This window comes from Microbacterium sp. MYb64 (assembly GCF_002979495.1).
Taxonomy (GTDB): domain Bacteria; phylum Actinomycetota; class Actinomycetes; order Actinomycetales; family Microbacteriaceae; genus Microbacterium; species Microbacterium azadirachtae_A.
In genome coordinates, this window is sequence record NZ_PCOW01000001.1 from 1 (window position 1) to 54,162 (window position 54,162).

The window sequence follows — 54,162 nt, forward strand, 5'->3', positions numbered from 1 at the left end:
AGCGTCCCGAGCAGCGTCCCAAGCAGCGGCCCGAGCAGCGTCCCGAGCAGCGTCCCAAGCAGCGGCCCGAGCAGCGTCCCAAGCAGCGGCCCACTGGGCTCCCGTCAGATACGGCAGCAGCGCCAGGAACGCGGCGACCTGCTCGCCGTTCGTACCGAAGGCCGCAGAGATCGGAAGCTCACCCACTACCCTGACTGTCGCCACGGCACGCTTGTTCGGCATGGAGTCCGCGTGAGGCGTCCACACCTCACCGACCGGCTCGACAACCAGGAGGCGCGAGTCCTTCCCGTTGACACGCCAGTAGAACCCGGTGCAGTCAGTCGCGACCGTAGCCACGGAGATGTACTCCGATGCGTCCTCCGACCCCTGCACAGGATCCGGGTGTGTGACCGTCGTACCGACAGGCCCGTACTTGAAATCCGGGCGGTGGAACGACCCGTAGTCATGCCGCACCGCCTTGAAGAACTGTTCCGTCATGATCCGATTCCCATTCCCTTCCAGGCCTTCGGCATGTGCGCCGCCGGCAGATCGATCACCGGTTCCCCGGCGAGGATCGAAGCGCCCACCGCGATCCACACGGCGTCGGCTTCGTCGTTGTTCGACACCCGCGTCTGCGGGATGCGGCGTTCGGTCGCGAGGAGCACCTCGTCCTTGTTCGCGTTGCCCTTACCGGTAGCGAGCTGCTTCACCTGATTCGTGGTGATGATTGGCGGGTCCGCGTGCTGGGCCTTGCCGATGAACTCGACGGTTCGGTGCCAGGCGTAGTGCAGCCGGTCCACGGATGAGCCGCGGGCCGCGAATGCGATCCCCTCGATAGCGATCACGTCTCCGAGTCGCGGATCGGCGACGGCGATGATGTCGCGCGCGAGCGCCTGGATCCGCTCGTAGTACGCGACCAGCCCGTCGCCCGTAGGCTTCGAGGTCAGAGTGAATGCCTGCCAGTGCGAGCCCTCGACGATCGCGATTCCGCAGGAGGTCGTCGAGTAGTCGATGCCGATGAACCTGGTCATCGCGCCATCACCACCAGACCGGCCACGAACTCCACAGCTGCGAGGGCCGCGAGCACACCGCCCGTGATGACACCCGCGAGCATGCCTCCCCGCCCAGACCTCAGATCAGGGAGCACCACGGGGGCTGCCGCGATCGGGACCGACTCCATGTACCGGGGCGGATCCACCACCTCTACGGCGCTCATGCTGCTTCCGACTTCGCGAGATTGGCGAGGCGGGTGAGGACGCGGCGGGCGTGCACGACATGCTCGGATGTCACCTGCACTGCGCCAACCCAAGTTTCGACTAGGTAGCTGCCGGATGAGAATGTGACCTCGCCTAGGGCGGCGTCGACACCTACCTCTCGCGCCCACACCAGAATCGGGTTCGGCGCGTTGTGCTGCACGTGGTCGAACTCGGGGCGGGGCGAGAAGATCCATCCCAGGGACTCATCCGCGTATGGCGCACGCTGTCCACTGAACGGATAGACCATCGGCTCCGGGTCGTGGTTCAGGTCGCGCGGGGTCTTGCTCGCGAACGCGCTCATGCTGCGTCCTCCGGCCAGATCCGGCGAGCATCGGTGATGTCGGGGGACGTGATGTGCATCCAGGAGTTGTCCAGATCGCGACGGTCACGGAACTCGCGATCCTCATCCAGGGACACTGCCCACTCGCTTCCGTTGACGGTGACGACCCAGACCTCCCAGGGCTTCGCGTCCTCCCACGGCTTCCGCTCGGGGTGCGCCTCGAAGTACGCCCGAGCAGCCGCGGCGAACGTGTCGTCGAACTCGTCAACTCCCTCGCGCGTGGCCATCAATGCCAGGCCCGTCGTCTCTTTGAGGACGGTGAAGACGCCATCCTCTTCGCGGTAGACGACGAACTGCGGGTTGATCGGCCAACGCCACCGCCCGAGTTCCTCGTCACGCTTCGCCCGGAAGTACTCCTCAGCGTCGAACGCCGTCTCCCGCGACAGGTACCCGTTCGCCCGTCCGAAGAGCAGGCTCCCGTCGTCCGCGATGTTGATCGTGCGGCCCGATGCCGCCTTGAATTCCGTTCCCATGTCCCCGTTCCGTTCTCGATGTGTCAGCGCGACCAGAAGCCGCGAGTGAAGGCACCAACCGCCCACGCGAAGGCGGCGGCGAAGATCAGTGCCATGACGAGGAGCCCGTTCGCTCGCATCGTCACGACAGCGAGCACCACGCACAGCAGTGCCAGAAGCAGCGCGACCCACGCGATCAGCGGACGCGCCGACCCAGTCACGACAGGACCGCCTCTCGCACGTCCCTGTTCCCGGCTTCGACGGCCTCGGAGGACTCCTCGGCACCGAGTGCCCCAGAAACCACCCCAGACGCCTCGAACGCCGAATCAGTGAGGTCCGTCCGACGCCAAGACCCATCACCGTGCGACCCGTCGAACGCCAACGACTTCCCGTTGAACTGCATCTGCGCCGGGTCCTGGTGCGTCAGCGACCCGTCCTTCCCATGCACCAGATGTGCATCGAACAGGGTCAGGCCCTCGAACGTCTCGTGGCACCCACCGCAATGGCTCGTACGGTTCCCGCGCTGACGCCACGACTTCCCACACCCGTGGGTCGTCAGGCCGCTCACGATGCCCTCCGGTCCGGACCCTCGTCACCGAACTGATCGCGGGCCTCCAATGCGGGAAAGATGATTTCCCGGAGTACGAGCTCGAACTGGTCGAAGCACTCCTCCTTCGTGGGCATCACGACGCCACCGCTCCGGGGACCTCAATCGCGGTTGCCGCCTGCAGCAGGGATTCGACAGTGATCCCGAAGACGCCGGCGATCTCGTCCAGGTCGTTTGCATCGAACGCGATGTCGCTGTTCATACGCCGGCTCACCCAGAAGGGTGAGCGGTGCAGCGAGCTCGCGAGCCACGCATTGGTCTTGTTCCTCACGGCGAGGTGGAGTCGGATCGCCACCACCGCTCGTTCCTGTGTGCTTCGCATATCCGAAGCTTCGCATACCCAAAGAATAGGCGTCAAGGCGAAATTCGCAATTGCGAAGCGACTAGCGCATCTGCCAAGCTGGGGCCATGGCATCCGACTTCCCCACCATGAGCCCCTTCGCTCTCGCCTTTGCAGCTGAGTACAAGGGCTTCATGAAGGCGAACAGCGTCACCGGCGCCCAGATCGCCGAGATTCTTGACCGCGGCGAGGGCTACGTCTCTGAGCGCGTCAACGGCAAGCGCGCGCTCGATACCAATGACGTCGACGCGCTAGCCTCTCTCGTTCCCGAATGGGACGGCCTCTCGCTCATGATGGAGCTGTCGCGGCGCGCCAACGCTGCCCGCGCACCACGTGGCGAGCTCGTTGAGGGACGCTTCCCGCAGACCAATGTCGATGGCATGGAGCAGACTTCACGGCGAGTCGCCAAGAAGCGTTCGCGCGACCGCGGCGAAGACACGGGGGAGGACAGCTGATGGACCCGAAGCTGCTCACGGCGTACGAGATGCTCGACGCGTTCGGCATCGAGATCGAGTACTGCGACGTGCCATCCGACCGCGACGCAGATACGGACGTCGAAGCGCGGCACATGCGAGTGCAGTGGGACCTCCGTCCGCGCACGCATCGCTGCACCATCGTCCACGAGCTCGCACACGTGGTGTTCGGGGACGTCCCGTCGATGTTCGGGCCCGTGAACGCGAAGCAAGAGCGTCGGGCGGACGAGTGGGCGGCGAAGTTCCTCATCGATCTCGACGACTTCCGCCGTGCTGAGGAAGTGTGTCTTGGCCGCACTGAGTCGATGGCGGTCGCGTTGTTCGTCACGACCGACCTCGTTGAGGCGTTCCGCCGGCTGCTGTTTCGTGTGAACAGCACCGTGTACGTGGAGCCGAAGATGGGTGCCGGCCAGTGGGCGAGTCGGGTCCGAGTCAGCTAACGGTTGAAAGGGAAGACCATGAAGAGACTTGTCCTGCCAGTGCTGCTTGCGGTCGCACTGCTGAGCGGATGCTCGGCTGCCGGTGCACCAACTGACAGCCCCACCCCGAGCTCCGCACCAACACAGACCGAAGCAACGCCTCAGCAGGTCGCTTCGGTCCTCGCCCAGTACAAGGCCGATTGGGAAGAGGTGGTCGACGGTGCAATCGACTGTCGGGCCACATGGGCACTGGACACCGATCCTGTCGGGAAGATCAAGGGGTCATCGTGCTATCTCCGGGAACAGACGATCGGTATCACCGCGCAGCTCGTTCTACGAGATTGGGCGAAGCTCGAGATCCCTTCCTCGATGTCGAGCCTGGTAGGCGACACGTCCAAGCTTCTGCAGGGGGTCGCCGACATCGACCTCAAGACCGAGTGCGGCGCAGACGTCGTCCCAGCCGACACCGCTCAATGCAACACAGCACTGGGCTCCCGGAACTTCCTGTACACCGCACTGAAGCCTCAGCTTGCGGCGTGGAGTCCGTACCTGTGAGTGCATGAGCGAGGCATAGCGTGGTTGCAGCATCCAGCACCAAGCACCTGCGGGCGCTCCCACACCGGCGTGGGATCGGCATGATTCGCGTCTCCAAGGAACGCGACGGGATGACATCGCCCGAAGTTCAACGTCACGCGATCGAGCAGTACGCGGCACGCCAGAACATCGACATCACCGAATGGGTCGAAGGACTCGACGAGTCCGGCTCCCAGGCGCGCTCTGCATGGTGGCCCCGCCTCGACTACGCCATCGGCAAGATCGAGAACGCTGAAGCCGATGTCATCCTCGTCTGGAAGTTCTCCCGAGTAGGCAGGCGTCGGGTCCGTTGGGCGGTGGCACTCGACCGGGTCGACACAGCCGGCGGAGCAATCGAGTCCGCGACCGAGCAAGCCGACGCCACACCCTCGGGCAGGCTGCAGCGAGGAATGATGGGCGAGTTCAACGCCTATCAGGCTGAACTCATCGGAGAGACGTGGCGTGAAGCTCACAGCCGACGTGTCCGGAACGGACTCCCGCCCACAGGTGGACACCGATTCGGCTATCGTCGCGAGAACGGCACCTACCTGCCCGACCCTGAAACTGGGCCGATCCTCCGTGACCTGTACCTCCAATACCTCGGCGGGATAGGGTATGCGGCCCTCACTCGAATCCTCAATGAAGGAGGGCACACGGACGGACGTGCACGGTGGACCTATCAAGGTGTTGTCCGGATGCTTGACTCTGGGTTCGCGGCCGGGCTCCTCGGGCGGACCGTAGTTTTCGGCGGCAAGCGACGCACACCCCCGCCATGGGAGCGCACCTACGACGAGGGAGCACACGAGCCGATAGTGACAAACGAAGAATGGGCGGCCTACGTCGCCCGCCGACAGCAGGCAGGGGGCACTCGGACCCAGGAACGCGCTAAGTATCTCCTCGCAGGATTAGCGCGTTGCGGGGACTGCGGCAGCTCTATGCATGGCAAGAGCAATCCGAACCTGATCTACATGTGCTCTCGCGCGTCGAACACGACAGGGATGAAGAAGGTGTCGATCGACGCCAAGCGCGTGGACCAGGCCGTCATGGCGTGGCTGTTCGAGTTCGCGTCGGACACAGATGTTCGGATCAATGCCGCAGCAGCGAACCGAAAGCGACGCGATGACTCCGCATTCATCATCAGACGATCGACCGCGATCATCACGAAAGCGGACGAGCGCCTCGCGGCCCTGACAATCAAGCTCGCCGACGGAACGATCACTGATGCCGCCTACAAGGCGGCGGCCGAACTGATCGAGGCCGAGCGGGCCACAGCGGCGGCGGCGGTCCGGTCTGCCGCCGTGAATCCTGTTCACGAGCGTGCCCCAGCGAGAGTGCCTAAGGACATCGCAATGCTGTGGTCGAGACTCACAACCGATGAGCGCAATGTCCTTCTACGCTCCCTCATCGATCGGGTAGAAATTGCTCCAGCGAAGCACCGTGGAGACATCTCGCCGCGCTGGAAGATCGTCCCCCAGTGGGAAGCGTGACGGTCGGCCTTTACCTGTACACGATGTCGAATGAGCTGTCAGCCATACAGGCAGTGTAACGAGCGTCGGCGTCAGGCGGTTCCGTGCACGGCGCCGCCCGGGCGTGCCGTCGAGGAGCGCACCACGAACCGCGGAGTGAGCGTGCGGTGCTCGGGGGCCGCCCCCGGGTTGTCCAGCTGCGCGAGCAGCAGGTGCGCGGCGAGACGGCCCTGGCCGGCAGGATCCTGCGCGAGCGTGGTCAGCCCGAAGAACGCCGACAGCTTGTGGTCGTCAATGCCGACGACGGACAGGTCGTCCGGCACGCGCAGGCCCAGGTCGCGCGCAGCGAGCATGCAGCCGATCCCGATCTCGTCGCTCGCGGCGAAGATCGCGGTCGGCCGGTCGTGCGCGAGCAGCGCCTTCGCGGCCGCGTACCCGGAGGGGATGTCGAAGTCCGCCTCCCAGAACCCTGTCCCCTCCACCTCGAGCCCCGCGGCCCGCATGGCCGACAGCCAGCCGTCGTACCGGGCGTCGCCGAGCTGGAACGCGCTCGCGATCGTCCGCCCGGCACCGACGTACGCGATCCGGGTGTGCCCGAGCGAGAGCAGGTGCTCGGTGGCGAGGGTCGCCATCCGGGCATTGTCGACATCGACCGCGGTCGCGCCCTCGATGTAGCCGCCGATGCTCACCACGGGCTTGCCGAGCGCCCGCAGCGCGCGGATCTCGTCGGGCGTCAGCTCGATGCTCGCGGCGATCAGGCCGTCGATGCTCGCCCGGCGCAGCGAGCTGCCGAACACCTGATCGCGCTGGGACTCGTTGCCCTGCAGGTCGTACAGGGTCACGTCGTACCCCTGGCTGAGCAGCACGGACTCGATGCCGGTGAGCAGGTCCGTGAAGAACCAGCGATCGATGAACGGCACCATGAAGCCGATGTGCCTGGTGCGCCCTGAGGCGAGCCCCGAGGCGTTCGACGAGACCACGTAGCCGAGCTCCGCGGCCGCCGCCAGGACCTTCTCACGCGTCGCCGCCGAAGCGGTCTTCCCGTTCAGGGCGCGCGAGACCGTGGCGGTGGACACACCGGCGAGACGCGCCACATCGGCGATGTCAGCCACGAGGCCTCCTGGGAAGTCGGGTCAAGGAAGGCTACCGGTCCGACCCGGCGCGCAAGGGTCGCAGGAGAGATCTGCGGTGTTCGTTCGGATCATTGTTGTAAACGCTTCCGCGCAATGCAAGCCACAGTCCAATCTGCTTGGATCCCGATGAAAACAAAGAAATTGCCGGTGCGTCGTTGCCCGAGGCGAGGCAAGCAAGGGTTGCGCGATGAGGATCGGATCCGCATACTGTAAACGCTTGCGTTCTGGCAGGCGGGGCGCGCGCCGATCCGGCGCACGATCGGAGCCGATCGCGCTCCCACTAAGCACCGAGAGAGGTACACCGATGAAGGTGAACAGGAAGAGCGTCGTCGCGTTCGGCGCACTCCTCGTGGCCGGCGCACTGGCGCTGACCGGCTGCGGCGGCAGCGGCACTGGCAGCGGATCGTCCGCGGGCGGCGACAAGACCACGAGCTCGCTCACGGTCTGGGTCGACTCCAACCGCGCGGCCGCGATGAAGCAGGTCGCCGCCGACTTCAAGAAGGACAAGGGCATCACCATCAACCTGGTGGTCAAGGACTTCGGCAAGATCCGCGACGACTTCACCGCGCAGGTCCCCACCGGCAAGGGCCCCGACATCACGATCGGCGCGCACGACTGGATCGGATCCTTCGTCAAGGACGGCCTGGTCGCGCCGATCGAGCTGGGCGACTCCGCGTCGAAGTTCGAGAAGGTCGCGATGTCGGCCGTCACCTACGACAGCAAGGTCTACGGCCTGCCCTACGCGATCGAGAACATCGCGATCCTGCGCAACACCGCTCTCGCAGACTCGACCCCGGCCACCTACGACGAGATGATCGCGAAGGGCAGGACCGCGGGCACCAAGTACCCGTTCCTGATCGGACTCGACGCCGCCACGGGCGACGCGTACCACACGTACCCGTTCGAGACCTCGTTCGGCGGCCAGGTCTTCGCGCAGAACGCCGACGGCAGCTACGACGCCAAGAAGCTCACGATCGGCGACGAGTCGGGCCAGAAGTTCGCCACCTGGCTGGGAGCGCAGGGCGCTGCCGGCATCTTCAACCCCGGCCTGACCGGCGACCTCGCGAAGGCCGCGTTCAACGCGGGCGAGGCCCCGTACTTCATCAGCGGCCCGTGGAACCTGCCCGACGCCGAGAAGGCCGGCATCAAGGTCTCCGTCGACCCGATCCCGAGCGCCGGCGGCCAGGAGGCCCGTCCGTTCGCCGGCGTGCAGGCGTTCTTCGTGAACGCGAAGTCGAAGAACACCCTCGCCGCGAACGAGTTCCTGGTGAACTACCTCGCCACCCCCGCCGTGCAGACCGCGCTCTACAAGGCGGGCGGCCGCCCGCCGGCACTGACCGAGTCGTTCCAGGCCGCCCAGTCCGACCCGGCCGTGGCCGGATTCGCCAAGGTCGGCGCGAACGCCGTGCCGATGCCCTCGGTGCCCGAGATGGGCTCCGTGTGGGACGACTGGGGCAAGTCCGAGGTCGCCATCATCAAGGGCGCGGACCCGGCGAGCACCTGGACCACCATGGCCCAGGCGATCCAGACGAAGATCGGCTGACCCGGTCGAGAACCCGGTGCGGGGAGGCGCGCGATCGCGCGACCTCCCCGCACCACCACCCGCTGACGACGTTGTGAAGGGGTCGAGATGACGGGTCCTGCCGTGCAGGAGAAGACGGCCATGTCCGCCGAGGACAGGGCCAGGAGCCGCCGCCAGCGGCGCGCCGCGGCCTACGCCGAGGCCGCATCGGCCGGCTGGAAGGTGTGGCTGGTCAAGATCGTCGCGCTCGCGGTGATCGATGCCCTCGCGCTGTACGCCGTGTTCGCGCTCGCCGCGAGCGCGCAGTGGACCCCGGCCGTGCTGGTCGCCGTGGGTGTGCTCGCGATCAACGCGGTCTACCTCATCCCCGGGCTCCTGCCCGCGAAATACCTCACACCGGGCCTCGTCTTCCTGCTGATCTTCCAGATCTTCGTGGTGCTCTACTCCGGCTACGTCGCCTTCACGAACTACGGATCCGGTCACAACTCCACCAAGGACGACGCGGTCCAGGCTCTGCTGCTGCAGTCGCAGACCCGCGTCGCCGACTCCCCGACGTTCTCCGTCAAGATCCTCGAGAAGGACGGCAAGTTCTTCTTCCTCACCTCGGAGCCCGGCAGCGCGGCGCCGCTCATCGGCGGCGCCGATCGCCCGCTCTCGACCGAGCCCGGCATCACGGCCGACGGAGCACCCGGCTTCACGACCCTCGACTTCCCGAGCGTGATCGCCCACCAGGACGACATCGCCGCCCTCGCCGTGCCGCTCTCGCGCGACCTGAATCAGGGCTATCTCAAGACGACCGACGGATCCAAGGCCTACCTGTTCACCTCGACGCTGTCGTGGGATCCGAAGGCCGACACGATGACCGACACCAAGACCGGCGTCGTCTACAGTGACACCGGCAAGGGGGCGTTCACCGCGAAGGACGGCAAGGCCCTGCTGCCCGGCTGGCAGGTCTGGGTCGGGATGGACAACTTCGTCCGCGCCTTCTCGGACCAGTCGATCCGCGGCCCGTTCTTCGCCGTGCTGCTGTGGACGTTCGCATTCGCGATCCTCTCGGTCGCGACGACGTTCATCCTCGGCCTGTTCCTCGCGATCGTGTTCAACGACCCGAAGATGCGCAGCCGCAAGTACTACCGGCTGATCATGATCCTGCCGTACGCCTTCCCGGCGTTCCTCTCCGCCCTGGTCTGGGCCGGTCTGTTCAACAAGGACTTCGGCTTCATCAATCAGGTCGTGCTCGGCGGGGCGTCCATCCCGTGGCTCACTGATCCGTGGCTCGCCAAAGCGGCGATCCTCATCGCGAACCTGTGGCTCGGCTTCCCGTACATGTTCCTCGTGACGACCGGTGCGCTGCAGTCGCTGCCCGACGACGTCGTCGAAGCCGCACGGGTGGACGGGGCGAGCGTCTGGCAGACGTTCCGGCTCATCAAGTTCCCGCTGCTGCTCGTGGCGGTGGCCCCGCTGCTGATCGCGTCGTTCGCCTTCAACTTCAACAACTTCGGGCTCATCTTCCTGCTCACCAACGGTGGCCCGCAGTTCACCGATGCGAGCATCAACGTGGGATCCACGGACCTGCTCATCTCGATGGTCTACAAGGTCGCCTTCGTCGGCTCCGAACGGGATTACGGCCTCGCCAGCGCCTTCTCGATCATCATCTTCGTGCTGGTCGCCGCGATCTCCCTGGTCGGCTTCCGGCAGACCAAGGTGCTGGAGGATCTGAACTGACATGACCGACATCGCATCGACCTCCGCCCCGACGGCGACCGCGTCGCTTCTCGCTCCTCCGGCGCCGCGCGCCCGCCGTCCGTTCGGCCGCTGGTTCCGGGAGACCGGCTGGCGCCACATCATCGGCATCGTCATGCTCGTGTTCGCCGGCTTCCCGCTGGTCTACGTGCTGTCCGCCTCGCTGAACCCCGGCGGCACGCTGCTCAGCACGAACGGGCTGTTCTCGAAGATCAGCCTGGACAACTACGTGCAGCTGTTCCAGGATCCGTCCCGCCCCTACGGCGCCTGGTTCCTGAACACGATCTTCATCGGCGTGCTCGCCGCGGTGTCCAGCGTCTTCCTGTGCGCGCTCGCCGCATATGCCTTCTCGCGCATGCGCTTCCGCGGACGCCGTACGGGGCTGATGACCCTGCTGCTCGTGCAGATGTTCCCGCAGCTGCTGGCGATCGTGGCGATCTTCCTGCTCATGTCCGCGATCGGCGACATCTTCCCCGCGCTCGGCCTGAACTCGCAGATCGGCCTGATCCTCGTCTACCTGGGCGGTGCACTGGGCGCGAACACGTTCCTCATGTACGGCTTCTTCAACACGATCCCCGCATCGATCGACGAGGCGGCGAAGATCGACGGCGCGGGCCACGCGCGGATCTTCTTCACGATCACCCTGCGCCTGGTCGCCCCCATCCTCGCGGTGGTCGGACTGCTGGCCTTCATCGGCATCACGGGGGACTTCTTGATCGCGTCCACCGTGCTCATCTCCCCGGAGAAGCAGACGCTCGCGGTCGGCCTCTACCAGTACGTCTCGACCGATGCGAAGAACTACGCGGTGTTCGCGGCCGGGGCCGTGCTGGCGGCGATCCTGCCGATGATCCTGTTCCTCTCGCTGCAGAAGTACATCGTCGGCGGGCTCACCGCCGGTAGCGTGAAGTAGCGATCCTCGAAACACAACTCAAGGGCTCTGTCACGGCACCGGTCGTGCAACCACGTCGACTCCCGGCGGGTTGCCGCCGCACCCGGAAAGGCCTGACATGACCGCTCTCCTCCCACACCACGACGGATCCCCGCTGCACGTCTCGGATGACGCTCCCGCCCTCGGCGACGTCGTCCGGGTGCGGCTGCGCGTACCCACGGCCTACGGTCCGCTCGCAGCGGTCCGCACCCGCTCCAACCCCGACCACGAGCCGGAGTGGACCGACGCCGAGCGGATCGGCGCGGCGGACGGCTGGGACTGGTGGGAGGCGCCGGTCACCGTGCGCAACCCGCGGCACGGGTACCGCTTCCTGCTGCAGCATGGGGACGGCCGGATCGAGTGGCTGAACCAGACCGGAATCCACGGCCTGGAGACGCTCGACGCCGAGGATTTCGCGCTCGTCGCCGAGCCCGCCCCTCCGGCCTGGCTGCACGAGTCGGTGATGTACCAGGTGTTCCCCGACCGCTTCGCCCGTTCCGCGCAGGCCGACGAGCACCCGACTCCGGACTGGGCGATCCCGGCGGACTGGGACACCCCGGTGGATCCGGTCATGCCCGGCCGTGCGCACCAGTTCTACGGGGGAGACCTCCCCGGGATCATCGAGCACCTCGACCACCTCGTCGGGCTCGGCGTCAACCTGCTCTATCTGACGCCGGTGTTCCCCGCCGCGTCCAACCACCGCTACGACGCCTCGAGCTTCCTCCGCGTCGACCCGCTGCTGGGAGGTGACGAGGCGTACGCGCGCCTCATCGAGGAGGCGCACGCCCGCGGCATCAGGGTGATCGGCGACCTGACCAGCAATCACTCCGGCGACCGCCACGAGTGGTTCCGCGCGGCGTTCGGGAACCCCGGGGCCCCGGAGGAGGCGTTCTACTACTTCACGGACGACGACAACACCGAGTACGAGTGCTGGCTGGGCGCGCGCAGCCTGCCCAAGTTCGACTGGTCCAGCGAGGAACTGCGCGAGCGCTTCATCACCGGCGAGGACTCGGCCGTGGCGCGGTGGCTCAAGCCGCCGTACGGGGCGGACGGCTGGCGCGTGGACGTCGCGAACATGACGGGGCGTCTCGGCGCGATCGACCTGAACGCCGACGTGCGGCGGCTGCTGCGCGACACGGTGCGGGGGATCAACCAGGACGCGATCCTGCTCGGGGAGTCGACGAACGACGCCACGAGCGACCTCCAGGGCGACGGCTGGGACGGCGCGATGACGTACCCGTCCTTCACCCGCCCGGTGTGGGCCTGGCTCAGCGAGCCGAACGGGGAGCCCTACCTCACCGCGGAGGGGGAGGAGCGCACCGAGAGCTGGTTCTTCGGCATGCAGACCGGCGGGATCCCGCGCTACACCGCGCGCGACGTCGTCGACTCGATGACCCGGTTCACCGCAGGAATCCCCTGGAGGGTGCGGCTCGGAAACATGCAGCCGCTGGACACGCACGACACCGCACGGTTCGCCACGAACGCCGCGCCCGGCACCGTCCCGGTCGCCGTAGGACTGTCGATGACGCTGCCGGGGGTTCCCGTCGTGTTCGCCGGCGACGAGTTCGGGCTGACCGGAGTGGACGGAGAGGCCAGCCGCACGCCGATCCCGTGGGGCACAGAGGAGCAGCCGGAGACCGCGGAGCGGATCGCGCTCTACCGCGACCTCGTCGGGCTGCGCCGTGCGCACCCCGCGCTCGGCACCGGTGGGCTGCGCTGGCTCCACGTCGACGACGAGTGCCTCGTGTTCGTGCGGGAGTCCGAGTCCGAGAGCGTGCTCGTGCTCGCGGCGCGCGGAGACGTCGACATCGAGCTCCCGCCCGGGGCGCTGACCGGAACAGGAGCTGCCGAGGCCCTGATCGGGGACGCGACTTTCGCGGTGTCCGAGGGCGGCGCCGTCGCGCTCGCCGCCGACGGGCCCGTGTTCGCAGCATGGGCGCTGCCCGGCGTGGCCGCGCCCGACGCCGGCTAAGCCCTGCAGCAGGGTCCCCACCGCCCGCTGAGGGCGCGGAGCGACCCCTCCGCCGCGCGCCGCCCGCGCCCTCGTGCTTCGCGCTCGTACCCTCGAGGTATGGCACGGATCGGGGGGCGCAACACCGGGATCGCGTGGCTCGCGGGCGTCGTCTGCGCCGGGGTCATCGCGGGGCTCGTGTACCTCGCCGCGCCCATGGGGCCCGTGATGGTGAACTACTTCGCGGGCCTGCTGAAGTAGCGACGCGGATCCGCCCGTGATGCGGATCCGGATCAGGCATCCGCACTTTTCCGGCACGTCTCCGCGACGGCGCCCCGCCTCGGAGATAGCCTCGAATCACCGTATCCGTATGGAGGAGCTCACATGAGTGACCACGAGGTTTCGAAGCCGGCGCAGGCGCACGACGTCGACGACGCCGTGGCCGCCGCGCCCGAGACGGACGCCCAGGGCGTCGACACCCCGGCCGCGCCCGCGGAGACCGCCGACGTGCAGCCGGCCCCGGCTGAGGCCACCGAGGCGCAGGCTCCGGCCGCCGACGCCGGGTCCCAGGACGCCGGTGAAGGCATTGCCGGTGCCGCGCAGCCCGACCACGCCGCGGTCGCGCAGAGCGCGAACGACAGCCTCGCCCAGGCCGAGCGCGCCGCCGAGGGGGCGACCGCACGAGGCGAGGCCCCCGCCGCGGACCAGAAGGCCGCCGTCGACGCGGATCTCGCCGCCTTCGAAGCGGCCGAGGCTGCCTATCCCGGCACCTTCGGCGGCACCTTCACACCGCCGTCGCCCGCCGAGACGCCCACCGTCGTCGCTGCGGCGGCCGCCGCGGAGACCGCGACGTTCGAGCACGCGACCACCCGTGTCGACCCCGTCGCAGAAGCGCCGACGCAGGTGCTCGCGCCGGCCGTCATCATCCCGGGCGCGAGCGACGTGCCGCCGCCCATCTTCGTGCAGGCGCCGGAGCCCCCGCGCGAGCGCGGCAACCGCGGCGCGATCTTCGGCATCGGCCTGCTGGCGGCCGTCGCCTTCGCGATCCTCTACCTCGGCACCGCCCTCGGCATCGCCGCGTTCGACGGCAAGGTCACCACCGACAGCATCGGCACCTATCTGCTCGACCAGGCCCGCAGTGCAGGCCTGTGGCTCCCGGTCGTCGTGTTCGCGATCGGATTCTGGCTGCTCGGCGGCATCATCAACCGCGGTCGCTGGGGCTACTGGGTCGTTTTCGGCATCATCGTCGGCGGCTTCGCGTACGGCGGGCATCTGCTCGGCGCGATCGGATCCGTCGAGTTCTGGAAGCTCGGCGCGACCCAGCTGGCCGAGAACGTGAACGGACAGCTGCTCGCCCCGCTCGCGATCGCCGCCTTCATCTTCGGCCGCGAGCTCACCGTCTGGTTCGGCGCATGGGCCGCCCGCACCGGCGCCCGCCGCACCGCTCAGAACGAGGAGGCGCAGCGCGAATACGAGCGCGTCCTCGAAGCCGGACCCCAGCTGCCGTAGCGGCGCCGGCCTGCCCCGCAGGAGAGCATCACGAACGAGACCCCGCCGAACCCCCGCGAGCCCCGGCCTGCGGGGGTTCGGCCTGTCCTCGCCTGGGCGATCGGGGTCATCTCGTTCTTCGCGCTGGCCATCATGGGCCTCGGCGTGCTGAGCCTCTTCGCCGAGCGCGACCTCATCTCCGTGCCGCGGCTCGGCCAGTTGCCGGGCATCGTCGGCATGGTGCTCGCCGTGGCGGTCTTCGCCCTGGCGCTGTGGGGAGTGCTCGCGAATCCCCATCCGTCGTTCGTCGCGACGGTGTTCCTCGCGCTCGGAGCGGCTCTCGTCCACCTGGGCGGGCTCTGGGCCGCCGCGGTGGCGGAGGGCGCGGGCGCGATCGACGCCACGGCGGCGGCCGGCCAGCTCGTGCTGGGCGGGGCGAGCGCCGTGATCGTGGTGGCGGCGCTCATCGCGGCGTGGGTGGCGATCGCGCTGCGGCGCACGGAGGCGAGGGCTCCGCGCTGGCCGTGGGAGAAGGACGACGACGAGCAGCCCTGACCCGCGCTCCTATTGAGCGGCGCGGAACCCGATCTCGCGTGCCGTGGCCACCCGGGCGTGTCCGCCCCGTACGCTGGAGGCGTGGAGCGCTCGCTGGAGACGCAGGTGGACCAGGCCGTCGAGGCCTGGCTGCGCTGGGTGCCGCGCTGGGAGCCCTCCACTCATCGCGGCCGGGTCGCGCCGTGCCGTCGCTGCCTCGGCTCTCCTGTGCTCTCGGCCGCGGGCATCGGCGGGAATGTGCCGCACGGTGTGCAGCACGGGCTCTCCACGCGCATCAAGACCATCGTCGATCACTCGGTCGCCGAGTACACGGCGCGGAACCTGCCGATGCTGCAGGGGGAGCTCGACCAGCAGGCCGCGCGCAACCGCGCCCGCGCGTACCGGCCCACCGAGGATCTCGAGCCGGAGTACGAGGGCATGCCGCTGGATCCGGATCCGGTCCCTGGCGCTCCGTTCCTGTTCACGCTCGCCGGCATGGCCGATGCGGACGCGGGGGAGCTGCCCCCGCTGCCGCCACTGAGTGACGACGCGAAGGCCGCGCTGCGCCACGAGGTCGCGCTCGCCGACGACTATGCGAACGTCGTGGGCCGCGAGATCTGCGGGCTGCTGCTGCGCCATCGCCTGCGGGTGCAGGCCGCGATCAGCGAGTTCGTCGAGCCGCAGATCGAGGCGATGCTCGCCGAGCTCACCGAGGCGCTGGACTCGCCCTTCGATCCCGACACCCTCTGATCCCGGGAAACCGAGCGTTCGCTGGGAGCCGCGGTGCGGACTGGCATCCGACGCTGCGCATGGCTATCGTTTTTCGATAGATACAGATCGCTTTTCGATAGGAGCGCCATGCAACCCCGGATCACCGCCGCACTCAAGGCGCTCATCGTCGTGCTGCTCGCGCTGCTGCTGGCGACCCAGGTCGCGCTCATCCCCGGCGTCGCGGTGCTCGCCGCCGAGCGCAACCCCGAACTCGCGTATCTGACCGGTCCGGGGATCGTCGGCGGGATCGTGCTGGTGGCGTTGATCGAACTCGTGCTCGTCTGCGTCTGGCGGCTCCTGTCGCTCGTGCGTCAGGACCGGATCTTCAGCTCGGGGGCCTTCCTCTACGTCGACATCATCATGGTGACGATGGCCGCCTCGGCGGTGCTGATCGCGGCGGCGGTGGTCGTGCTCCTGCTGGGGCACGCGGTGAACCCCTCGATCCTGCTGCTGGGCGTGGTCGGCGTGGTGATCGGCATCGCCCTCGCGCTGCTGGTCGGCGTGATGCGCGGGCTGCTGCGCAAGGCGCTCGAGCTCGAGCAGGATCTGTCCGAGGTCGTCTGATGCCCATCGTGATCGATCTCGACGTGCAGCTCGCGAAGAAGAAGATGAGCGTGCAGGAGTTCGCCGACGCCATCGGCATCACGCCGGCGAACGTCGCGGTGCTGAAGAACGGCCGCGCCAAGGCGGTGCGGTTCACGACGCTCGACGCGATCTGCCGGGTGCTGGAGTGCCAGCCCGGCGACATCCTGCGGTGGGCGGCGGAGGGCGAGGCATGACCGCCTCCGCGGCCTGGGCGGCGACCGCGCTCGGCCGGCTGCGCGACGACGAGCACTGCCCGGTCTGCGACACTGCGGTCGTCGCGCCGACGTGTCCGGCGTGCGGGGCCGACTTCCGCGGGCAGGAGGCGCAGGACCTGTGGTCGGCCTCGCAGCAGGCCGCGGCCGCGCTCGCACGCCGCGAACAGCTCGTGGCATCCCTTCCTCGGGTGAGCGCTGCGGAGGCCGCGGCGCCGCTCGCGCCGCCCGCAGACGTGTCGGGCCCGGCCGTCCCGGTAGCGGGAGTCCCCGGGGCTCCGATCTTCCCGCCGGCGGGGCCGGGCGTCCCCGCGTCCGTGCCCGAGCGGAGCACGTCGCTGCAGTCGCTGCTGTCCGTCGCGGGAGCAGGGCTGTTCGGCACAGCGGCGATCGTGTTCAGCTTCTTCACCCCGGATCTCGCGGCCGCGGCACGCACGGCCATCGTCGGGGCGACGGGCGCTCTGTTCGTCGCCGGCGCGGTGCTGCTCGCCCGGCGAGGGCTGCGCTTCTCCGCGGAGACGGTCGCGGCGCTCGCGCTGGTCTTCGCCGGGCTCGCCGCGCAGGGCGTCGTCGCCGCCGCCACAGGCGCGGATCCGTGGCTGCTCAGCGCGGTGCTGACCGCGGCGGGCTCAGCCGCGCTCCTCGCGGTCGCCGGTCGGGCGCGGCTGCGCATCTGGTTCTGGGCGGGCGCGGTCGGGCTCGCCGTGGCCCCGGCGATGCTGGCGGGGGTCGCGGGCATCGGCGACGCGGGGCTGCTCGCGATCCTCGCCGTCGCCTTCGTGGCGCTCGCCGAGGTCGCCGCGCTGCCGCGGCTGGGCGCGCGGTTCCTCGTCGCGGATGCGGCGGATCGCGTGGATACGGCGGATCGCGCAGACGCGATCGGATCCTCGGAGGCCGAGCAGGGTCCGCGCGCTCCCTCCCGCGAGGCCGCGCCGTTCGACCTCGAACGCGGGTCGCTGATCGTGGCGCAGGCGGTCGCGGTGACGATCGTGATGCTGATGGGTGCCGGCCGGCTGATGACGATCTCGGGAGCGATGCCCGTGCTCGCTCTGACCGCGATGCTCGTCTGCGTCCACGCGCTGCTCGCCACGCGCAACGGGGGAGCGATCGCGTGGAGCATCGTCGCAGGGGTCGCCGGTGCCGGCGCTCCCGTGCTCGTGGCGTTGAGCATCGCACCCCGGATGGGCATTCCCTGGTTCCTGGTCTCCTGCGCCGCGGGCGCCGGACTCGGGCTCGTCCTGCTCGGCGCCGTGCTGCCGCTGCCCCGTACCGCGCGTCCTGCGGCGGTCGTCGGCGGCGCTCTGGGCGTCCTCGCCGCGGCGCTCGCGCCGGGAGGGCTCTTCACCGCGCTCGCCGGCGGATCCGTCCTGGCCCGGCTGAGCGGGGACGCGGCGTTCGCCGACGGCCCGGTCGCGGAACTGTCCGCCGAGCTGGGCTGGGCTCTGGTGGCGAATCTCGTCCTCGGCGCGGCCGCCCTCGGCGCGGTCGCGGTGCTGGCGCGCCGCAGGACCGTCGCCTTCCGGGCTGTGTTCGCCGCGCTGGCGATCGTGCCCGCCGCGCTCGCGGTGCTGGCGCTCGGGGCCTCGCCGTTGCTTGCGACGCCGATCCGCATCGGGCTGCTGCTCGCGGCGGCGGTCTCGGTGTCGCTGGTCGTGCGGGTGCCGCGGCGAGTCGGAGAGGTCCCGCGGATCCTGCTGCTCATCGCGGTCCACGTCGCAGTCGTCCTCGCCGCCTTCGTCGGCGCCGAGGATCCGACCCTCATGCCTCTCGCGGGCGCGGCGACCCTCCTCTCCCTCCTCGCGCTCGGCGCCGCACTCCCGCAGGGCGCACGGTTCCTGCTCGTCGGCGCGGGCTTCGGCTACGCGCTCGTGGTGCTCTCGTCGGCGCTCGCGCTGGCCGGTGTCGGCGGCGTCGCGCTGCTCAGCCTCACCGCGACGACGGGTCTGCTCGTCGTCGCGGCGGTCACGGCGCTGCCGTCGGTACCCGCCCGCTCCTGGCAGGCGATGCTCGCGGTGGCCTCGGTGCCGTTCGCGATCGGCGTGGCCCAAGTGCTGGTCGAGCGCAGCGGCTGGACCGCGCTGCCCACCGCGGCGATGGCCGTGCTCGCCGCGTTGCTGCTTCGTACGCGGCGCGAGGGTGCGGCGCCCGCGGTGCGACTGCTCGCGGCCGCCGTGATCGTGCCGGCGCTCGCGGTGTCGGTGCTGTGCCTGGGCGCACAGGTGCTGACGATGAGCGCCTCCCCGGTGGTGCTGCCGGTGATCGCGGCACTCGTGGCGGGCGCGCTGCCGCTCACCCGGCGGATCCGCCGCGCTCTCGCGGACCGCGGAGTGGGGCGCATCGTCGCGGCCCGGATCCAGACCGCGCTCGAAGCGGGCGCGCTCGTCACCGGAGCGCTCGCCGTCGTGCTGGCGCTCGTGCGCGAGGCCGCGGGCTTCGGCACAGCGTGCGCCGTGCTGGCGCTGCTCGCGGCGGGGGCGGGCGTCGCCGCCGCGACGACCGGGCGCCGGCACCTGCGCGCGGTCTCGGCGGTCGCCGCCACTGGCGCGCTGTGGTCGGGGTGGGCCGCGCTCGGAGTGACCCTGGCCGAGGCCTACCTGCTGCCGCCCGCGCTCGCCGCGGTGGCGTTCGGAACCGTGCGCGCGCTGCGGGGAGGAGCCGGAGCGGTGTTTGCGGCGGTCGGATCCGCAGGTGCGATCATGCCGGTGCTCGTGCTCATCGGCGCCGGTGCCGCGCAGGCCTCGCCGTGGCGAACGGGAGCGCTGCTCGCGGTGTCGTGGCTGCTCGCAGCGGTCGTGGGCGTGCTCGTCCGGAGCCTGCGCCGCGGCGATGACGCCGAGGGCGGCACAACGCGACGGGCATCCGTGGCCGCCCGCCGCCTGCGTCCCGTGGCATCGTGGATGGCGGCGGCCTCGATCGCGGCGGGGCTGGCGGGAACGGTGCAGGCGATCCTGCTGGCCCGGGGTGATGGCGTCGCGTGGCTGCTCCCGGCACCGCTGACCGCCGGTTCGCTGTTCTTCGCGTGCGTCGGGCTCGCGGCCCTGGGCGGCGCCGGCATGGCGGCGGGTGCCGCCGCGCTGCGGGCGATCACCACGTCGACCGCCGTGCGCGGCTCGCGGTGGCTGTTCGCACCGGCCCTGGTGGCGACCACGGCGGGCGCGTGGCCCGCGATTCAGCGGGACTGGCTCTCGATCTGGGGGATGTGGTCGCTCATGCTCGTGCTGCTGGCAGCGATGGTGCTCACCGCGCGCCGTGCCGTCCGCGGTGCGTCCACGGTCGCGCCGGTGTGGATCCTGTTCGCGTTGGCGTTCGTGACCGCGGTCGTGGCGTGGAGTCCGCGGGATCTGCGCGTGGAGTGGTTCTCGCTCCCGCTCGGCCTGTTCCTGATCGCGGCGGGGATGCAGGGCCGCTTCGGGGGCGGCGGGGCGGTGGCGTCCGCCGCGGTCGGGCGTGCTGCGCCGGACTCGGGACGGGCGACCCCGTCGTTCGCCGCCCTCCACGACTGGCCGAGGGGTGCGAGCGGATCCTGGGCGCTGCTCGCCCCCGGCATCGTGGTGACGATGCTCGCCTCGGTCGTGTCGACGTTCACGGATCCGCTCACGGAGCGCGCGATCCTGGTCATGGTGTGCGCGCTGATCGCGATCCTCGTCGGCGCGACCCGTCGGCTCGCGGCGCCGTTCCTCATCGGGCTGATCGTGCTGCCGATCGAGAATGTGTTCGTGTTCGCGGTGCAGATCGGCCGGGGGATCGAGTCGATGCCGTGGTGGATCACGCTCGCCGTGATGGGGGCGGTGCTGCTGATCATCGCGACGACCGCCGAGCGCCGGGCCGAGCACGCGCCGGTGGCGGCCCGTCTCCGCGACCTGCGCTGAGCCTCCCCGAGCCTCTGACTGCGAGAAACCAGAATCAGCATGAGACCTATCCGCAGAAGGTGGGTCTCATGCTGGATCTGGTTTCTCGCGGAACGGCGCGCTCCCGAGCCCCGGCGCGCCGTCCGAGCGCATTTGACCGGGCGTGTTACCGCGCATTACCATAGAGCGGGTATGCGTGCGTCTTGACGCGCGCGTACCGGGCACCGGCACTCGCCGGCTCCGCCCCCACGGCATACCCACCACTCAAACGCACGTCGTTCTCGGCGTGCGGGCGGGTTTGATGTGAAACCCATCACGCTGTCACCGTGCAGCACAACAAGGAGAAGCAGTGCCAACTATTCAGCAGTTGGTTCGCAAGGGTCGTTCGCCGAAGGTCTCCAAGACCAAGGCTCCCGCCCTGAAGTCGAACCCGCAGCAGGCCGGCGTGTGCACCCGCGTGTACACCACCACCCCGAAGAAGCCGAACTCGGCGATGCGCAAGGTCGCTCGTGTGAAGCTCCGCAACGGTACCGAGGTCACGGCCTACATCCCCGGTGAGGGCCACAACCTGCAGGAGCACTCGCTGGTGCTCGTGCGCGGTGGTCGTGTGAAGGACCTCCCCGGTGTCCGCTACAAGATCGTCCGTGGCGCCCTGGACACCCAGGCCGTCAAGAACCGTAAGCAGGCTCGTTCCCGCTACGGCGCGAAGAAGGGTTGAGTTAGATGCCTCGTAAGGGCCCCGCCCCCAAGCGCCCCGTTGTCAACGACCCGGTCTACGGTGCTCCGATCGTCACCTCGCTGGTGAACAAGATCCTGGTCGACGGCAAGAAGTCCCTCGCCGAGTCGATCGTCTACGGCGCCCTCTCCGGCGTCGAGGCGAAGAACGGTCAGGACGCCGTCGCCACCCTGAAGAAGGCGCTCGACAACGTGCGCCCGACTCTCGAGGTCCGCAGCCGCCGCGTCGGTGGCTCGACCTACCAGGTCCCGGTCGAGGTGAAGCCGCACCGCGCGAACACCCTCGCCCTCCGCTGGCTCGTCAGCTACGCCAAGAGCCGTCGTGAGAAGACCATGACCGAGCGTCTCCAGAACGAGATCCTGGACGCCTCGAACGGCCTGGGTGCCGCGGTCAAGCGCCGCGAGGACACTCACAAGATGGCCGAGTCGAACCGCGCCTTCGCGCACTACCGCTGGTAAGAACCAGTCGGGCCGGGATCGGCACTTCGACAGGCTCAGCGACCGACTGAGGTCCCTGAGCCTGTCGAAGGGCCGGTCCCGGCACCCCACACTTTCCTTCGTCGCGTGACGACAGCAAGAAGATAAGGACACCCCCGTGGCACAAGAAGTGCTCACCGACCTGAGCAAGGTCCGCAACATCGGCATCATGGCGCACATCGATGCCGGTAAGACCACGACGACCGAGCGCATCCTGTTCTACACGGGTGTGAACCACAAGATCGGCGAGACCCACGACGGCGCCTCGACGACCGACTGGATGGAGCAGGAGAAGGAGCGCGGCATCACGATCACGTCTGCCGCCGTGACCTGCTACTGGAACAAGAACCAGATCAACATCATCGACACCCCCGGTCACGTGGACTTCACGGTCGAGGTGGAGCGCTCGCTCCGCGTCCTCGACGGTGCGGTCGCCGTGTTCGACGGCAAGGAGGGCGTCGAGCCCCAGTCCGAGACCGTGTGGCGTCAGGCCGACAAGTACAACGTCCCCCGCATCTGCTTCGTCAACAAGATGGACAAGCTGGGCGCCGACTTCTACTACACGGTCGACACCATCGTGAACCGCCTCGGTGCCAAGCCCCTCGTGCTGCAGCTCCCGATCGGCTCCGAGAGCAGCTTCGTCGGCGTCGTCGACCTCATCGAGATGCGCGCGCTCGTCTGGGCGGGAGACTCGAAGGGTGACGTGACCATGGGCGCGTCCTACGAGGTCCAGGAGATCCCGGCCGACCTCAAGGACAAGGCCGAGGAGTACCGTCAGGCGCTGCTCGAGACCGTCGCCGAGAGCGATGACGCGCTGCTCGAGAAGTTCTTCGGCGGCGAGGAGCTCACCGTCGCCGAGATCAAGGGCGCGATCCGCAAGATGACCGTCGCCTCCGAGATCTACCCGGTGCTGTGCGGCTCGGCGTTCAAGAACCGCGGCGTCCAGCCGATGCTCGACGCCGTCATCGACTTCCTGCCGAACCCGCTCGACGTGGGTTCGATCGAGGCGCACGACCCCAAGGACTACGACACGATCATCGAGCGTCATCCCGACGCGAATGACCCGTTCGCGGCCCTCGCGTTCAAGGTCGCCGTGCACCCGTTCTTCGGTCGCCTCACCTACGTGCGCGTCTACTCGGGACACCTCGACTCCGGTGCTCAGGTCGTCAACTCGACCAAGGGCAAGAAGGAGCGCATCGGGAAGATCTTCCAGATGCACGCCAACAAGGAGATCCCGGTCCCCGCGGTCACCGCAGGCAACATCTACGCGGTCATCGGTCTGAAGGACACCACCACGGGTGACACCCTCACCGACCCGGCATCGCCCGTCGTCCTCGAGTCGATGACGTTCCCGGAGCCGGTCATCGAGGTCGCGATCGAGCCGAAGACCAAGGCCGACCAGGAGAAGCTGGGTGTCGCCATCCAGAAGCTCGCCGAAGAGGACCCGACGTTCCGCACGGAGCTCAACCCCGAGACCGGTCAGACGACCATCAAGGGCATGGGCGAGCTGCACCTGGACATCCTCGTGGACCGCATGAAGCGCGAGTTCAACGTCGAGGCCAACGTCGGCAAGCCGCAGGTGGCGTACCGCGAGACGATCAAGAAGGCCGTCGAGAAGCACGACTACACGCACAAGAAGCAGACCGGTGGCTCGGGTCAGTTCGCGAAGATCCAGTTCACGATCGAGCCCCTCGATCTCGCTGCGGAGAAGTCGTACGAGTTCGAGAACGCCGTGACCGGTGGTCGCGTGCCGCGCGAGTACATCGGATCCATCGACGCGGGCTTCCAGGACGCGATGAACGTCGGTGTCCTGGCCGGCTACCCGATGGTCGGAGTCAAGGCGATCCTGACCGATGGTGCCGCGCACGACGTCGACTCCTCGGAGATGGCGTTCAAGATCGCCGGATCGATGGGCTTCAAGGAGGCCGCGCGTCGCGCGAACCCCGTGCTGCTCGAGCCGCTGATGGCCGTCGAGGTCCGTACTCCCGAGGAGTACATGGGCGACGTCATCGGTGACCTGAACTCGCGTCGTGGCCAGATCCAGTCGATGGAGGACGCCCAGGGCGTCAAGGTCGTGCGCGCGTCGGTCCCGCTGTCCGAGATGTTCGGCTACATCGGCGACCTGCGTTCGAAGACCTCCGGCCGCGCCGTCTACTCCATGGAGTTCGACAGCTACGCCGAGGTCCCGCGCGCCGTCGCCGACGAGATCATCCAGAAGACCAAGGGCGAGTAAGCCCTAGGAGCCTGGCGGATCCGGAGCTCCGGCCCCGGATCCGCCAGGCACTCAGACAACTTCACATCGTCTCTCTACTAAACTGAGAATCAAACCCGTAGGAAAGCGGTCACAATCCAGTGCCCGGTGCCCCTACATGACGTCCTGAGGAGGACCCAGTGGCTAAGGCCAAGTTCGAGCGGACCAAGCCGCACGTGAACATCGGAACGATCGGTCACGTCGACCACGGCAAGACCACGCTCACCGCTGCGATCTCGAAGGTGCTCGCCGACAAGTTCCCGTCGGCCACCAACGTTCAGCGCGACTTCGCGTCGATCGACTCCGCTCCCGAGGAGCGTCAGCGCGGTATCACGATCAACATCTCGCACGTCGAGTACGAGACCCCGAAGCGTCACTACGCTCACGTCGACGCGCCCGGTCACGCCGACTACATCAAGAACATGATCACCGGTGCCGCTCAGATGGACGGCGCGATCCTCGTGGTCGCCGCCACCGACGGCCCGATGGCGCAGACCCGTGAGCACGTTCTGCTCGCCAAGCAGGTCGGCGTGCCGTACCTGCTCGTCGCGCTGAACAAGGCCGACATGGTCGACGACGAGGAGATCCTGGAGCTCGTCGAGCTCGAGGTCTCCGAGCTGCTCGCCAGCCAGGGCTTCGCCGAGGACGCGCCGGTCGTGCGCGTCTCGGGTCTGAAGGCTCTCGAGGGTGACGAGAAGTGGACCCAGTCGATCCTCGACCTCATGGAGGCCGTCGACAACTCGATCCCCGACCCGGTGCGCGACAAGGACAAGCCGTTCCTGATGCCGATCGAGGACGTCTTCACGATCACCGGTCGTGGCACGGTCGTCACCGGTCGCGCCGAGCGCGGCACCCTCGCGATCAACTCCGAGGTCGAGATCGTCGGCATCCGCCCGACGCAGAAGACCACGGTCACTGGTATCGAGATGTTCCACAAGCAGCTCGACGAGGCGTGGGCCGGCGAGAACTGCGGTCTTCTCCTCCGTGGCACCAAGCGTGAGGACGTCGAGCGCGGTCAGGTCGTGGTGAAGCCGGGTTCCATCACCCCGCACACCAACTTCGAGGGCACCGCGTACATCCTGTCCAAGGACGAGGGTGGGCGTCACAACCCCTTCTACACGAACTACCGCCCGCAGTTCTACTTCCGCACCACGGACGTCACCGGCGTCATCTCGCTGCCCGAGGGCACCGAGATGGTCATGCCCGGTGACACCACCGACATGTCGGTCGAGCTGATCCAGCCGATCGCCATGGAAGAGGGCCTCGGCTTCGCGATCCGTGAGGGTGGCCGCACCGTCGGCGCCGGCACGGTGACGAAGATCGTCAAGTAAGCATCTGCTTCCGCGCAAAGGGGTCGAGCCTTCGGGCTCGGCCCCTTTGTCGTATCCGTGACGCGCGGTGTCACCTCGCGGGAAAAGTGCTTCCTTTCGCGCGCGGGCCCGGGCAGAATGGCCACGTGCGGGCCGACCGCCGGCTCGATCTAGGGAGGGAACCCCATGGGTCTCGAAGACGCCATCAACGACGCCGTGAACAAGGGCAAGGATTTCATCGAGCAGAACAAGGACAAGATCGACGAGGTCCTGCACAGCGAGCAGGCTGAGGGCATCAGCGACTCGATCCTCGGTGGCGCTGCGGATCTCGCCAAGAAGGTCGCGCCCGGTGCTGCCGAGCAGATCGACGGCGTCCGCGACAACCTTGACAAGTCCGTGGGCAACGAGTGACCTCGAACTGACTTCTCCGAAGGGCGGAGCGCCGCGGCGCTCCGCCCTTCGTCGTGTGTGCGATCGGTTCCGCAGTCGTGCGGGCGTCGATTTTGTCTTCTGCGGGTTCGTGCCTTAGGGTTTGGAGAAGATTCACTGTTCTCACTCGAGCGCGCCGAATGATCCGACGGATCCGCAGGAGCTCTCGAAGAGAACGGAATCCGCGGCGCTCGTGGGAGTGGGAGCCGCAGAGGACTCACGGGAAATGAGTCCTCGAACAACGGGCCGGGGGACGGTCCGCTGGGGAGAAGAGAACCGAGCGATCGGTTCTCGCTAGGGACGTTTGCTGGGAGCGAGCGTTTCCTTTGTTGTGGCTGGGGAGCACAATGAGATCTGGGGAGTACTTTGTCCGCGCCGTCGTGGCGCTGGGGATGAGCATCGGGCTCGCATTCGTCGCGACGCCGGCGGCTCAGGCTGCGATCGCACCTGCCGCTGCGCCGGTCTCTGCGCACGCGGCGACGTCGCAGACGTCAGTCCGTCCGGCTGCCGCGGACGCGCCCACGCCCGAACCGTCCGCCGACGCAGATACGTCGACCTCCGCGCCGTCCGCGCCGGCGACCAGCACCACGGCTCCCGTGGCGCCTCGCTCGCTCGCCGCGCAGCCGCTCGCCGCCGGCCTGTCGCTCGTGTGCGGCACGAACTACGCCTACTCGATCGCCTCGGGCGGCGCGCTGACGCAGATCAAGGCCGGCGGCAGCCCCGTCACCACGTCGATCGGCTCCTGGACGGGCGTCTCCAGCGCCAACGGACTCGCGATCGCCGCCAACGGCACCAAGGCGTACGCCTACGAGCGCTCCGGCAACGGCATCAGCAGCATTCTCACCTACACCCCGTCGACCGGGGCGTTCGCCAAGGTCGCCAACAGCTCCTACTTCGGTGTCGACTCCTCGGTCACGAGCCTCGTCGCCGGTGCCGTGAACCTGTCCACCGGGCACTTCGCGTTCGGCGGCTTCGGCACCGCCGGTCCCTGGTGGGCGACGTACCCCGCGTTCTTCGTGTACGACTACGACCCGGTGGCGAACACGTTCAGCCAGGTCGGCTCGTTCCGCACGAACTCCGGCGAGACGAACGGCGATATGGCCTTCGACGCCCAGGGCTCGCTCTACGTCGTGTCCAGCGCGAGCTCCGGCACCACTTCGATCTACTCCGTCACGGCCGCGAACTACACCGCCGGCGGATCCGACATGACGCGCACGGCGACCGATCCGAAGTCGCTGAGCAACGGGTTCACCGGGGTGAACGGCATCGCGTTCGACACCGACGGATCGGTGCTGCTCGGCAACGGGTCGACCGTGCGCCGGTACGACCCGACCACGCTCGCCCAGCGGGGCTCGGACATCACGACCGGCCTGAGCAGCTCCACCGACCTGGCCAGCTGCAACTCGCCGGTGAACCTCACCGTGCAGAAGAACGTCACCGGGCGAGTGAACAGCACGGACCAGTTCACGCTCAAGGTTGCGAACGGGGCTACCACGGTCGCGTCCGCCACGACGACGAGCACCGCGCCGGGCCTGCAGTCGCCGCAGCTGGGGCCGCTCGCCGTGGTCGCCGGGCAGACCTACACGATCTCCGAGACCGCCGCGTCCGGCTCCCTCTCCGACTACACGTCGAGCTACGTCTGCACCTACGGCGGCACCACGATCGCGTCCGGATCCACCGCATCAGGATCCGTCACGATGCCGACCACCGGTGGGGCATCCGTGAACTGCGTGTTCACCAACTCACCGCTGCTCGCCACCGTCGCGGTGCACAAGACGGTGCTCGACATCAACGGTGACAACCCGGCACCGGGTGCGGGCTGGACTCTCGGCGCGGCGACGACCGCGACCACCGGATCCGCCACGTCCGCGCCGTCCGCGGCCACGCAGGTCACGCCGGCCTCCGGTGATGTGAACTGGACCGTCGCGTTCGACAAGCAGACGTCGCGGGCGACCGTGCGGGTCTCCGAGACCCAGAAGAGCGGGTGGGACTTCGTCAGCGGCAGCTGCGTCGTGACGCCTCTGGGCGGCTCGCCCCGCACCGTGACCCTGCCCGGGGTCACCGGCGCCGATGTCACGGGCGTTGCCCCCGGCGATGCCGTGGCGTGCACGATCACGAACAAGCCCTCGGCCGCCGCGCTCACGCTGAAGAAGCAGGTCGACAACACCTACGGCGGCGGCTCGGTCGTCTCCGATTGGACGCTCACCGCGACCGGGGCGAAGACCATCACCGGCAAGACGGGCGACCCGAGCGTGACCGCTGCAGTCGTCGCGCCCGGCACCTACGCACTCGCCGAGAGCGGCAGCCCGGCGGGCTACGCCGCGGGCGCCTGGACCTGCACCGGCGCGACGGTGAGCGGATCCTCCGTCACCGTGGCGGCGAACGCGAACGCGGTCTGCACGATCACGAACGCGAGCAAGCCTGGATCCGCCGTCTGGACCAAGACGTCCAAGAGCACCGGCGAGCAGCTCGCCGGATCCGAATGGACCCTCACCGGCCCCGGCCTGCCCGCACAGGGCGTCGTCGTCAAGGATTGCACGACGGCTCCCTGCACCGGCCCTGATCAGGATCCGGCGCCCGGCGCCTTCCGCCTCGACAAGCTCGCTTGGGGCACCTACACCGCCAAGGAGACGCTGGCACCTGCGGGCTACGTCGCGGCAGGCTCCTTCACCTTCACCGTGAGCGCCGCGAATGCCGGCACCACGCTGAACATCGGCGCTCAGCAGAACGAGCAGCAGGCCGGTGCCGTGCTCCCGCTGACCGGCGGCCTCGGCAGCGACGCCTTCCTGCTCGGCGGCGGCGCTCTCCTCTTCTCCGCGCTCGCGGTCCTCGGGGTCCTCCGACTCCGCCGGAACGCGCGTCGCGCCTCCTGACTCACACCCACCTCACCGACAGCACGACAACTGTCGGCCGGCGGGTGCCGGTCGACGAACGACAAAGAAAGCAGGAACGACAATGACCACCAGGTCTCTCGGGCTGCGCAAGATCGCAGCCGGCCTCGGAGTCGCGGCTCTCGCCGCGCTCGGCGCCCTCGCAGTGTCGCCGGCCGCGAACGCCGCCGACACCCTGAGCCCGTCGAACATCACGGGGACCACGGGCACCCTGACCATCCACAAGCACGCGGGCGACCCCGGCGCGGCCGGCAACGGTACCCAGATCACCGACGCCGGCACGCTCGCCGCGCTCGGCCAGGGCCTCGAGGGCGTCCAGTTCAGCGTGCAGCGCGTGAGTGCGAACGGCACCCCGATCGACCTCACCACCGCAGCCGGCTGGGACCAGGCGAAGACCGCGACCCCGGCGAACGTGTCGTCGGCGCCGTTCTCGGTCGCCGCGGGCACCACGGCGACCACGGACGCCACCGGGCAGGCCGTCGTCTCGAACCTCCCGTACGGCCTGTACCTCGTGACCGAGACCAGCCCTGGTGCGAACCCGATCGTCTCGCCGGTGCAGCCGTTCCTCGTGTCGGTCCCGTACCCGAACCAGGGCACCTGGCTCTACAACGTGCACGTCTACCCGAAGAACAAGCTGAACACCACGGAGCCGACCAAGACGGTCGCCGACCCGAAGGCGCCCGTGCTGGGCTCGCAGATCGTGTGGAACGTCAACGCGCCGATCCCCGCCCTCGCTGCGGGTGACAGCTACCGCAGCTTCTCCATCACCGACAACCTCGACGCGCGACTGACCTACGTCGGCGCGGTCGTCAAGGTCGACGGCACCACGCTGACCGAGGGCACGGATTACACCGTCTCCGGCAACACCGTGATCACCTTCACCGACACCGGCCTCGGCAAGCTCGCCGGCAAGACGGCCGTGACCGCCGACATCACCACGACCGTGACTTCGCTCGGCGCCGACGGCCAGATCCTGAACACCGCCGTCGTCAACACCAACGGCTCCGACCGCACCACCAACACGCCGCAGACCAACTGGGGCGCGCTGAAGGTCGTCAAGCAGGACGCCACGTCGAAGAACACCCTCAAGGGCGCGATCTTCGAGGTGTACGACGCCAAGAACGGCACCAAGGTCGCCGGCGCGTTCACCACGAACGACGCCGGAGAGATCCTCGTCGACGGCCTGTGGGTCGGCAACAACGACGTGAAGAGCAAGGACTACTGGCTCAAGGAGACCCAGGCGCCGGCCGGCTACGTTCTGCCCGCCGACCCCTGGACCAAGGTCACCGTCACCGCCGCGGGCTCCGCAGCACCCACGAGCGTCACCATCGCGAACACTCAGCAGCAAGGCCCCAACCTTCCGCTGACCGGTGGTGCGGGTAGCACTCTGTTCGCCGTCATCGGCGGCGTGCTGGTTGCTGCCGGTATCGGGACGATCGTGCTGCGCCGCGTGCGCGCTCGTCGTCACTGATGACGAGTCCGTCAACGGTCGCTCCCAGTGCGACCGTTGACGGACCGGAGGAGGGCGGGATCCCAGTTCCCGCCCTCCTCTTCCCTGCTTTCTCGGGCCGTGGGCCGCGGGTTGCGGCCCGAGCGAGGCGCCCGAGCCCGGGCCCGAGCCCGGATCCGTTCCGAACCGCACCCCCGAGGAGGGCGTCATGACGCAGACCGCACCCCTGCGCCGTCGCGACATGCGACCGGCCGCCGCGCCGCGCTGGCGCATGCCCTGGGGCACCGCCATCCTCGCGGCCGTCGCCTTCGCCGGCCTCCTCCTTCTCATGTATCCGACGGTGGCGAGCTGGTGGTCGCAGTACAACCAGTCGCAGCTCATCGTCAAAGTCGATTCCGAGGTCGGCGGCTCTGCGGCCGATACCCGAGAGAAGGCACTCGATCAGGCCAGGGCGTACAACAAGGCGCTGGTCGGAGGCGCTCTGCTCGGGGCGGGATCCCGTGTCCCGACGAGTTCGGCCGGCGCTCCGGGATTCGACTACCCGAGCCTGCTCCGCGCGGATGCCGACGGCGTCATGGCGCGACTGCGCGTCCCATCGATCGGCGTCGACCTGCCGATCTACCACGGCACCTCCGACGCCACGCTCACCAAGGGGGTCGGCCACCTCGAGGGCACCTCGCTCCCGATCGGGGGCGCCGACCAGCACTCCGTGCTCACGGCGCATCGCGGGCTCGCCGGGGCGACGCTCTTCGACAACCTCGACCAGGTGAAGATCGGCGACACCTTCACCGTCGAGGTGTTCGGCCAGGTGCTGACCTACCGGGTGCGCGACACCCAGGTGGTCCTCCCGGAGGACACGCAGACGCTGAGCCCGCAGGCGGGGGAGGACCTGGTCACGCTGGTCACCTGCACCCCGCTCGGCATCAACAGCCACCGGATCCTGGTCACGGGAGAGCGGGTGACGCCCACCCCGCAGAAGGATCTCGACGCGGCCGGCGCGACGCCTGACATCCCCGGATTCCCGTGGTGGGCACCGATCATCGGCGGCGCCCTGATCGTGCTCGTCGGCTTCGTCTGGGCGACGGGACGACCCCGCCGTGAAGCGGTCGAGGAGACCGCCACGGACGAGGGCTGACGCCGGTCGTCGTCGACACGCCGGACACGCCGTCGCGACACGCCCGAGTTTGCGACACGCCCGGGCTGCACGTAGACTGTTGAGGTTCCACATTCCGGCACGCGTCCTGACGCGCGCCGGATCACTGCCAGGGCAGTGCACAGACGGCGCCCTTCCTCCGGGAAGCGGTCGCAGGGATCTGGGCCGCGGGCAGCAGAACAGACAACCGACACCTCTTCACCGAGGCCCTGCCATGTGCGGGGGTCGGCTTCCGCGGGTCGCAAGGCCCCGGGCTGACAGCAGAACAGTGGTGCGCCCCTTCGAGAGGCCTCGATCCGCAAGGATCCGGGTCAGGAGGAGGAGTGCGAAGGCGCAGAACGCGCCGTCGCGCGTCCAATGCCCCCGGATCACCCGGTCCGGGCCGGTAAGACGCTTAATGAGAGAGAGCAGACAATGGCGGGACAGAAGATCCGCATTCGCCTGAAGTCGTATGACCACGAGGTCATCGACACGTCGGCCCGCAAGATCGTCGACACCGTGACCCGTGCGGGCGCGACCGTCGTCGGCCCGGTGCCGCTTCCGACCGAGAAGAACGTCGTGTGCGTCATCCGGTCGCCCCACAAGTACAAGGACAGCCGCGAGCACTTCGAGATGCGCACCCACAAGCGTCTGATCGACATCGTCGACCCGACGCCGAAGGCCGTTGACTCGCTCATGCGTCTCGACCTTCCTGCTGACGTCAACATCGAGATCAAGCTGTAAGGGGATCACGATGGTCGACATCAACGCAAAGATTTCCAAGGGCCTGCTCGGCACCAAGCTCGGCATGACCCAGGTCTGGAACGAGAACGGCAAGCTGATCCCGGTCACCGTGATCGAGCTGGCCCCGAACGTGGTCACCCAGATCCGCACCCCCGAGAAGGACGGCTACAACGCCGTGCAGATCGCGGCCGGTCAGATCGACCCGCGCAAGGTCACGCAGCCCCTCGCCAAGCACTTCGAGGCCGCCGGGGTCACCCCGCGTCGCCACGTCACCGAGATCCGCACCGCGGACGCCGGCGACTACGCGCTCGGCCAGGAGCTCACCGTTGACGGCACCTTCGAGGCCGGCCAGCTGGTCGACGTCGTCGGCACCAGCAAGGGCAAGGGCTTCGCCGGTGTCATGAAGCGCCACAACTTCAAGGGTGTCTCCGCTTCCCACGGTGCGCACCGCAACCACCGCAAGCCCGGTTCCATCGGTGCTTCGTCGACCCCGAGCCGTGTCTTCAAGGGCATGCGCATGGCCGGTCGTATGGGTGGCGAGCGCGTGACCGTCCTCAACCTCACGGTGCACGCCGTCGACGCCGAGAAGGGTCTGCTGCTCGTCAAGGGCGCCGTCCCCGGCGCGCGCGGCCGCATCGTCTACGTCCGCAACGCAGTGAAGGGTGCCTGAGTCCCATGGCTGACACCACTCTGACGCTCGACGTGTTCGCCGGCGGCAAGAAGACCGGTACGGTCGACGCCCCCGCCGCGATCTTCGACGCCAAGACCAACGTTCCGCTGATCCACCAGGTCGTCGTCGCGCAGCTCGCCGCGGCACGCCAGGGCACCCACTCGACCAAGCGTCGCGGTGAGGTCTCCGGTGCCGGTCGCAAGCCTTTCAAGCAGAAGGGCACGGGTAACGCCCGTCAGGGCTCCATCCGCGCGCCGCACATGACCGGTGGTGGCATCGTCCACGGCCCGAAGCCGCGCGACTACTCGCAGCGCACCCCCAAGAAGATGATCGCCGCCGCCCTCGTGGGTGCGCTGAGCGACCGCTTCCGCGGTGAGCGCCTGCACGTCGTCGAGTCCTTCGGCATCGAGGGCAAGCCGTCCACCAAGACGGCCGCCGCCTACCTGAAGGCGCTCCCGGGCAAGAACATCCTCGTGGTCATCGACCGTGAGGACGACCTCAGCGCCCTGAGCGTCCGCAATCTGGCTTCCGTGCACGTGCTGTACGCGGACCAGCTCAACGCCTACGACGTGGTCAACTCCGACGACATCGTCTTCACCAAGGCGGCCTTCGACGCGTTCGTCGCGCTGAAGTCCGGCGCAACCGAGGAGGTCTCCGCATGAGCGACAACATCCTCGCCGCGGCTGCCAACAAGGACCCGCGCGACATCATCCTGAAGCCGGTCGTCTCCGAGAAGAGCTACGGCCTGATCGACGAGGGCAAGTACACCTTCCTGGTGGACCCCCGCGCCTCCAAGACCGAGATCAAGCTCGCCATCGAGAAGATCTTCGACGTCAAGGTCGCGAGCGTCAACACGATCAACCGCGTCGGCAAGGCTCGCCGCACCCGCTTCGGCACGGGCAAGCGCAAGGACACCAAGCGCGCGATCGTGGCCCTGAAGTCGGGCACCATCGACATCTTCACGGCAGTGAACTGACCGGGGGATAAGGACAGAACATGGCTATTCGCAAGTACAAGCCCACGACCCCGGGTCGCCGCGGCTCGTCGGTGGCAGACTTCGCCGAGATCACCCGATCGACGCCGGAGAAGTCGCTGCTGCGCCCGCTGAGCAAGACCGGTGGCCGTAACAACCAGGGCCGCATCACGACCCGTCACATCGGTGGTGGCCACAAGCGCCAGTACCGCGTCATCGACTTCCGTCGCAATGACAAGGACGGCATCGACGCCAAGGTCGCTCACATCGAGTACGACCCCAACCGCACCGCGCGCATCGCGCTGCTGCACTACTTCGACGGCGAGAAGCGCTACATCATCGCGCCGAACAAGTTGAAGCAGGGCGACATCGTCGAGTCGGGTGCCGGCGCTGACATCAAGCCGGGCAACAACCTGCCGCTGAAGAACATCCCGACAGGTACCGTCATCCACGCCATCGAGCTCCGCCCCGGCGGCGGCGCGAAGATGGCCCGCTCGGCCGGCGTCTCCGTGCGTCTGGTCGCGAAGGATGGCCCCTACGCCCAGCTGCGCCTGCCCTCGGGCGAGATCCGCAACGTCGACGCGCGCTGCCGTGCGACGATCGGCGAGGTCGGCAACGCCGAGCAGTCCAACATCAACTGGGGTAAGGCCGGCCGCAAGCGCTGGTTGGGCGTTCGCCCGACCGTCCGCGGTGTCGCGATGAACCCGGTGGATCACCCGCACGGTGGTGGTGAGGGCAAGACGTCCGGTGGACGTCACCCCGTCTCCCCGTGGGGCCAGGCTGAGGGACGCACCCGTCACGCCAACAAGGAAAGCGACAAGTACATCGTGCGTCGCCGTAACGCTGGCAAGAAGCGCAAGTAGGAGTAAGAGAAGATGCCTCGCAGTCTTAAGAAGGGCCCCTTCGTCGACGAGCACCTGCTTCGCAAGGTGATCGTTCAGAACGATGCCGGTACCAAGAACGTCATCAAGACCTGGTCGCGCCGGTCGATGATCATCCCCGCCATGCTGGGACACACCATCGCCGTGCACGACGGACGCAAGCACATCCCCGTGTTCGTGTCCGAGACCATGGTCGGTCACAAGCTGGGCGAGTTCGCGCCCACCCGCACCTTCCGCGGCCACGAGAAGGACGACAAGAAGGGGCGGCGCCGCTAATGGTCGAATCCGTCGCACGCGTGAAGCACATCCGCGTGACCCCGCAGAAGGCTCGTCGTGTCGTCGCCCTCATCAAGGGCAAGCAGGCGCAGGAAGCCCTCGCCATCCTGAAGTTCGCGCAGCAGAGCGCCTCCGAGCCGATCTACAAGCTCGTGCACTCCGCGATGGCCAACGCTCAGGTGAAGGCCGATCGTGATGGCGAGTTCCTCGATGAGCAGGATCTCTACATCAAGAACGCCTTCGTGGACGAGGGGACGACGCTCAAGCGTTTCCAGCCCCGCGCCCAGGGTCGCGCGTTCCAGATCAAGAAGCGCACGAGCCACATCACGGTCGTGCTGGCCACCCCTGAGGTCGCCAAGAACGAGAAGGCGAGCAAGTAATGGGACAGAAGGTAAACCCGTACGGCTTCCGCCTCGGCATCACCACGGACCACGTGTCCCGGTGGTTCTCTGACTCGACCAAGCCGGGTCAGCGCTACGCCGACTACGTCGCCGAGGACATCAAGATCCGCAAGCTCCTGCAGACGCAGCTCGACCGCGCAGGCGTGAGCAACATCGAGATCGAGCGCACCCGCGACCGCGTGCGTGTGGACATCCACACCGCTCGTCCGGGCATCGTCATCGGCCGCCGCGGCGCCGAGGCCGAGCGCATCCGCGGTGACCTCGAGAAGCTCACCGGCAAGCAGATCCAGCTGAACATCCTCGAGGTCAAGAACCCCGAGGCCGACGCTCAGCTGGTCGCCCAGGGCATCGCCGAGCAGCTCTCTGCTCGTGTCGCCTTCCGTCGCGCCATGCGCAAGGGCCTCCAGGGTGCCCAGCGCGCGGGTGCGAAGGGCATCCGGATCCAGGTCTCGGGCCGCCTCGGCGGCGCGGAGATGAGCCGGTCGGAGTTCTACCGCGAGGGTCGTGTGCCGCTGCACACGCTGCGCGCGAACATCGACTACGGCTTCTACGAGGCCAAGACCACCTTCGGCCGCATCGGCGTGAAGGTCTGGATCTACAAGGGCGACCTCACCAACAAGGAGCTTGCTCGCGAGCAGGCCAACGCACCGAAGTCCCGTCGTGACGACCGTGGTGGCGACCGCCGCCGTGGCCCGCGCAGCGAGGCTCCCGTCGCAGAAGGAGCGTCTGCCTGATGCTTATCCCTCGTAAGGTCAAGTACCGCAAGCAGCATCACCCCAAGCGTGATGGTGCTGCGACCGGCGGCACGAAGGTCTCCTTCGGCGAGTTCGGCATCCAGGCCCTCACCCCCGCTTATGTGACCAACCGTCAGATCGAGTCCGCTCGTATCGCGATGACCCGTCACATCAAGCGTGGTGGAAAGGTGTGGATCAACATCTACCCCGACCGTCCGCTCACGAAGAAGCCTGCCGAGACCCGCATGGGTTCCGGTAAGGGTTCCCCCGAGTGGTGGGTCGCCAACGTCAAGCCGGGTCGCGTCCTGTTCGAGGTCGCGGGCGTCAGCGAGGAACTTGCTCGTGAGGCCCTGACCCGTGCCATTCACAAGCTGCCGCTCAAGGCACGCATCATCAAGCGCGAGGAGGGCGACGCGTAATGGCGATCGGCACCAAGGAGCTCGGTGTGACCGAGCTCGACACGTTCGAAGACCAGCGCCTCGTCGAGGAGCTGCGCAAGGCCAAGGAGGAGCTGTTCAACCTCCGTTTCCAGTCGGCCACCGGCCAGCTGGAGAGCCACGGCCGCATCCGCGCCGTCAAGCGCGACATCGCGCGCCTGTACACCGTGATCCGCGAGCGCGAGCTGGGCATCCGTGCGACGCCCGCTCCGGTCGAGGCTCCGGCCAAGAAGGCGTCCAAGGCAAAGGCGAAGAAGGCCGACGAGGCTGACGCGCCGAAGGAGGAGGCCGAGTAATGGCTGAGAAGAAGGCTGCTGCCGCTGAGGCAGAGGTCGTCTCGCACGACGTGCGTGACGCCGATGCTCGTGGCTACCGCAAGTCGCGCCGCGGCTACGTCGTCAGCGACAAGATGGACAAGACCATCGTCGTCGAGGTCGAGGACCGCGTGAAGCACCCGCTGTACGGCAAGGTCATCCGCCGTACGACGAAGGTCAAGGCGCACGACGAGAACAACGCCGCCGGCATCGGCGACCTCGTTCTCATCAACGAGACCCGCCCGCTGAGCGCCACCAAGCGCTGGCGTCTGGTGGAGATCCTGGAGAAGGCAAAGTGATCCAGACCGAGTCCCGACTCAAGGTCGCCGACAACACCGGCGCCAAGGAGCTCCTCACCATCCGCGTGCTCGGCGGCTCCAGCCGTCGCTACGCGGGCCTCGGCGACATCATCGTCGCCACGGTCAAGGACGCGATCCCCGGTGGGAACGTCAAGAAGGGCGATGTGGTCAAGGCCGTCATCGTCCGTACCAAGAAGCAGACCCGTCGTCCCGACGGCTCGTACATCAAGTTCGACGAGAACGCCGCCGTGATCCTGAAGAACGACGGGGAGCCCCGCGGCACCCGTATCTTCGGGCCGGTCGGCCGTGAGCTTCGTGACAAGAAGTTCATGAAGATCGTCTCGCTCGCCCCGGAGGTGCTGTAACTCATGGCGAACATCAAGAAGGGTGACCTGGTCCAGGTCATCTCCGGCCGCAAGCAGGAAAAGGGCGGCGACCGCGGCAAGCAGGGCAAGGTCCTCGAGATCCTCGTCGAGCAGAACCGCGTGATCGTGGAGGGCGTGAACTACGCCACCAAGCACACCCGCGTCGGCCAGACGCAGCGCGGCACGAAGACGGGCGGCATCGAGACCATCGAGGCCCCCATCCACATCTCGAACGTCGCCCTGGTCGACCCCGAGACGAAGAAGCCGACCAAGGTCGGCCACCGCGTCGAGGAGCAGGTCAAGGACGGCGTGAAGCGCACGGTCCGCGTGCGCTACGCGAAGAAGAGCGGTAAGGACCTCTGATGGCGGCTGCTGACGCCGCGGGCGCTGTCAAGGTGCAGCCCCGCCTGAAGGCGAAGTACAACAACGAGATCAAGAAGGCTCTGCAGGACGAGTTCGGCTACGAGAACGTCATGCAGATCCCCGGCCTGGTCAAGGTCGTCGTCAACACCGGTGTCGGTGAGGCGGCTCGCGACTCCAAGGTGATCGATGGTGCGGTCGACGACCTCACCAAGATCACCGGCCAGAAGCCGATCGTCACGAAGGCCCGCAAGTCCATCGCGCAGTTCAAGCTGCGCGAGGGTCAGCCCATCGGCGCGCACGTCACCCTCCGCGGTGACCGCGCCTGGGAGTTCGTGGACCGCCTCGTGAACCTCGCACTGCCCCGTATCCGCGACTTCCGCGGTCTCTCGGACAAGCAGTTCGACGGCAACGGCAACTACACCTTCGGTCTCACGGAGCAGAGCGTGTTCCACGAGATCGATCAGGACCGGATCGACCGCGTCCGCGGTTTCGACATCACTGTCGTGACCACGGCGAAGAACGACGACGAGGGTCGCGCCCTGCTGCGCCACCTCGGCTTCCCGTTCAAGTCGTCCGACGCGCAGGCGTAAGACGACGTTCTGAAGGCCGGATCCCTGGGTTCTCCTCGGGATCCGGTCTTCGGGCCGTTTCGACTCCGCGGCTCCGCCGCCTCGCTCAACGACCGTTCCGCGGTCTGCGCGGCAGTCCGCGGTGACGTACAATTGAAAATTGCGTGCTCATCGCAGGCCGTCTGCCGTGTAACGGCAGCCGGAACCTCATGAACGAAAGAAGACAACTATGACGATGACAGACCCGGTCGCAGATCTGCTGACCCGTCTGCGCAACGCGAACTCGGCGCATCACGACTCCGTGACCCTGCCGTCGAGCAAGCTGAAGACCCACATCGCTGAGATCCTCCAGCAGGAGGGCTACATCTCCGGCTGGGAGGTCACTGACGCCCGCGTCGGCACCAACCTCACCATCTCGCTGAAGTACGGCCCGAACCGCGAGCGGTCGATCGCCGGCATCAAGCGCGTCTCCAAGCCCGGCCTCCGCGTGTACGCGAAGTCGACCGAGCTGCCCAAGGTCCTCGGCGGCCTCGGCGTCGCGATCCTGTCCACCTCCTCGGGGCTCCTCACGGACCGCCAGGCAGAGCAGAAGGGCGTGGGCGGAGAAGTTCTCGCCTACGTGTGGTGATCTGAAATGTCGCGTATTGGACGACTTCCCATCGAGATCCCCGCGGGCGTGACCGTTTCGGTCGACGGCCGTGCGGTTTCGGTGAAGGGCCCGAAGGGCGAGCTCTCGCTCACCGTGGCCTCTCCCATCGAGGTGTCGGTCGAGGAGAACCAGGTTCTCGTCACCCGTCCGGACGACGAGCGCTCCTCGCGTTCGCTGCACGGTCTGACCCGCACGCTCATCAACAACGACATCATCGGCGTGACGCAGGGCTACTCCAAGGGCCTCGAGGTCGTCGGCACCGGTTACCGCGTGCAGCAGAAGGGCAGCTCGGTCGAGTTCGCCCTCGGCTTCTCGCACCCGGTCCTGATCGACCCGCCCGTGGGCATCACCCTGACGGTCGAGGGCAACAACAAGCTCACCGTCAGCGGCATCAGCAAGCAGGCCGTCGGCGAGGCGGCTGCGAACATCCGCAAGATCCGCAAGCCCGAGCCGTACAAGGGCAAGGGTGTGCGCTACGCCGGCGAGATCGTGCGTCGCAAGGCCGGAAAGAGTGGTAAGTAACCATGGCTATCAAGACGAAGTCCGACGCCCGCTCGCGTCGTCACGCCCGTCTTCGCAAGAAGATCCAGGGCACCGAGGCGCGTCCGCGCCTGGTCGTCACCCGTTCGGCCCGCCACGTCTTCGTGCAGCTGGTCGACGACAGCAAGGGCCGCACCGTGGCCAGCGCCTCCACCCTCGAGACCGACCTGCGCGGCTTCGACGGTGACAAGACCGCCAAGGCCCGCAAGGTCGGCGAGCTCGTCGCCGAGCGTGCGAAGGCCGCCGGCGTCTCGGAGGCTGTGTTCGACCGTGGCGGCAACCGGTACGCCGGTCGCGTCGCGGCCATCGCCGATGGCGCCCGTGAAGGGGGGCTGGCACTGTGAGTGACATCAAGGAGAACGAAGTGACCGAGACGGCTCCTGCCGCCGAGAACGCGGCCGGTTCCGAGGCCCCGCAGCGCGATGAGCGCCGCGGCGGCCGTGGTGGCCGCGACCGCGGCCAGGGCGGCCGTGACCGCAACTCCCGCGACCGTGGGGACAACCAGTTCCTCGAGCGCGTGGTGACCATCAACCGCGTGTCGAAGGTCGTCAAGGGCGGCCGTCGGTTCAGCTTCACCGCGCTCGTCGTGGTGGGTGACGGCAACGGTCTCGTGGGCGTCGGCTACGGCAAGGCCCGCGAGGTCCCGCTCGCCATCTCGAAGGGTGTCGAGGAGGCCAAGCGGAACTTCTTCCGCGTGCCGCGCTCCGCGAGCACCATCCCGCACCCGGTGCAGGGCGAGGCCGCTGCCGGCGTCGTGCTGCTCCGTCCGGCCGCTGCCGGTACCGGTGTCATCGCCGGTGGTCCGGTCCGCGCCGTGCTCGAGTGCGCCGGTATCCACGACGTGCTGTCGAAGTCGCTCGGTTCGTCGAACACGATCAACATCGTGCACGCGACGGTGGCGGCCCTGAAGCAGCTCGAGGAGCCCCGTGCGGTCGCCGCGCGTCGTGGCCTCGAGTTCGACCAGGTCGCCCCCGCGCGTCTCGTCCGCGCAGAGGCCGAGGCCATCGCTGCGCAGAAGGCAGGTGCCTGATGGCTGCGCGCCTCAAGGTCACGCAGGTCAAGTCCAAGGTGAGTGAGAAGCAGAACCAGCGCGACACGCTGCGTTCGCTCGGCCTCAAGCGGATCGGCGACTCGGTCGTCCGTCCCGACGATGCCCAGACCCGCGGTTACGTCCGCACGGTCGCTCACCTCGTCAAGGTTGAGGAGATCGACTAATGGCTGAGAAGAAGGAAGCGGCCACCAAGACCGCTGCCAAGAAGCCCGCCGCCAAGAAGGCCGAGGAGACCACGGTCTCCCGTCCCGGCGTCCTGAAGGTGCACCACCTGCGTCCGGTCCCCGGCGCCAACACCGCGAAGACCCGTGTCGGTCGCGGTGAGGGCTCCAAGGGCAAGACCGCCGGTCGCGGCACCAAGGGCACCAAGGCCCGCAACACCGTTCGCGTCGGTTTCGAGGGTGGGCAGATGCCGCTGCACATGCGCACCCCCAAGCTGCGCGGGTTCAAGAACCCGTTCCGCGTGGAGTACCAGGTCGTGAACCTGGAGAAGCTCGCCGAGCTCTACCCGGCCGGTGGCGACGTGACCGTCGCCGACCTGGTCGCCAAGGGCGCGGTTCGCAAGAACGAGAAGGTCAAGGTCCTGGGCAACGGCGACATCGCCGTGGCTCTGACCGTGTCGGTCGACAAGGTCTCCAGCTCCGCGGAGCAGAAGATCGTCGCCGCCGGCGGATCGATCAAGTAACACCCGTCGAGAGGGGCCGGAGATATCTCCGGCCCCTCTTGCGTTACCCTGGGTAATTGACTGTCCCTCGTCGGGCGTCATCCCTTTGCAGGAAGGCAAGCTTTTGTTCAGCGCCATCGCGCGGATCTTCCGCACGCCTGATCTTCGACGCAAGATCGGCTTCACGATCGCAATCATCGCGATCTACCGCCTCGGATCCACCGTGCCCGCTCCGTTCGTGAGCTTCCCGAACGTCTCAGAGTGTCTCGCGCAGAACAGCGGGACCGAGGGACTGCTCGGGCTCGTCAACCTGTTCTCCGGCGGCGCGCTGCTGAAGCTGTCGATCTTCGCCCTCGGCGTCATGCCGTACATCACGGCGTCGATCATCACGCAGCTGCTGCGCGTGGTCATCCCGCACTTCGAGGCGCTGCACAAGGAAGGCCAGGCCGGTCAGGCACGGCTCACGCAGTACACGCGCTACGTCACCATCGCGCTGGCGCTGCTGCAGTCCACGACCCTCGTCACGGTCGCCCGCACCGGCCAGCTGTTCGGGCAGACCGGCGTCGCCGCCTGCAACCAGCTGCTCACGAACGACGTGTGGTGGGCGCAGCTGCTCCTCATCATCACGCTGACGGCCGGCACGGGCCTGATCATGTGGTTCGCCGAGCTCGTCACGGAGAAGGGCATCGGCAACGGCATGTCGCTGCTGATCTTCACCTCGATCGCCGCGACGTTCCCCGGCGCCATGTGGGCCATCTGGCAGACGAAGGGCTTCGAGGTCTTCCTGCTCGTCCTGCTCGTCGGCATCATCGTGATGACGCTGGTCGTCTTCATCGAGCAGTCGCAGCGCCGCATCCCGGTGCAGTACGCGAAGCGCATGGTCGGTCGCCGCACGTACGGCGGCACCAACACCTACATCCCGATCAAGGTCAACATGGCGGGCGTGATCCCGGTCATCTTCGCCTCGTCGCTGCTGTACATCCCGATGCTCGTCGCGCAGTTCAACATCCCGCAGGACGGCAAGACGCCGCCCGCATGGGCGACCTGGATCATGACGTACTTCGTCAAGGGCGACCACCCGATCTACATGATCACGTACTTCCTGCTGATCATCGGCTTCACCTACTTCTACGTCGCGATCACGTTCAACCCGACCGAGGTCGCGGACAACATGAAGAAGTACGGCGGATTCATCCCGGGCATCCGCGCCGGACGCCCCACGGCCGAGTACCTCGACTACGTGCTCACCCGCATCACGCTGCCCGGATCCCTCTACCTCGGTCTCATCGCGCTGATCCCGTTGATCGCACTGGCCACGGTCGGGGCGAACCAGAACTTCCCGTTCGGCGGCGCGTCGATCCTGATCATCGTCGGCGTCGGCCTGGAGACGGTCAAGCAGATCGATGCACAGCTGCAGCAGCGACACTACGAAGGGCTCCTACGATGACGGCATCCGCAACCTCCACCGCACGCCTGCTGATCGTGGGCCCGCAGGGCTCAGGCAAGGGCACGCAGGGAGTGCGGGTCGCTGAAGCGTACGGTGTTCCGGTGGTCTCCACGGGTGACATCTTCCGCGCCAACATCAAGGCGGGCACGCCGCTCGGCAAGCAGGTCACGGCGATCCTCGATGCGGGAGACCTCGTGTCGGATGAGCTGACCGGCGAGCTCGTGCGCGACCGCCTGTCCCAGCCCGACGCCGAGGCCGGCTTCCTCCTGGACGGCTACCCCCGCAACGCGGCCCAGGTCGTGCACCTGGACGCGTTCCTGGCCGAGTCGGGCACCGCGCTCGACGCGGTGCTCCTGCTCGACGTGCCGCGCGAGGAGAGCATCGCCCGCCTCGAGCTGCGCGCGACCGAGCAGGGCCGCGCCGACGACACCCCCGAGGCGATCGCGCACCGTCTGGACATCTACGAGGCGCAGACCGCCCCGATCCTCGACGCCTACGGCGCGCGCGGCATCGTCGACACGATCGACGGCGTCGGCAGCCTCGACGAGATCACCGAGCGCATCTTCGCGGCGCTGGGCGCCCGCGGTCTCGTGCGCACGGCTGCGGTCTGACGTGGCGTTCCGCCGCTCCATCTACAAGAGCCGCGCCCAGCTGGGGACGATGGTCGAGCCCGGCCTGATCACGGGCGCGGCGCTCACCGCGGTGCGCGCGGCCGTGCGTCCCGGCATCACGACGGGAGAGCTCGACGCGATCGCCGAGCGCGTGATCCTGGATCGTGGCGCCGAATCGAACTTCAAGCTCGTGCGCGGCTACCGGCACACCACCTGCATCTCGGTCAACGACCAGGTCGTGCACGGGATCCCCGGATCGCGCGTACTGCAGCCCGGTGACATCGTCTCGATCGACTGCGGCGCGCAGTTCCGCGGCTGGAACGGCGACAGCGCGATCACCGTGATCGTTCCCGACGAGGCACAGGCGGAGGTCGTCGCCGCGCGACAGGCCTTGTCCGACGCGACGGAGGGATCCATGTGGGCGGGGATCGCCGCGATGGCGTCCGCGAAGCACCTGGGCGACATCAGCGCGGCCATCGAGGACCACATCCTCGGCGCGGGCCCCTCGCCCGTCTCGGGGAAGCCCTACGGGATCCTGCGCGAGTACGTCGGACACGGCATCGGCCGCAAGATGCACGAGGCGCCGAGTCTGTTCAACTACCGCACGCCCGACCGCGGCGCCGAGGTGCGCCCCGGTCTCGTGCTCGCGATCGAGCCCATGGTCACCGCGGGCTCCGACCAGACGTACGTCGAGGACGACGACTGGACCGTCTCCACCACCGACGGATCAGACGGCTCGCACTGGGAGCACAGCGTCGCCCTGCACGACGACGGCATCTGGGTGCTCACCGCCGCCGACGGGGGAGCGGCGGGCCTCGCCGCCTACGGCATCACGCCAGCCCCGATCGGGTGACGGTCCGCCCGCGCTCGTACGAGAAACCACTTCCCGCACGAGGCACCACGACTGACGTGGTGTCTCATGCAGGAAGTGGTTTTTCGCGTTCTGGTCGCACGGCACGAGGCCGGCTGCGGAGCGTAGCGAGCATTGCGGGCTGAGGCGGGCGCACGAGGGGGACGCCCGCAGCCGACAGAGCGCGCTGCAGGGGCGCGATGCGCCAGACGTCGCTCAGATCCCAGCGCGCGAACGGGTGTCCCCGGCGACGCAGACGATCCTCGCGGCGCTTCTCGTCCTTGAGGCGCGCGGCGGCCTTCGCCGCGTCTTCGAGGTCGTACTTGCGCCAGCCGTCGCTCTCGCCGATCGCGCCGACCGACGGGAAGAAGAAGTCCACACGGTCGCGCACCCCCTCGTAATGGAAGTTCTCCTGGAGCTCCGGATCCTCGAATCCGCACCACTCGATCACGGCACGGCTGACACTCTCCGTGGGCGACTCAGAGCGGCCGTCCGCCCGTTCCCAGAGCCAGCGCTGCCGCGCAGATCCGCGGGTCGTGGTCTGTGCGGCCGCGTGCTCGCGCAGCTCCGTCAGGTCCAGCGGGCCACCCTGCGTCCGGGACATCGCCGCGTCCACGACCGCCAGAGCCTCGGCGGGAGGCAGGACACGGCTGAGGTCGACGACCGTGTCGATCATCGAGGTGCACAGGAGCGAACCTCGACGAGCGACCACGCGGTCGTGCATGCTCGTGTGCACGCACACATCGCCGAAGCGCCGCGATCGACTGCGGTCCGCCTCGAAGACGTGGATGTCCCGTGTCTCGCCGAAGAGCGGAAGCCCCCAGATGACTGCCGCCGACTCCAGGCACAGCACGGCGGCGGGGTGCGCGCGGACGAAGGCGTGCACGCGCGCCGCATAGCGCTCCCAAGGGGGCAGAGTCAGATACGCGGTGCGCGGCGCGTAGATCCCCGAACGTACTCGGACATGCGCCGTGGCGGCGACGCGGATCCCCAGCATGCGGCACTCCGCGGACGTCGCGAGCGGCACAGGAGAGGTCAGCGCGGCGCGGTCGGAGAGCAGGAGCGGCATGACCGCATCCTGAGCCTCCGGAGAGACCCAGATCCTGCCTGCCTCGAAATCCGTGCAGAACCTCGGCGCGCAGGTTCACGTGCGGACCGAATGGACTCCGGCGAGAAACCAGATCCCGCGTGAGACACCGCGCGTGCCGCGATGTCTCATGCAGAATCTGGTTTCTCGCGAGACACGAGGGCCTGGGGGAGCGAATTCCCTGGCTCCCACGACCCTCAAAGGCTGGACACGGCACAATGGGGAGACATAGCTGAGCGGATCCGCCGGGCGGGTCTGGACAAGGAGACACACACATGGCCGCTGCCAAGGGCAGGACCAACGGGTTCGCCATCGGGATCACCGCCGCCGTCGTCGCCGTGCTCATCGCACTCGTCGGCGTCGTCGTCTGGCTCAACAACAAGGCGACGGATCCCGGCGCTGTGCCGAAGAGCGCGATCATCAACACCGACACCGGCGCCGTCACCACGGGCTCCGGCAAGGACAAGGTCGCCGTCTTCGTCGACTTCCAGTGCCCGATCTGCAAGACCTTCGAAGGCGAGTACGGCTCGAAGCTCCAGGCGCTTGCGAAGGAGGACAAGATCACGCTCGAGTACCACCCGATCGCGATCCTGGACCGCTTCTCGCAGGGCACGAACTACTCGTCGCGCGCGGCCGCGGCGGCCTACAGCGTCGCTCAGGAGAGCCCGGACAAGTTCCTCGACTACCTGAACCTCCTCTTCGAGAACCAGCCGACCGAGAACACGCCCGGTCTCACCGACCAGCAGTTGATCGATTACGCGAAGCAGGTCGGCGCGGACAAGGCAGAGGCGACGATCAAGGCGAACACCTTCTTCAAGTTCCCGACGGCGCAGGCCACGGCCCACAAGATCCAGGGCACGCCCACGATCGAGATCAACGGTCAGCGCCTCGACACCAGCAAGCAGAGCGACGTCGCGAAGCTGCAGGCCATCGTCGACCAGAAGTAACCACGCCGCATTTTGCGGATCCGCGGATCCGGACTACCATAGATCCTTGGTGCTTTGCGCCTTGGTCCGGCGTGTCCGGATCCGCACAGTTCCACTCCACCCACCCACCGCAGATCGACCGGTCTGCAGAAGCGTCAGCGAGGCTATGGCTAAGAAAGACGGTGTCATCGAGATCGAAGGCGTCGTGTCCGAGGCGCTGCCCAACGCGATGTTCCGCGTTGAGCTCTCCAACGGACACAAGGTCCTTGCAACGATCTCCGGAAAGATGCGGCAGAACTACATCCGTATCATCCCCGAGGATCGCGTCGTCGTGGAGCTCTCGCCCTACGACCTCACGCGCGGCCGCATCGTCTACCGCTACCGCTAGGCCGGTCGAGAAGTAACACCCCAGGCGTCCGCGCCTGCCCGGTGAAGACAGCGATAAGGAAACAACATGAAGGTCAACCCCAGCGTCAAGCCGATCTGCGACCACTGCAAGGTGATCCGCCGCCACGGCCGCGTCATGGTGATCTGCAAGAGCAACCCGCGCCACAAGCAGCGCCAGGGTTGAGCAGCGGGCTCCGGCCCGTCACTCTCGCACTCTCACAACTCAATACAGGTCGCGCGAGCGTCCGAGGCGTTTCGTCTCGCTCCGCTCGCTCAACGACCGGCACATCAACGGCAGGATCAGAACCCGCAAGGGGGACACCTCGGGCGGAGGCCCGGGCACCGATCCTGCTCCACACCTCCACAACACTCCAGGAGTTACCGCATGGCACGTCTTGCCGGCGTCGACATCCCGCGCGACAAGCGCGTGGTGATCGCCCTCACGTACATCTACGGCATTGGCCGTACCCGTTCGGTCGAGATTCTCAAGGCCACCGAGATCGACGAGTCGATCCGCGTCAAGGACCTCTCCGACGAGCAGCTCGTCGCCCTCCGCGACTACATCGAAGGCACCTACAAGGTGGAGGGTGACCTCCGCCGCGAGGTCGCCGCCGACATCCGCCGCAAGGTCGAGATCGGCTCCTACGAGGGCATCCGCCACCGTCGTGGCCTGCCGGTCCGCGGTCAGCGCACCAAGACCAACGCGCGCACCCGCAAGGGCCCCAAGCGCACCGTCGCCGGCAAGAAGAAGGCCCGCTAAGCGGCGGCCAGGGAATAGGAGAAAACTTTCATGGCTGCACCTAAGGCCGCCGCGCGCAAGCCGCGCCGCAAGGAGAAGAAGAACATCGCGCTGGGCCAGGCCCACATCAAGTCGACGTTCAATAACACCATCGTCTCGATCACCGACCCGTCCGGCGCCGTCATCGCCTGGGCGTCCTCCGGTGGCGTGGGCTTCAAGGGCTCGCGCAAGTCCACCCCGTACGCCGCCGGCATGGCCGCGGAGTCGGCCGCCCGTCAGGCCGCCGAGCACGGTGTGAAGAAGGTCGACGTCCTCGTCAAGGGTCCGGGCTCCGGTCGCGAGACCGCGATCCGCTCGCTGCAGGCCGCCGGCCTCGAGGTGGGTTCGATCCAGGATGTGACGCCGCAGGCGCACAACGGCTGCCGTCCGCCGAAGCGCCGCCGCGTCTGACGCGTTCTGAGGATCCTCGGATCTCGATCATGTCGAGACCGGGGATCCTCACCCGCGTTTCTTCCACAACTCAAGACCTCACCCACACGTGTCATATAGCGGGCACGTGATCGAAAGGAACACACAGTGCTCATCGCACAGCGTCCCACTCTCACCGAGGAAAAGATCTCCGAGAACCGTAGCCGGTTCGTCATCGAGCCGCTCGAGCCCGGCTTCGGCTACACGATCGGCAACGCGCTGCGTCGCAGCCTGCTCTCCTCGATCCCCGGCGCGGCCGTGACCAGCGTCCGCATCGACGGCGTCCTCCACGAGTTCAGCACCATCCCCGGTGTCAAGGAGGATGTCACCGAGATCATCCTCAACATCAAGCAGCTGGTCGTCTCCTCGGAGCGCGACGAGCCCATCACGGCCTACCTGCGCAAGACCGGCGCCGGCGAGGTCACCGCGGCGGACATCTCCGCTCCGGCCGGTGTCGAGGTGCACAACCCCGAGCTGGTCATCGCGACCCTCAACGAGACCGCCAAGTTCGAGCTCGAGCTCACCATCGAGCGCGGCCGCGGCTACGTCTCCGCGGCGCAGAACCGCAGCGAGTACGCCGAGGCCGGCCAGGTGCCGATCGACTCGATCTACTCGCCCGTGCTCAAGGTCAGCTACCGCGTCGACGCCACGCGCGCCGGCGAGCGCACCGACTTCGACAAGCTCGTGCTGGACGTCGAGACCAAGAACTCGATCGCCCCGCGCGACGCCGTCGCTTCGGCCGGCCGCACGCTGACCGAGCTGTTCGGTCTCGCCCGCGAGCTGAACGTCGAGGCCGAGGGCATCGAGATCGGCCCGGCGCCGGTCGAGGCCGTGCTCTCGAACGAGCTGTCGATGCCGATCGAGGACCTCGATCTGTCGGTCCGCTCGTACAACTGCCTCAAGCGCGAAGGCATCAACACGGTGTCCGAGCTCGTCGCCCTCTCGGAGACGCAGCTCATGAACATCCGCAATTTCGGACAGAAGTCGGTGGACGAGGTGCGCGACAAGCTCGTCTCGCTCGGCCTGTCGCTGAAGGATTCGGTGCCCGGTTTCGACGGCGCCCACTTCTACGGCGGCTCCGAAGACGAGTCCTTCTGATACCCGAACCTTTCCGATCCAGGAGTAAGAACAATGCCTAAGCCCACCAAGGGTCCCCGCCTCGGAGGCGGCCCGGCCCACGAGCGTCTGCTGCTTGCGAACCTCGCCGCCCAGCTGTTCGTTCACAAGTCGATCAAGACCACCGAGACCAAGGCCAAGCGCCTGCGTCCGCTGGCCGAGCGCCTCGTCACCTTCGCCAAGCGCGGCGACCTGCACGCACGCCGTCGCGTGCTGACGGTCCTGCGCAGCAACAAGGAGGCGACGCACATCCTGTTCGCCGAGATCGCGCCGCTCGTCGCCGAGCGTGAGGGCGGCTACACCCGCATCACGAAGGTCGGCAACCGCAAGGGCGACAACGCGCCCATGGCCGTGATCGAGCTCGTGCTCGAGCCCGTCACCCCCAAGGTGAAGAAGGCCGCCGCGAAGCCCGCCAAGGCTGAGAAGGCTGCTCCGGCCGCCGAGGCTCCGGCCGAGGTCGTCGAGGAGGCCGTCGAGGCCCCCGCCGCCGAGGCTGCTGAGGCTCCGGCCGAGGCTGCCGCGGAGGAGAAGGCCGAGTAAGGTCCCTCGCTTCTACGAAGCCCGTCGCCCCCTGTGGGGCGACGGGCTTCGTCGTTCCCCGCGGGCTTCGTCGTTCCCCGCGGGCTTCGTCGTTCCCCGCCGGCGCCCTGCCCGCTCCCGCAACCGACGCCACTTCCGAGTCGTCCCTGTGAGCGCACGCCATAGGGCGCGCTCACAGGGACGACTCGGAATGCAGCTGGGCGTCAGGGAGCGGGGCAGATCACGATGCCGTTGGCGGCGGCGAGGGGGGATCCGGTCGCGCACGTGCCGTAGCCGAGGGTGGGCGTGCGGAGCATCGCGGGGGCGTCGAACAGCCCGAGGTGCGCGCCGGTCAGTACGACGGACGACACCGGCCCGCCCCAGGGCTTCGCCGCGAGCCATTCCACGTCGTTGTCGCGCACCCACTCCGCGAGCGGCGCGACCGCGGCCCGCTGCTGGGCCAGCGTCTCGGCGGGGGTCCGTGTGGCGCGCACGGCGTCTCCGACCGCGCCGCCGGACACCACCGCGGCCAGCGCGAGGGCCGCGGCGACGGCCGTCGCGCGCATGAGGCCGCGCGTGCCCGAGGTCCGGCGCCGACGCCACAGCGCCACCACGGCGCGCACCGCGATCGCGGCGAGGATCGGAGCGAACGCGAACACGCCCACCGCGGGATGGCGCACCCACAGCGGCAGCTGAGCGGCCTGTGACCACCAGCCCACGAAGGCGAGCAGGCCCACGGCGGATCCGAATCCGAGCGCGAGCAGCTGCGGATCCCGTTCCCACCAGCGCGGGCGATGCGGCTGAGGGAGAGCGTCGGCGCCCTGCGGATCCAGCGCGCGCGTGCCTCGTTCGGCATTCCTCCATCGATCGGGCAGTGCCGCCCACACCACCACGACGACAGCCAGCAGGACGGCGATAGCGACGAGCCACCACGGCACGAACCAGGATCCGGCCAGCGTGCCGAGCTTCTGCGGCACGGTGGTCGGCTCGATGTGCTGGCCGCCGCTCAGCAGGAAGCCGCCCAGTGCGCGCACGTGGCGGGCGTAGCCCGTGACACCGAGCGAGACGAGCGCGATCAGCTCCATCAGTACGGTGGGCGCGGCCACGAACGCCAGCGGTACGATCGCGCGGCGCAGAGTCGTGCCGAACCTCTGCCGGAACGGCGCGGCGGGGGTGAGCAGGAACAGCGCGACGGCGAACGCAGGCAGGGCGAGCAGGGCGATGAGCTTCGCCTGCACCGCCAGTCCGAGCAGCAGTCCCGCGAGCCAGGCGCGGCGCGGCAGCACGATCAGCGCCCACACGATGAGCGCGGCCGCGGCGATCTCGCCGAGCAGGTCCGCGGGGCCCTGGATCGGCGAGACGCTGTCGGCCGTGTTGAACGCGAGCGGGAGCGCCACCGCGATGAGCGCGCCGAAGCGGCCGGCGAGACGTCGTCCGAGGACGCCGAGTCCGACGAGCAGCAGCACCCAGTACGCGAGGGGCACGAGACGGGCGCCGACCACAGGGTCCGCACCCAGCGCCAGCACTCCGGCGACCGGCAGCAGCACGACGGGACCGGTGGAGATCCGCGGATCGAACGGCGTCAGGGTCGAGCCCGACAGCGCGCCGTCGCTCGCGTAGCCGAGCCCGGCCACGAGGTTGCGCGGCACGGTGAGGTTGAAGGCCTCGTCCTCCCAGAATCGCAGCACGGTCAGGCTGTGCCACATCACGATCGCGTTCGCGACGATCAGCAGCCCGAGCAGGACCCAGAACGCGATTCCGGAGAGGCGCCGAGTCATGCGGATCCAGGTCCCTCGAACTCGAGCGCCCGCAGCGGCGCTCCGGGGCGCAGTGACCATGTCCAGGCCTCGCGCAGCGCGCTGAGCGCGAAGAGCACGAGCTTCTTGGGCGGCAGCGACGGGCGGGCGACCTTGCCCCACATCGTTCCGGTGCTCGACGCGCCGCGGCGCGGGATGCTGCGCACGCTCAGGTAGCGCACCGCGAACCCGGCCCGCACCTCGGCGAAGGAGAAATGCACGTGCGGCACGAGGGCGTCGGAGGGCACGGCGTTCACGAGGACCTGCAGCGCCTCGGGGCGGTACGCGCGCAGAGGGGTGTTCACGTCGGGGACGCCGCGTCCGACGATGACCGCGGTGAGCAGGCGCACGCCGGCGGTGAGCAGGCGGCGGTACCAGGCATCGGTGCGGGAGTGGCGCACCCCGTGCACGACGTCCGCGCCCGTGCGGCCGAGGGCGCGCACAGCGGACGCGATCTCGGATCCGAGGAACTGCCCGTCGCCGTCGACGTGCACGATCGCATCGGGGGAGAGCGCGAGCCCTCCGCGGTACGCCGCGAGAGCCGTGGGGCCGTGGCCGCGGTTGGCCGGCTGGGTCTGCACGTCGATGTCGTCGATGCCGGACAGGGCCGCGGCCGTGCCGTCGGTGGAGCGGTCATCGGCGACGACGAAGGTCACGCGTTCCGCCAGCGGGGCGACGGCGGTGCGGATCTCATCGATGAAGCCGCCGATGCCCTCGGCCTCGTTGTAGGCCGGCATCACGACGGCCAGATGGGCGTACTGCACTCGAACCTCGAGCCTTCTCATGGAGGGCCCGTGCGGGCCGGGGCGGGACCCGTCGGAGCCACGGCGGCACCGGCGGAGTCTTCGCGGAGGAAGGAGCGGGGATCCGCCCGTTCACGCCAGGCGTCCTGGGCCGCACCGTCCCCCGGGTATTCTAGTAGGGCTATGGATCGCCGCTCCCGGTTGCGCCGTCTGGCGGGAGTCGGCACCCGCTTCCTGATCGTCGGCGGCATCAGCACGCTCATCGAGGTCGGCGCGTTCAACCTCTTCGTCTACGCCTTCGGGTGGGACCTCGTGGTCGGCAAGATCGCCGCGAGCCTCGTCGCACTGGTGAACGCGTACATCGGCAACCGCGAGTGGGCGTTCCGCGGACGGGACCGGCGCGGACGCGTCGCCGAGATCGTGCTCTTCCTCGCCGTGAACCTGGTCTGCACCGGGCTCGGCGCGGGCATCGTCTGGCTCGGCGCCGACGTGGTCGAGGGCATGACCGGCCACGCGCCAGGGCCCGCGATGGTGAACCTGATCAACCTCGGCAGCATCGCGGTCATCGTGCTGGTGCGCTTCGTGCTGTACCACTACATCGTCTTCCGGCACACGCCCAAGCCGGCGCCGGCCACGGCCGACATCTCGCGAGACGCCTGATCCCGCGTGAGACACCACGCCTCGCGCGGTGTCTCACACAGAATGCGGTGACTCACGGATCCGGATCGCAGAACCGAGTCCCCTCCGGTCAGGCGCGGGCGCGGAGGTCCTTGCGCAGGATCTTCCCCGAGCTGGACTTCGGGATCACGTCGATGAACTCCACCAGGCGCACCTTCTCGTGCGGGGCGACGTGAGCGGCGACGTGCGCCTTCACGCCCTCCGCGTCGAGCTCCGCGCCCTGCTGCAGCACCACGAACGCCTTCGGAACCTCCTGGCCGTCCTCGTCCGAGACGCCGATCACGGCGGCGTCGGCGATCGCGGGGTGCTCGAGCAGCACGGCCTCCAGCACGGCGGGCGCGACCTGATAGCCCTTGTACTTGATCAGCTCCTTCAGGCGGTCCACGATCCGGAACACCCCGCCCGCCGTCACGGTCGCGACGTCGCCGGTGTGCAGCCAGCCGTCCGCGTCCAGCATGTCGGCGGTGGCGTCGGGGCGGTTGAGATACCCCTTCATGACCTGCGGTCCGCGGATGAGCAGCTCTCCGGGCTCGCTCGCGCCGTCGGCAGGGACGACGACATCGGATCCGTCCTCGGCGAGCAGGCGGGCCTCGGTGTTCGGGATCAGCAGCCCGACCGAGGAGAGGTCGATGTCGTCGCGCTCGACCGGGATCGTGTGCGTGACGGGGCTGGTCTCGGTCATGCCGTAGCCCTGCCGCACGATGCAGTCCAGGCGCTCCGCGACCGCGTGCGCGAGGGCGCCGTCGAGCGGCGCCGCACCGGAGAACACGACCTTGACCGCGCTCATGTCGTACTGCGCGACGAGCGGATGCTTGGCGAGCGCGACGGCGATCGGCGGTGCGATGAAGAGCCAGCTCGTGCGCTGCTCCGCGATGATGCGCAGGAACTCGACCAGATCGAACCTCGGCATCGTGACGAGCGTGGCGCGCAGCCGCACCGCGAGGTTGAGCAGCACGGTCATGCCGTAGATGTGGAAGAACGGCAGCACGGCGAGGATCCGGTCCTCGTCGCTGAGATCGATCGAGACCGTGCTCTGCGCGACGTTCGCGACGAGGTTGCGGTGCGTGAGCATCACGCCCTTGGGGCGCCCCGTCGTGCCGGAGGAGTAGGGGAGCACCGCGACGTGCGTGGCGGGGTCGAACGTGATCGCCGGGGCGTGGTGCCCTTCGGAGAGCAGATCGCGCAGTGAGGGGTGCCCCTCGGCGCCGTCCAGGACGATGAGCTGGTCGGCGGGCAGGCCCAGCTGGGCGGCGGCGGCCTCCGCCTGCGGCAGCAGCGGGCTGACCGTGATCAGCCAGAAGGCGGAGGCGTCGCGCAGCTGGTTCGCGATCTCGTCCGCGGTGTAGAGCGCGTTGATCGTGGTCGCGGTGGCGCCGGAGCGCAGGATCCCGTGGAACACGGTCGCGAACGCCGGGACGTTGGGGCAGAGGAGCCCGACCGCGTCGCCGACGCCGATGCCGCGCGCGGCGAGCGCCCCCGCGAAGAGGTCGATCTGTCCGATCAGCTGGCGGTAGGTGGTCTCGGAGCCGGACATGCCGTCGACCAGCGCGACCCGGTCGAGGTCGTGCTC

Annotated in this window: 66 protein-coding genes (1 of these 66 only partly in view); 54 read left to right on the forward strand and 12 right to left on the reverse strand. The window is 68.3% G+C overall.

Annotation, left to right across the window (positions count from 1 at the left end; all coding sequences use genetic code 11):
- From CQ044_RS19365 to CQ044_RS00035, 7 genes are all read right to left on the reverse strand, one after another.
- Window positions 1–477 (reverse strand): hypothetical protein (locus CQ044_RS19365; RefSeq protein ID WP_181158122.1); only part of this gene is annotated, 477 nt, incomplete at its 3' end.
- On the reverse strand, window positions 474–1,010 hold the full coding sequence (locus tag CQ044_RS00010; RefSeq protein ID WP_105685996.1) for a crossover junction endodeoxyribonuclease RuvC: 537 nt from the start codon (window positions 1,008–1,010) through the stop codon (window positions 474–476). The genes CQ044_RS19365 and CQ044_RS00010, both read right to left, overlap by 4 nt.
- Window positions 1,007–1,195, reverse strand: coding sequence for a hypothetical protein (locus tag CQ044_RS00015; protein WP_105685998.1), 189 nt, complete (start codon window positions 1,193–1,195; stop codon window positions 1,007–1,009). The genes CQ044_RS00010 and CQ044_RS00015 overlap by 4 nt, the downstream gene beginning before the upstream one ends.
- Complete coding sequence (locus CQ044_RS00020) at window positions 1,192–1,536, reverse strand: hypothetical protein (RefSeq protein WP_105685999.1); 345 nt, start codon at window positions 1,534–1,536, stop codon at window positions 1,192–1,194. The genes CQ044_RS00015 and CQ044_RS00020 overlap by 4 nt, the downstream gene beginning before the upstream one ends.
- The gene (locus CQ044_RS00025; protein ID WP_105686001.1) at window positions 1,533–2,048 is read right to left on the reverse strand and encodes a hypothetical protein; all 516 of its coding nucleotides are present in this window, start codon (window positions 2,046–2,048) and stop codon (window positions 1,533–1,535) included. The genes CQ044_RS00020 and CQ044_RS00025 overlap by 4 nt, the downstream gene beginning before the upstream one ends.
- 23 nt (window positions 2,049–2,071) lie before the next feature.
- Window positions 2,072–2,248: a hypothetical protein gene (locus tag CQ044_RS19485; protein WP_181158123.1), complete on the reverse strand. Its 177-nt coding sequence runs from the start codon at window positions 2,246–2,248 to the stop codon at window positions 2,072–2,074.
- 462 nt (window positions 2,249–2,710) lie between these two features.
- A complete protein-coding gene (locus CQ044_RS00035; protein WP_146116709.1) occupies window positions 2,711–2,929 on the reverse strand; it encodes a hypothetical protein in 219 nt (72 codons plus the stop codon).
- A 113-nt stretch (window positions 2,930–3,042) separates the two neighbouring features.
- On the opposite strand from CQ044_RS00035, the gene CQ044_RS00040 reads away from it, so the two are divergent.
- The 4 genes from CQ044_RS00040 (at window position 3,043) to CQ044_RS00055 (ending at window position 5,926) form a co-directional block, all read left to right on the forward strand.
- Entirely contained in the window at window positions 3,043–3,429 is a 387-nt protein-coding gene (locus tag CQ044_RS00040) for a hypothetical protein (protein WP_105686006.1), read from the forward strand.
- 29 nt (window positions 3,430–3,458) lie between these two features.
- Entirely contained in the window at window positions 3,459–3,887 is a 429-nt protein-coding gene (locus CQ044_RS00045; protein ID WP_181158124.1) for an ImmA/IrrE family metallo-endopeptidase, read from the forward strand.
- 18 nt (window positions 3,888–3,905) lie between these two features.
- Complete coding sequence (locus CQ044_RS00050; protein ID WP_146116710.1) at window positions 3,906–4,421, forward strand: hypothetical protein; 516 nt, start codon at window positions 3,906–3,908, stop codon at window positions 4,419–4,421.
- Between the two features lie 80 nt (window positions 4,422–4,501).
- Window positions 4,502–5,926 (forward strand): recombinase family protein, encoded by a 1,425-nt coding sequence (locus tag CQ044_RS00055; RefSeq protein WP_105686010.1) that lies wholly within the window; start codon window positions 4,502–4,504, stop codon window positions 5,924–5,926.
- 71 nt (window positions 5,927–5,997) lie between these two features.
- Here the strand turns inward: CQ044_RS00055 and CQ044_RS00060 are convergent, their stop codons facing one another.
- Complete coding sequence (locus CQ044_RS00060; protein WP_045271024.1) at window positions 5,998–7,017, reverse strand: LacI family DNA-binding transcriptional regulator; 1,020 nt, start codon at window positions 7,015–7,017, stop codon at window positions 5,998–6,000.
- 325 nt (window positions 7,018–7,342) lie between these two features.
- On the opposite strand from CQ044_RS00060, the gene CQ044_RS00065 reads away from it, so the two are divergent.
- The 42 genes from CQ044_RS00065 to map all read left to right on the forward strand — a co-directional run bounded on the left by CQ044_RS00065 (window position 7,343) and on the right by map (window position 44,136).
- Window positions 7,343–8,581 (forward strand): maltose ABC transporter substrate-binding protein, encoded by a 1,239-nt coding sequence (locus CQ044_RS00065; RefSeq protein WP_105686012.1) that lies wholly within the window; start codon window positions 7,343–7,345, stop codon window positions 8,579–8,581.
- Between the two features lie 87 nt (window positions 8,582–8,668).
- Window positions 8,669–10,285 (forward strand): ABC transporter permease subunit, encoded by a 1,617-nt coding sequence (locus tag CQ044_RS00070; protein WP_105686014.1) that lies wholly within the window; start codon window positions 8,669–8,671, stop codon window positions 10,283–10,285.
- A gap of 1 nt (window position 10,286) precedes the next feature.
- Window positions 10,287–11,213, forward strand: a complete 927-nt coding sequence (locus CQ044_RS00075; RefSeq protein WP_105686015.1) for a sugar ABC transporter permease — start codon at window positions 10,287–10,289, stop codon at window positions 11,211–11,213.
- A 97-nt stretch (window positions 11,214–11,310) separates the two neighbouring features.
- A complete protein-coding gene (locus CQ044_RS00080) occupies window positions 11,311–13,203 on the forward strand; it encodes a glycoside hydrolase family 13 protein (protein ID WP_105686017.1) in 1,893 nt (630 codons plus the stop codon).
- 99 nt (window positions 13,204–13,302) lie between these two features.
- The gene (locus CQ044_RS19490; RefSeq protein WP_181158125.1) at window positions 13,303–13,443 is read left to right on the forward strand and encodes a hypothetical protein; all 141 of its coding nucleotides are present in this window, start codon (window positions 13,303–13,305) and stop codon (window positions 13,441–13,443) included.
- A 123-nt stretch (window positions 13,444–13,566) separates the two neighbouring features.
- Entirely contained in the window at window positions 13,567–14,691 is a 1,125-nt protein-coding gene (locus tag CQ044_RS00085) for an ABC transporter (RefSeq protein WP_105686019.1), read from the forward strand.
- A gap of 132 nt (window positions 14,692–14,823) precedes the next feature.
- A complete protein-coding gene (locus CQ044_RS19370) occupies window positions 14,824–15,225 on the forward strand; it encodes a hypothetical protein (protein WP_146116711.1) in 402 nt (133 codons plus the stop codon).
- An 81-nt stretch (window positions 15,226–15,306) separates the two neighbouring features.
- Window positions 15,307–15,954, forward strand: coding sequence for a hypothetical protein (locus CQ044_RS00095; protein WP_045271030.1), 648 nt, complete (start codon window positions 15,307–15,309; stop codon window positions 15,952–15,954).
- A 108-nt stretch (window positions 15,955–16,062) separates the two neighbouring features.
- The gene (locus tag CQ044_RS00100) at window positions 16,063–16,539 is read left to right on the forward strand and encodes a DUF2975 domain-containing protein (protein ID WP_105686020.1); all 477 of its coding nucleotides are present in this window, start codon (window positions 16,063–16,065) and stop codon (window positions 16,537–16,539) included.
- Entirely contained in the window at window positions 16,539–16,754 is a 216-nt protein-coding gene (locus tag CQ044_RS00105; RefSeq protein WP_105686021.1) for a helix-turn-helix transcriptional regulator, read from the forward strand. Before CQ044_RS00100 ends, CQ044_RS00105 begins: the two co-directional genes overlap by 1 nt.
- Window positions 16,751–20,641, forward strand: coding sequence for an SCO7613 C-terminal domain-containing membrane protein (locus tag CQ044_RS00110; protein WP_105686023.1), 3,891 nt, complete (start codon window positions 16,751–16,753; stop codon window positions 20,639–20,641). Before CQ044_RS00105 ends, CQ044_RS00110 begins: the two co-directional genes overlap by 4 nt.
- Window positions 20,642–20,969: 328 nt before the next feature.
- Window positions 20,970–21,338 carry a 30S ribosomal protein S12 gene (gene rpsL / locus CQ044_RS00115; RefSeq protein ID WP_013584051.1) on the forward strand — a complete coding sequence of 123 codons (369 nt, stop codon included), beginning with the start codon at window positions 20,970–20,972 and terminating at the stop codon, window positions 21,336–21,338.
- Between the two features lie 5 nt (window positions 21,339–21,343).
- Window positions 21,344–21,814: a 30S ribosomal protein S7 gene (rpsG, locus tag CQ044_RS00120; RefSeq protein WP_045271034.1), complete on the forward strand. Its 471-nt coding sequence runs from the start codon at window positions 21,344–21,346 to the stop codon at window positions 21,812–21,814.
- A gap of 136 nt (window positions 21,815–21,950) precedes the next feature.
- Window positions 21,951–24,065 (forward strand): elongation factor G, encoded by a 2,115-nt coding sequence (gene fusA / locus CQ044_RS00125; RefSeq protein WP_105686025.1) that lies wholly within the window; start codon window positions 21,951–21,953, stop codon window positions 24,063–24,065.
- Window positions 24,066–24,223: 158 nt separating this feature from the next.
- Entirely contained in the window at window positions 24,224–25,414 is a 1,191-nt protein-coding gene (tuf, locus tag CQ044_RS00130) for an elongation factor Tu (RefSeq protein WP_105686027.1), read from the forward strand.
- 165 nt (window positions 25,415–25,579) lie between these two features.
- Window positions 25,580–25,804 carry a hypothetical protein gene (locus CQ044_RS00135; RefSeq protein ID WP_045271037.1) on the forward strand — a complete coding sequence of 75 codons (225 nt, stop codon included), beginning with the start codon at window positions 25,580–25,582 and terminating at the stop codon, window positions 25,802–25,804.
- A gap of 410 nt (window positions 25,805–26,214) precedes the next feature.
- Window positions 26,215–28,695: a SpaA isopeptide-forming pilin-related protein gene (locus CQ044_RS00140; protein ID WP_146116712.1), complete on the forward strand. Its 2,481-nt coding sequence runs from the start codon at window positions 26,215–26,217 to the stop codon at window positions 28,693–28,695.
- 82 nt (window positions 28,696–28,777) lie between these two features.
- A complete protein-coding gene (locus CQ044_RS00145; protein WP_105686030.1) occupies window positions 28,778–30,184 on the forward strand; it encodes a SpaH/EbpB family LPXTG-anchored major pilin in 1,407 nt (468 codons plus the stop codon).
- A gap of 187 nt (window positions 30,185–30,371) precedes the next feature.
- The gene (locus CQ044_RS00150) at window positions 30,372–31,298 is read left to right on the forward strand and encodes a class C sortase (protein ID WP_258133056.1); all 927 of its coding nucleotides are present in this window, start codon (window positions 30,372–30,374) and stop codon (window positions 31,296–31,298) included.
- Between the two features lie 432 nt (window positions 31,299–31,730).
- Window positions 31,731–32,039, forward strand: a complete 309-nt coding sequence (gene rpsJ, locus CQ044_RS00155; protein ID WP_017201594.1) for a 30S ribosomal protein S10 — start codon at window positions 31,731–31,733, stop codon at window positions 32,037–32,039.
- A gap of 10 nt (window positions 32,040–32,049) precedes the next feature.
- Window positions 32,050–32,709 (forward strand): 50S ribosomal protein L3, encoded by a 660-nt coding sequence (gene rplC / locus CQ044_RS00160; protein WP_105686031.1) that lies wholly within the window; start codon window positions 32,050–32,052, stop codon window positions 32,707–32,709.
- A gap of 5 nt (window positions 32,710–32,714) precedes the next feature.
- A complete protein-coding gene (gene rplD / locus CQ044_RS00165) occupies window positions 32,715–33,371 on the forward strand; it encodes a 50S ribosomal protein L4 (RefSeq protein ID WP_105686032.1) in 657 nt (218 codons plus the stop codon).
- Entirely contained in the window at window positions 33,368–33,685 is a 318-nt protein-coding gene (rplW, locus tag CQ044_RS00170; RefSeq protein WP_045249924.1) for a 50S ribosomal protein L23, read from the forward strand. The genes rplD and rplW overlap by 4 nt, the downstream gene beginning before the upstream one ends.
- 20 nt (window positions 33,686–33,705) lie before the next feature.
- The gene (rplB, locus tag CQ044_RS00175) at window positions 33,706–34,545 is read left to right on the forward strand and encodes a 50S ribosomal protein L2 (RefSeq protein WP_105686034.1); all 840 of its coding nucleotides are present in this window, start codon (window positions 33,706–33,708) and stop codon (window positions 34,543–34,545) included.
- A 12-nt stretch (window positions 34,546–34,557) separates the two neighbouring features.
- Complete coding sequence (gene rpsS, locus CQ044_RS00180) at window positions 34,558–34,839, forward strand: 30S ribosomal protein S19 (protein ID WP_045271043.1); 282 nt, start codon at window positions 34,558–34,560, stop codon at window positions 34,837–34,839.
- Window positions 34,839–35,219, forward strand: a complete 381-nt coding sequence (gene rplV / locus CQ044_RS00185; RefSeq protein ID WP_045271044.1) for a 50S ribosomal protein L22 — start codon at window positions 34,839–34,841, stop codon at window positions 35,217–35,219. Before rpsS ends, rplV begins: the two co-directional genes overlap by 1 nt.
- Window positions 35,219–35,974, forward strand: coding sequence for a 30S ribosomal protein S3 (gene rpsC / locus CQ044_RS00190; protein WP_045271045.1), 756 nt, complete (start codon window positions 35,219–35,221; stop codon window positions 35,972–35,974). Before rplV ends, rpsC begins: the two co-directional genes overlap by 1 nt.
- Window positions 35,974–36,393: a 50S ribosomal protein L16 gene (gene rplP / locus CQ044_RS00195; protein WP_045271046.1), complete on the forward strand. Its 420-nt coding sequence runs from the start codon at window positions 35,974–35,976 to the stop codon at window positions 36,391–36,393. The genes rpsC and rplP overlap by 1 nt, the downstream gene beginning before the upstream one ends.
- Complete coding sequence (gene rpmC, locus CQ044_RS00200; protein WP_045271047.1) at window positions 36,393–36,707, forward strand: 50S ribosomal protein L29; 315 nt, start codon at window positions 36,393–36,395, stop codon at window positions 36,705–36,707. Before rplP ends, rpmC begins: the two co-directional genes overlap by 1 nt.
- Entirely contained in the window at window positions 36,707–37,024 is a 318-nt protein-coding gene (rpsQ, locus tag CQ044_RS00205; RefSeq protein WP_052680074.1) for a 30S ribosomal protein S17, read from the forward strand. Before rpmC ends, rpsQ begins: the two co-directional genes overlap by 1 nt.
- Entirely contained in the window at window positions 37,021–37,389 is a 369-nt protein-coding gene (gene rplN, locus CQ044_RS00210; RefSeq protein WP_045271048.1) for a 50S ribosomal protein L14, read from the forward strand. Before rpsQ ends, rplN begins: the two co-directional genes overlap by 4 nt.
- A gap of 3 nt (window positions 37,390–37,392) precedes the next feature.
- Window positions 37,393–37,752: a 50S ribosomal protein L24 gene (gene rplX / locus CQ044_RS00215; protein WP_105686035.1), complete on the forward strand. Its 360-nt coding sequence runs from the start codon at window positions 37,393–37,395 to the stop codon at window positions 37,750–37,752.
- Window positions 37,752–38,342 carry a 50S ribosomal protein L5 gene (gene rplE / locus CQ044_RS00220; protein ID WP_105686037.1) on the forward strand — a complete coding sequence of 197 codons (591 nt, stop codon included), beginning with the start codon at window positions 37,752–37,754 and terminating at the stop codon, window positions 38,340–38,342. Before rplX ends, rplE begins: the two co-directional genes overlap by 1 nt.
- Before the next feature lie 208 nt (window positions 38,343–38,550).
- Window positions 38,551–38,949: a 30S ribosomal protein S8 gene (rpsH, locus tag CQ044_RS00225; RefSeq protein ID WP_045271051.1), complete on the forward strand. Its 399-nt coding sequence runs from the start codon at window positions 38,551–38,553 to the stop codon at window positions 38,947–38,949.
- 6 nt (window positions 38,950–38,955) lie between these two features.
- Window positions 38,956–39,492: a 50S ribosomal protein L6 gene (gene rplF, locus CQ044_RS00230; RefSeq protein WP_105686038.1), complete on the forward strand. Its 537-nt coding sequence runs from the start codon at window positions 38,956–38,958 to the stop codon at window positions 39,490–39,492.
- A 2-nt stretch (window positions 39,493–39,494) separates the two neighbouring features.
- On the forward strand, window positions 39,495–39,854 hold the full coding sequence (rplR, locus tag CQ044_RS00235; protein ID WP_045271053.1) for a 50S ribosomal protein L18: 360 nt from the start codon (window positions 39,495–39,497) through the stop codon (window positions 39,852–39,854).
- Window positions 39,851–40,540, forward strand: a complete 690-nt coding sequence (gene rpsE, locus CQ044_RS00240; protein ID WP_045271054.1) for a 30S ribosomal protein S5 — start codon at window positions 39,851–39,853, stop codon at window positions 40,538–40,540. Before rplR ends, rpsE begins: the two co-directional genes overlap by 4 nt.
- A complete protein-coding gene (gene rpmD / locus CQ044_RS00245; protein ID WP_018171461.1) occupies window positions 40,540–40,725 on the forward strand; it encodes a 50S ribosomal protein L30 in 186 nt (61 codons plus the stop codon). The genes rpsE and rpmD overlap by 1 nt, the downstream gene beginning before the upstream one ends.
- Window positions 40,725–41,246, forward strand: a complete 522-nt coding sequence (gene rplO / locus CQ044_RS00250) for a 50S ribosomal protein L15 (protein ID WP_105686040.1) — start codon at window positions 40,725–40,727, stop codon at window positions 41,244–41,246. The genes rpmD and rplO overlap by 1 nt, the downstream gene beginning before the upstream one ends.
- Window positions 41,247–41,349: 103 nt before the next feature.
- Window positions 41,350–42,672: a preprotein translocase subunit SecY gene (gene secY / locus CQ044_RS00255; protein WP_045271055.1), complete on the forward strand. Its 1,323-nt coding sequence runs from the start codon at window positions 41,350–41,352 to the stop codon at window positions 42,670–42,672.
- Window positions 42,669–43,283 (forward strand): adenylate kinase, encoded by a 615-nt coding sequence (locus tag CQ044_RS00260; RefSeq protein ID WP_105686041.1) that lies wholly within the window; start codon window positions 42,669–42,671, stop codon window positions 43,281–43,283. Before secY ends, CQ044_RS00260 begins: the two co-directional genes overlap by 4 nt.
- 1 nt (window position 43,284) lies before the next feature.
- Window positions 43,285–44,136: a type I methionyl aminopeptidase gene (gene map, locus CQ044_RS00265; RefSeq protein WP_105686042.1), complete on the forward strand. Its 852-nt coding sequence runs from the start codon at window positions 43,285–43,287 to the stop codon at window positions 44,134–44,136.
- 64 nt (window positions 44,137–44,200) lie between these two features.
- On the opposite strand, the gene CQ044_RS00270 is transcribed toward map, so the two are convergent.
- Window positions 44,201–45,202: a hypothetical protein gene (locus CQ044_RS00270; RefSeq protein ID WP_105686044.1), complete on the reverse strand. Its 1,002-nt coding sequence runs from the start codon at window positions 45,200–45,202 to the stop codon at window positions 44,201–44,203.
- Window positions 45,203–45,495: 293 nt separating this feature from the next.
- Between CQ044_RS00270 and CQ044_RS00275 the strand changes: the two genes are divergently transcribed.
- The 7 genes from CQ044_RS00275 (at window position 45,496) to rplQ (ending at window position 49,396) form a co-directional block, all read left to right on the forward strand.
- Window positions 45,496–46,167 carry a thioredoxin domain-containing protein gene (locus CQ044_RS00275; RefSeq protein WP_105686045.1) on the forward strand — a complete coding sequence of 224 codons (672 nt, stop codon included), beginning with the start codon at window positions 45,496–45,498 and terminating at the stop codon, window positions 46,165–46,167.
- Window positions 46,168–46,312: 145 nt separating this feature from the next.
- A complete protein-coding gene (infA, locus tag CQ044_RS00280; RefSeq protein ID WP_018171468.1) occupies window positions 46,313–46,534 on the forward strand; it encodes a translation initiation factor IF-1 in 222 nt (73 codons plus the stop codon).
- Between the two features lie 66 nt (window positions 46,535–46,600).
- On the forward strand, window positions 46,601–46,717 hold the full coding sequence (rpmJ, locus tag CQ044_RS00285) for a 50S ribosomal protein L36 (protein ID WP_005050492.1): 117 nt from the start codon (window positions 46,601–46,603) through the stop codon (window positions 46,715–46,717).
- Window positions 46,718–46,918: 201 nt separating this feature from the next.
- On the forward strand, window positions 46,919–47,293 hold the full coding sequence (gene rpsM / locus CQ044_RS00290; protein ID WP_105686046.1) for a 30S ribosomal protein S13: 375 nt from the start codon (window positions 46,919–46,921) through the stop codon (window positions 47,291–47,293).
- A 30-nt stretch (window positions 47,294–47,323) separates the two neighbouring features.
- Window positions 47,324–47,722: a 30S ribosomal protein S11 gene (gene rpsK, locus CQ044_RS00295; protein ID WP_017829189.1), complete on the forward strand. Its 399-nt coding sequence runs from the start codon at window positions 47,324–47,326 to the stop codon at window positions 47,720–47,722.
- Window positions 47,723–47,848: 126 nt separating this feature from the next.
- Window positions 47,849–48,838 (forward strand): DNA-directed RNA polymerase subunit alpha, encoded by a 990-nt coding sequence (locus tag CQ044_RS00300; protein ID WP_105686048.1) that lies wholly within the window; start codon window positions 47,849–47,851, stop codon window positions 48,836–48,838.
- 33 nt (window positions 48,839–48,871) lie between these two features.
- Window positions 48,872–49,396, forward strand: coding sequence for a 50S ribosomal protein L17 (gene rplQ, locus CQ044_RS00305; protein ID WP_105686049.1), 525 nt, complete (start codon window positions 48,872–48,874; stop codon window positions 49,394–49,396).
- Between the two features lie 203 nt (window positions 49,397–49,599).
- On the opposite strand, the gene CQ044_RS00310 is transcribed toward rplQ, so the two are convergent.
- Both CQ044_RS00310 and CQ044_RS00315 read right to left on the reverse strand, forming a co-directional pair.
- A complete protein-coding gene (locus CQ044_RS00310) occupies window positions 49,600–51,153 on the reverse strand; it encodes a hypothetical protein (protein WP_105686050.1) in 1,554 nt (517 codons plus the stop codon).
- On the reverse strand, window positions 51,150–51,956 hold the full coding sequence (locus tag CQ044_RS00315; protein WP_105686052.1) for a glycosyltransferase family 2 protein: 807 nt from the start codon (window positions 51,954–51,956) through the stop codon (window positions 51,150–51,152). The genes CQ044_RS00310 and CQ044_RS00315 overlap by 4 nt, the downstream gene beginning before the upstream one ends.
- Window positions 51,957–52,097: 141 nt before the next feature.
- Between CQ044_RS00315 and CQ044_RS00320 the strand changes: the two genes are divergently transcribed.
- A complete protein-coding gene (locus CQ044_RS00320) occupies window positions 52,098–52,574 on the forward strand; it encodes a GtrA family protein (RefSeq protein ID WP_181158126.1) in 477 nt (158 codons plus the stop codon).
- A gap of 88 nt (window positions 52,575–52,662) precedes the next feature.
- Here CQ044_RS00320 and CQ044_RS00325 read toward each other — a convergent pair whose 3' ends face one another.
- A protein-coding gene (locus CQ044_RS00325; RefSeq protein ID WP_105686055.1) for an AMP-binding protein crosses the window boundary here: on the reverse strand, window positions 52,663–54,162 show its 3' portion. The gene runs 75 nt beyond the window's last position; the window shows 1,500 of its 1,575 coding nt (coding positions 76–1,575); its start codon lies off the right edge, out of view — the gene reads right to left on this strand; its stop codon occupies window positions 52,663–52,665.

What these genes read in the sequence shown, in the direction of transcription:
- CQ044_RS00010 (WP_105685996.1), bottom strand. Translation starts at nt 1,010, where the DNA reads ATGACCAGGTTCATCGGCATCGACTACTCGACGACCTCCTGCGGAATC.
- CQ044_RS00015 (WP_105685998.1), bottom strand. Translation starts at nt 1,195, where the DNA reads ATGAGCGCCGTAGAGGTGGTGGATCCGCCCCGGTACATGGAGTCGGTC.
- CQ044_RS00020 (WP_105685999.1), bottom strand. Translation starts at nt 1,536, where the DNA reads ATGAGCGCGTTCGCGAGCAAGACCCCGCGCGACCTGAACCACGACCCG.
- CQ044_RS00025 (WP_105686001.1), bottom strand. Translation starts at nt 2,048, where the DNA reads ATGGGAACGGAATTCAAGGCGGCATCGGGCCGCACGATCAACATCGCG.
- CQ044_RS00040 (WP_105686006.1), top strand. Translation starts at nt 3,043, where the DNA reads ATGGCATCCGACTTCCCCACCATGAGCCCCTTCGCTCTCGCCTTTGCA.
- CQ044_RS00045 (WP_181158124.1), top strand. Translation starts at nt 3,459, where the DNA reads ATGCTCGACGCGTTCGGCATCGAGATCGAGTACTGCGACGTGCCATCC.
- CQ044_RS00050 (WP_146116710.1), top strand. Translation starts at nt 3,906, where the DNA reads ATGAAGAGACTTGTCCTGCCAGTGCTGCTTGCGGTCGCACTGCTGAGC.
- CQ044_RS00055 (WP_105686010.1), top strand. Translation starts at nt 4,502, where the DNA reads ATGATTCGCGTCTCCAAGGAACGCGACGGGATGACATCGCCCGAAGTT.
- CQ044_RS00065 (WP_105686012.1), top strand. Translation starts at nt 7,343, where the DNA reads ATGAAGGTGAACAGGAAGAGCGTCGTCGCGTTCGGCGCACTCCTCGTG.
- CQ044_RS00070 (WP_105686014.1), top strand. Translation starts at nt 8,669, where the DNA reads ATGACGGGTCCTGCCGTGCAGGAGAAGACGGCCATGTCCGCCGAGGAC.
- CQ044_RS00075 (WP_105686015.1), top strand. Translation starts at nt 10,287, where the DNA reads ATGACCGACATCGCATCGACCTCCGCCCCGACGGCGACCGCGTCGCTT.
- CQ044_RS00080 (WP_105686017.1), top strand. Translation starts at nt 11,311, where the DNA reads ATGACCGCTCTCCTCCCACACCACGACGGATCCCCGCTGCACGTCTCG.
- CQ044_RS19490 (WP_181158125.1), top strand. Translation starts at nt 13,303, where the DNA reads ATGGCACGGATCGGGGGGCGCAACACCGGGATCGCGTGGCTCGCGGGC.
- CQ044_RS00085 (WP_105686019.1), top strand. Translation starts at nt 13,567, where the DNA reads ATGAGTGACCACGAGGTTTCGAAGCCGGCGCAGGCGCACGACGTCGAC.
- CQ044_RS19370 (WP_146116711.1), top strand. Translation starts at nt 14,824, where the DNA reads ATGGGCCTCGGCGTGCTGAGCCTCTTCGCCGAGCGCGACCTCATCTCC.
- CQ044_RS00100 (WP_105686020.1), top strand. Translation starts at nt 16,063, where the DNA reads ATGCAACCCCGGATCACCGCCGCACTCAAGGCGCTCATCGTCGTGCTG.
- CQ044_RS00105 (WP_105686021.1), top strand. Translation starts at nt 16,539, where the DNA reads ATGCCCATCGTGATCGATCTCGACGTGCAGCTCGCGAAGAAGAAGATG.
- CQ044_RS00110 (WP_105686023.1), top strand. Translation starts at nt 16,751, where the DNA reads ATGACCGCCTCCGCGGCCTGGGCGGCGACCGCGCTCGGCCGGCTGCGC.
- rpsG (WP_045271034.1), top strand. Translation starts at nt 21,344, where the DNA reads ATGCCTCGTAAGGGCCCCGCCCCCAAGCGCCCCGTTGTCAACGACCCG.
- CQ044_RS00135 (WP_045271037.1), top strand. Translation starts at nt 25,580, where the DNA reads ATGGGTCTCGAAGACGCCATCAACGACGCCGTGAACAAGGGCAAGGAT.
- CQ044_RS00140 (WP_146116712.1), top strand. Translation starts at nt 26,215, where the DNA reads ATGAGCATCGGGCTCGCATTCGTCGCGACGCCGGCGGCTCAGGCTGCG.
- CQ044_RS00145 (WP_105686030.1), top strand. Translation starts at nt 28,778, where the DNA reads ATGACCACCAGGTCTCTCGGGCTGCGCAAGATCGCAGCCGGCCTCGGA.
- CQ044_RS00150 (WP_258133056.1), top strand. Translation starts at nt 30,372, where the DNA reads ATGACGCAGACCGCACCCCTGCGCCGTCGCGACATGCGACCGGCCGCC.
- rpsJ (WP_017201594.1), top strand. Translation starts at nt 31,731, where the DNA reads ATGGCGGGACAGAAGATCCGCATTCGCCTGAAGTCGTATGACCACGAG.
- rplC (WP_105686031.1), top strand. Translation starts at nt 32,050, where the DNA reads ATGGTCGACATCAACGCAAAGATTTCCAAGGGCCTGCTCGGCACCAAG.
- rplD (WP_105686032.1), top strand. Translation starts at nt 32,715, where the DNA reads ATGGCTGACACCACTCTGACGCTCGACGTGTTCGCCGGCGGCAAGAAG.
- rplW (WP_045249924.1), top strand. Translation starts at nt 33,368, where the DNA reads ATGAGCGACAACATCCTCGCCGCGGCTGCCAACAAGGACCCGCGCGAC.
- rplB (WP_105686034.1), top strand. Translation starts at nt 33,706, where the DNA reads ATGGCTATTCGCAAGTACAAGCCCACGACCCCGGGTCGCCGCGGCTCG.
- rpsS (WP_045271043.1), top strand. Translation starts at nt 34,558, where the DNA reads ATGCCTCGCAGTCTTAAGAAGGGCCCCTTCGTCGACGAGCACCTGCTT.
- rplV (WP_045271044.1), top strand. Translation starts at nt 34,839, where the DNA reads ATGGTCGAATCCGTCGCACGCGTGAAGCACATCCGCGTGACCCCGCAG.
- rpsC (WP_045271045.1), top strand. Translation starts at nt 35,219, where the DNA reads ATGGGACAGAAGGTAAACCCGTACGGCTTCCGCCTCGGCATCACCACG.
- rplP (WP_045271046.1), top strand. Translation starts at nt 35,974, where the DNA reads ATGCTTATCCCTCGTAAGGTCAAGTACCGCAAGCAGCATCACCCCAAG.
- rpmC (WP_045271047.1), top strand. Translation starts at nt 36,393, where the DNA reads ATGGCGATCGGCACCAAGGAGCTCGGTGTGACCGAGCTCGACACGTTC.
- rpsQ (WP_052680074.1), top strand. Translation starts at nt 36,707, where the DNA reads ATGGCTGAGAAGAAGGCTGCTGCCGCTGAGGCAGAGGTCGTCTCGCAC.
- rplX (WP_105686035.1), top strand. Translation starts at nt 37,393, where the DNA reads ATGGCGAACATCAAGAAGGGTGACCTGGTCCAGGTCATCTCCGGCCGC.
- rplE (WP_105686037.1), top strand. Translation starts at nt 37,752, where the DNA reads ATGGCGGCTGCTGACGCCGCGGGCGCTGTCAAGGTGCAGCCCCGCCTG.
- rpsH (WP_045271051.1), top strand. Translation starts at nt 38,551, where the DNA reads ATGACGATGACAGACCCGGTCGCAGATCTGCTGACCCGTCTGCGCAAC.
- rplF (WP_105686038.1), top strand. Translation starts at nt 38,956, where the DNA reads ATGTCGCGTATTGGACGACTTCCCATCGAGATCCCCGCGGGCGTGACC.
- rplR (WP_045271053.1), top strand. Translation starts at nt 39,495, where the DNA reads ATGGCTATCAAGACGAAGTCCGACGCCCGCTCGCGTCGTCACGCCCGT.
- rpmD (WP_018171461.1), top strand. Translation starts at nt 40,540, where the DNA reads ATGGCTGCGCGCCTCAAGGTCACGCAGGTCAAGTCCAAGGTGAGTGAG.
- rplO (WP_105686040.1), top strand. Translation starts at nt 40,725, where the DNA reads ATGGCTGAGAAGAAGGAAGCGGCCACCAAGACCGCTGCCAAGAAGCCC.
- CQ044_RS00260 (WP_105686041.1), top strand. Translation starts at nt 42,669, where the DNA reads ATGACGGCATCCGCAACCTCCACCGCACGCCTGCTGATCGTGGGCCCG.
- CQ044_RS00270 (WP_105686044.1), bottom strand. Translation starts at nt 45,202, where the DNA reads ATGCCGCTCCTGCTCTCCGACCGCGCCGCGCTGACCTCTCCTGTGCCG.
- CQ044_RS00275 (WP_105686045.1), top strand. Translation starts at nt 45,496, where the DNA reads ATGGCCGCTGCCAAGGGCAGGACCAACGGGTTCGCCATCGGGATCACC.
- infA (WP_018171468.1), top strand. Translation starts at nt 46,313, where the DNA reads ATGGCTAAGAAAGACGGTGTCATCGAGATCGAAGGCGTCGTGTCCGAG.
- rpmJ (WP_005050492.1), top strand. Translation starts at nt 46,601, where the DNA reads ATGAAGGTCAACCCCAGCGTCAAGCCGATCTGCGACCACTGCAAGGTG.
- rpsM (WP_105686046.1), top strand. Translation starts at nt 46,919, where the DNA reads ATGGCACGTCTTGCCGGCGTCGACATCCCGCGCGACAAGCGCGTGGTG.
- rpsK (WP_017829189.1), top strand. Translation starts at nt 47,324, where the DNA reads ATGGCTGCACCTAAGGCCGCCGCGCGCAAGCCGCGCCGCAAGGAGAAG.
- rplQ (WP_105686049.1), top strand. Translation starts at nt 48,872, where the DNA reads ATGCCTAAGCCCACCAAGGGTCCCCGCCTCGGAGGCGGCCCGGCCCAC.
- CQ044_RS00310 (WP_105686050.1), bottom strand. Translation starts at nt 51,153, where the DNA reads ATGACTCGGCGCCTCTCCGGAATCGCGTTCTGGGTCCTGCTCGGGCTG.
- CQ044_RS00315 (WP_105686052.1), bottom strand. Translation starts at nt 51,956, where the DNA reads ATGAGAAGGCTCGAGGTTCGAGTGCAGTACGCCCATCTGGCCGTCGTG.
- CQ044_RS00320 (WP_181158126.1), top strand. Translation starts at nt 52,098, where the DNA reads ATGGATCGCCGCTCCCGGTTGCGCCGTCTGGCGGGAGTCGGCACCCGC.